The organism is Pantoea stewartii subsp. stewartii (assembly GCF_008801695.1).
GTDB classification, from domain to species: domain Bacteria; phylum Pseudomonadota; class Gammaproteobacteria; order Enterobacterales; family Enterobacteriaceae; genus Pantoea; species Pantoea stewartii.
Map to the genome: position 1 here is coordinate 1 of NZ_VZPF01000015.1, position 57671 is coordinate 57671.

At 56.6% G+C, this 57671-nt stretch carries 50 protein-coding genes, 1 tRNA gene and 3 pseudogenes (1 of these 54 running past the window's edge); 7 read left to right on the forward strand and 47 right to left on the reverse strand.

Annotation, left to right across the window (positions count from 1 at the left end; translation table 11 throughout):
* The 3 genes and pseudogenes from F7Q90_RS05835 to F7Q90_RS05840 form a co-directional block, all read right to left on the reverse strand.
* A pseudogene (locus F7Q90_RS05835) lies at positions 1-174 on the reverse strand (IS630 family transposase); the annotation flags it as partial.
* Positions 175-269: 95 nt separating this feature from the next.
* Positions 270-446 carry a hypothetical protein gene (locus tag F7Q90_RS26595; protein WP_006119616.1) on the reverse strand — a complete coding sequence of 59 codons (177 nt, stop codon included), beginning with the start codon at positions 444-446 and terminating at the stop codon, positions 270-272.
* 397 nt (positions 447-843) lie between these two features.
* Positions 844-2142 (reverse strand): NCS2 family permease, encoded by a 1299-nt coding sequence (locus tag F7Q90_RS05840; RefSeq protein ID WP_006119617.1) that lies wholly within the window; start codon positions 2140-2142, stop codon positions 844-846.
* Positions 2143-2579: 437 nt separating this feature from the next.
* On the opposite strand from F7Q90_RS05840, the gene F7Q90_RS05845 reads away from it, so the two are divergent.
* Positions 2580-3323, forward strand: a complete 744-nt coding sequence (locus F7Q90_RS05845; protein WP_006119619.1) for a response regulator — start codon at positions 2580-2582, stop codon at positions 3321-3323.
* Here F7Q90_RS05845 and F7Q90_RS05850 read toward each other — a convergent pair.
* The 6 genes from F7Q90_RS05850 to F7Q90_RS05875 all read right to left on the reverse strand — a co-directional run bounded on the left by F7Q90_RS05850 (position 3260) and on the right by F7Q90_RS05875 (position 9464).
* Positions 3260-4348, reverse strand: a complete 1089-nt coding sequence (locus F7Q90_RS05850) for a carbohydrate kinase family protein (RefSeq protein WP_006119620.1) — start codon at positions 4346-4348, stop codon at positions 3260-3262. The two genes, F7Q90_RS05845 and F7Q90_RS05850, sit on opposite strands and share 64 nt — an antisense overlap.
* Entirely contained in the window at positions 4349-5209 is an 861-nt protein-coding gene (locus F7Q90_RS05855) for a ketose 1,6-bisphosphate aldolase (protein WP_006119622.1), read from the reverse strand.
* On the reverse strand, positions 5209-5901 hold the full coding sequence (locus F7Q90_RS05860; protein WP_006119623.1) for a D-lyxose/D-mannose isomerase: 693 nt from the start codon (positions 5899-5901) through the stop codon (positions 5209-5211). The genes F7Q90_RS05855 and F7Q90_RS05860 overlap by 1 nt, the downstream gene beginning before the upstream one ends.
* Positions 5902-5948: 47 nt before the next feature.
* The gene (locus F7Q90_RS05865) at positions 5949-6887 is read right to left on the reverse strand and encodes an ABC transporter substrate-binding protein (protein ID WP_006119624.1); all 939 of its coding nucleotides are present in this window, start codon (positions 6885-6887) and stop codon (positions 5949-5951) included.
* Positions 6888-6958: 71 nt separating this feature from the next.
* Entirely contained in the window at positions 6959-7939 is a 981-nt protein-coding gene (locus F7Q90_RS05870; RefSeq protein WP_006119625.1) for an ABC transporter permease subunit, read from the reverse strand.
* Positions 7940-7949: 10 nt separating this feature from the next.
* Positions 7950-9464: a sugar ABC transporter ATP-binding protein gene (locus tag F7Q90_RS05875; RefSeq protein ID WP_006119626.1), complete on the reverse strand. Its 1515-nt coding sequence runs from the start codon at positions 9462-9464 to the stop codon at positions 7950-7952.
* Between the two features lie 146 nt (positions 9465-9610).
* Here F7Q90_RS05875 and F7Q90_RS05880 point away from each other — a divergent pair, with 146 nt between their 5' ends.
* Positions 9611-12211 carry an ATP-binding protein gene (locus F7Q90_RS05880; RefSeq protein WP_006119627.1) on the forward strand — a complete coding sequence of 867 codons (2601 nt, stop codon included), beginning with the start codon at positions 9611-9613 and terminating at the stop codon, positions 12209-12211.
* Here the strand turns inward: F7Q90_RS05880 and phnE (F7Q90_RS05885) are convergent.
* The 35 genes and pseudogenes from phnE (F7Q90_RS05885) to F7Q90_RS06055 form a co-directional block, all read right to left on the reverse strand.
* Positions 12165-13049 carry a phosphonate ABC transporter, permease protein PhnE gene (gene phnE, locus F7Q90_RS05885; RefSeq protein ID WP_006119628.1) on the reverse strand — a complete coding sequence of 295 codons (885 nt, stop codon included), beginning with the start codon at positions 13047-13049 and terminating at the stop codon, positions 12165-12167. The two genes, F7Q90_RS05880 and phnE (F7Q90_RS05885), sit on opposite strands and share 47 nt — an antisense overlap.
* 2 nt (positions 13050-13051) lie before the next feature.
* On the reverse strand, positions 13052-13906 hold the full coding sequence (phnE, locus tag F7Q90_RS05890) for a phosphonate ABC transporter, permease protein PhnE (RefSeq protein ID WP_006119629.1): 855 nt from the start codon (positions 13904-13906) through the stop codon (positions 13052-13054).
* A 119-nt stretch (positions 13907-14025) separates the two neighbouring features.
* Positions 14026-14955: a phosphonate ABC transporter substrate-binding protein gene (gene phnD, locus F7Q90_RS05895; RefSeq protein ID WP_006119630.1), complete on the reverse strand. Its 930-nt coding sequence runs from the start codon at positions 14953-14955 to the stop codon at positions 14026-14028.
* Positions 14956-14980: 25 nt separating this feature from the next.
* Complete coding sequence (gene phnC, locus F7Q90_RS05900; RefSeq protein ID WP_006119631.1) at positions 14981-15811, reverse strand: phosphonate ABC transporter ATP-binding protein; 831 nt, start codon at positions 15809-15811, stop codon at positions 14981-14983.
* 200 nt (positions 15812-16011) lie between these two features.
* Positions 16012-16782 carry a phosphonate metabolism protein PhnP gene (gene phnP / locus F7Q90_RS05905; protein WP_006119632.1) on the reverse strand — a complete coding sequence of 257 codons (771 nt, stop codon included), beginning with the start codon at positions 16780-16782 and terminating at the stop codon, positions 16012-16014.
* Positions 16779-17315 (reverse strand): ribose 1,5-bisphosphokinase, encoded by a 537-nt coding sequence (gene phnN, locus F7Q90_RS05910; RefSeq protein ID WP_006119633.1) that lies wholly within the window; start codon positions 17313-17315, stop codon positions 16779-16781. The genes phnP and phnN overlap by 4 nt, the downstream gene beginning before the upstream one ends.
* Positions 17315-18451, reverse strand: a pseudogene (gene phnM, locus F7Q90_RS05915) (alpha-D-ribose 1-methylphosphonate 5-triphosphate diphosphatase). The gene phnN and the pseudogene phnM overlap by 1 nt, the downstream one beginning before the upstream one ends.
* Entirely contained in the window at positions 18448-19167 is a 720-nt protein-coding gene (gene phnL / locus F7Q90_RS05920) for a phosphonate C-P lyase system protein PhnL (protein WP_006119635.1), read from the reverse strand. Before phnL ends, phnM begins: the two are co-directional and overlap by 4 nt.
* A complete protein-coding gene (phnK, locus tag F7Q90_RS05925; RefSeq protein ID WP_006119636.1) occupies positions 19167-19928 on the reverse strand; it encodes a phosphonate C-P lyase system protein PhnK in 762 nt (253 codons plus the stop codon). The genes phnL and phnK overlap by 1 nt, the downstream gene beginning before the upstream one ends.
* Positions 19918-20766 (reverse strand): alpha-D-ribose 1-methylphosphonate 5-phosphate C-P-lyase PhnJ, encoded by an 849-nt coding sequence (locus F7Q90_RS05930; RefSeq protein ID WP_006119637.1) that lies wholly within the window; start codon positions 20764-20766, stop codon positions 19918-19920. The genes phnK and F7Q90_RS05930 overlap by 11 nt, the downstream gene beginning before the upstream one ends.
* On the reverse strand, positions 20759-21835 hold the full coding sequence (locus F7Q90_RS05935) for a carbon-phosphorus lyase complex subunit PhnI (protein ID WP_006119638.1): 1077 nt from the start codon (positions 21833-21835) through the stop codon (positions 20759-20761). The genes F7Q90_RS05930 and F7Q90_RS05935 overlap by 8 nt, the downstream gene beginning before the upstream one ends.
* Positions 21826-22410 (reverse strand): phosphonate C-P lyase system protein PhnH, encoded by a 585-nt coding sequence (gene phnH, locus F7Q90_RS05940; protein WP_006119639.1) that lies wholly within the window; start codon positions 22408-22410, stop codon positions 21826-21828. The genes F7Q90_RS05935 and phnH overlap by 10 nt, the downstream gene beginning before the upstream one ends.
* The gene (gene phnG / locus F7Q90_RS05945) at positions 22407-22856 is read right to left on the reverse strand and encodes a phosphonate C-P lyase system protein PhnG (protein WP_006119640.1); all 450 of its coding nucleotides are present in this window, start codon (positions 22854-22856) and stop codon (positions 22407-22409) included. The genes phnH and phnG overlap by 4 nt, the downstream gene beginning before the upstream one ends.
* Complete coding sequence (gene phnF, locus F7Q90_RS05950) at positions 22853-23569, reverse strand: phosphonate metabolism transcriptional regulator PhnF (protein ID WP_006119641.1); 717 nt, start codon at positions 23567-23569, stop codon at positions 22853-22855. Before phnF ends, phnG begins: the two co-directional genes overlap by 4 nt.
* 215 nt (positions 23570-23784) lie before the next feature.
* Positions 23785-24627: an oxidoreductase gene (locus tag F7Q90_RS05955; protein ID WP_006119643.1), complete on the reverse strand. Its 843-nt coding sequence runs from the start codon at positions 24625-24627 to the stop codon at positions 23785-23787.
* Positions 24628-24725: 98 nt separating this feature from the next.
* Positions 24726-26507, reverse strand: a complete 1782-nt coding sequence (locus tag F7Q90_RS05960) for a thiamine pyrophosphate-requiring protein (protein WP_006119644.1) — start codon at positions 26505-26507, stop codon at positions 24726-24728.
* Positions 26508-26645: 138 nt separating this feature from the next.
* Complete coding sequence (locus F7Q90_RS05965; RefSeq protein WP_006119645.1) at positions 26646-27161, reverse strand: Lrp/AsnC family transcriptional regulator; 516 nt, start codon at positions 27159-27161, stop codon at positions 26646-26648.
* Positions 27162-27410: 249 nt separating this feature from the next.
* Positions 27411-28724 carry a 4-aminobutyrate--2-oxoglutarate transaminase gene (gene gabT / locus F7Q90_RS05970; RefSeq protein ID WP_006119646.1) on the reverse strand — a complete coding sequence of 438 codons (1314 nt, stop codon included), beginning with the start codon at positions 28722-28724 and terminating at the stop codon, positions 27411-27413.
* A gap of 113 nt (positions 28725-28837) precedes the next feature.
* A complete protein-coding gene (locus F7Q90_RS05975) occupies positions 28838-29971 on the reverse strand; it encodes a M20 aminoacylase family protein (RefSeq protein WP_006119647.1) in 1134 nt (377 codons plus the stop codon).
* A gap of 1 nt (position 29972) precedes the next feature.
* Complete coding sequence (locus F7Q90_RS05980) at positions 29973-30899, reverse strand: 2-hydroxyacid dehydrogenase (protein ID WP_006119649.1); 927 nt, start codon at positions 30897-30899, stop codon at positions 29973-29975.
* Positions 30899-31741: a GNAT family N-acetyltransferase gene (locus F7Q90_RS05985; protein WP_006119650.1), complete on the reverse strand. Its 843-nt coding sequence runs from the start codon at positions 31739-31741 to the stop codon at positions 30899-30901. Before F7Q90_RS05985 ends, F7Q90_RS05980 begins: the two co-directional genes overlap by 1 nt.
* Before the next feature lie 10 nt (positions 31742-31751).
* Positions 31752-33083: an NAD(P)/FAD-dependent oxidoreductase gene (locus F7Q90_RS05990; protein WP_006119651.1), complete on the reverse strand. Its 1332-nt coding sequence runs from the start codon at positions 33081-33083 to the stop codon at positions 31752-31754.
* 83 nt (positions 33084-33166) lie between these two features.
* A complete protein-coding gene (locus tag F7Q90_RS05995; RefSeq protein WP_006119652.1) occupies positions 33167-34831 on the reverse strand; it encodes an ABC transporter ATP-binding protein in 1665 nt (554 codons plus the stop codon).
* A complete protein-coding gene (locus tag F7Q90_RS06000) occupies positions 34828-35676 on the reverse strand; it encodes an ABC transporter permease (protein ID WP_006119653.1) in 849 nt (282 codons plus the stop codon). Before F7Q90_RS06000 ends, F7Q90_RS05995 begins: the two co-directional genes overlap by 4 nt.
* Positions 35676-36629 carry an ABC transporter permease gene (locus F7Q90_RS06005; RefSeq protein ID WP_006119654.1) on the reverse strand — a complete coding sequence of 318 codons (954 nt, stop codon included), beginning with the start codon at positions 36627-36629 and terminating at the stop codon, positions 35676-35678. Before F7Q90_RS06005 ends, F7Q90_RS06000 begins: the two co-directional genes overlap by 1 nt.
* Positions 36630-36656: 27 nt before the next feature.
* Complete coding sequence (locus tag F7Q90_RS06010) at positions 36657-38264, reverse strand: ABC transporter substrate-binding protein (RefSeq protein WP_006119655.1); 1608 nt, start codon at positions 38262-38264, stop codon at positions 36657-36659.
* A gap of 151 nt (positions 38265-38415) precedes the next feature.
* Entirely contained in the window at positions 38416-39693 is a 1278-nt protein-coding gene (locus tag F7Q90_RS06015; RefSeq protein ID WP_006119656.1) for an NAD(P)/FAD-dependent oxidoreductase, read from the reverse strand.
* Between the two features lie 10 nt (positions 39694-39703).
* Positions 39704-40372, reverse strand: a complete 669-nt coding sequence (locus tag F7Q90_RS06020) for a haloacid dehalogenase type II (RefSeq protein WP_006119657.1) — start codon at positions 40370-40372, stop codon at positions 39704-39706.
* Positions 40373-40404: 32 nt separating this feature from the next.
* Positions 40405-41874 (reverse strand): aldehyde dehydrogenase family protein, encoded by a 1470-nt coding sequence (locus tag F7Q90_RS06025; RefSeq protein ID WP_006119658.1) that lies wholly within the window; start codon positions 41872-41874, stop codon positions 40405-40407.
* A gap of 354 nt (positions 41875-42228) precedes the next feature.
* Entirely contained in the window at positions 42229-43686 is a 1458-nt protein-coding gene (locus F7Q90_RS06030) for an NAD-dependent succinate-semialdehyde dehydrogenase (RefSeq protein WP_006119659.1), read from the reverse strand.
* Positions 43687-43823: 137 nt separating this feature from the next.
* The gene (gene cbl, locus F7Q90_RS06035; protein ID WP_006119660.1) at positions 43824-44783 is read right to left on the reverse strand and encodes an HTH-type transcriptional regulator Cbl; all 960 of its coding nucleotides are present in this window, start codon (positions 44781-44783) and stop codon (positions 43824-43826) included.
* A 202-nt stretch (positions 44784-44985) separates the two neighbouring features.
* Positions 44986-45903 carry a nitrogen assimilation transcriptional regulator NAC gene (gene nac, locus F7Q90_RS06040; RefSeq protein ID WP_006119661.1) on the reverse strand — a complete coding sequence of 306 codons (918 nt, stop codon included), beginning with the start codon at positions 45901-45903 and terminating at the stop codon, positions 44986-44988.
* Positions 45904-46506: 603 nt separating this feature from the next.
* Positions 46507-47532 (reverse strand): ABC transporter permease, encoded by a 1026-nt coding sequence (locus tag F7Q90_RS06045; protein ID WP_369974382.1) that lies wholly within the window; start codon positions 47530-47532, stop codon positions 46507-46509.
* Positions 47533-47555: 23 nt separating this feature from the next.
* Positions 47556-49040 carry a sugar ABC transporter ATP-binding protein gene (locus F7Q90_RS06050; protein WP_006119663.1) on the reverse strand — a complete coding sequence of 495 codons (1485 nt, stop codon included), beginning with the start codon at positions 49038-49040 and terminating at the stop codon, positions 47556-47558.
* Positions 49041-49071: 31 nt separating this feature from the next.
* Positions 49072-49995, reverse strand: coding sequence for a sugar ABC transporter substrate-binding protein (locus F7Q90_RS06055; RefSeq protein WP_006119664.1), 924 nt, complete (start codon positions 49993-49995; stop codon positions 49072-49074).
* Positions 49996-50498: 503 nt separating this feature from the next.
* Here F7Q90_RS06055 and F7Q90_RS06060 point away from each other — a divergent pair.
* The 3 genes and pseudogenes from F7Q90_RS06060 to F7Q90_RS06070 all read left to right on the forward strand — a co-directional run.
* Positions 50499-50574, forward strand: a tRNA-Asn gene (locus tag F7Q90_RS06060).
* Positions 50575-50754: 180 nt separating this feature from the next.
* Positions 50755-52017, forward strand: a complete 1263-nt coding sequence (locus tag F7Q90_RS06065; protein WP_006119665.1) for a tyrosine-type recombinase/integrase — start codon at positions 50755-50757, stop codon at positions 52015-52017.
* A gap of 164 nt (positions 52018-52181) precedes the next feature.
* Positions 52182-52772 (forward strand): annotated as a pseudogene (locus tag F7Q90_RS06070) (methyl-accepting chemotaxis protein); the annotation flags it as partial.
* A 309-nt stretch (positions 52773-53081) separates the two neighbouring features.
* On the opposite strand, the gene F7Q90_RS06075 reads toward F7Q90_RS06070, so the two are convergent.
* Positions 53082-53396, reverse strand: a complete 315-nt coding sequence (locus F7Q90_RS06075; RefSeq protein WP_006119667.1) for an ArsR/SmtB family transcription factor — start codon at positions 53394-53396, stop codon at positions 53082-53084.
* A 14-nt stretch (positions 53397-53410) separates the two neighbouring features.
* Positions 53411-54529: an alkene reductase gene (locus F7Q90_RS06080; RefSeq protein ID WP_006119668.1), complete on the reverse strand. Its 1119-nt coding sequence runs from the start codon at positions 54527-54529 to the stop codon at positions 53411-53413.
* Between the two features lie 683 nt (positions 54530-55212).
* Between F7Q90_RS06080 and F7Q90_RS06085 the strand changes: the two genes are divergently transcribed.
* Together F7Q90_RS06085 and F7Q90_RS06090 are read left to right on the forward strand one after the other, a co-directional pair.
* Positions 55213-55764 carry a GNAT family N-acetyltransferase gene (locus F7Q90_RS06085; protein ID WP_006119669.1) on the forward strand — a complete coding sequence of 184 codons (552 nt, stop codon included), beginning with the start codon at positions 55213-55215 and terminating at the stop codon, positions 55762-55764.
* A 118-nt stretch (positions 55765-55882) separates the two neighbouring features.
* On the forward strand, positions 55883-57307 hold the full coding sequence (locus F7Q90_RS06090; protein ID WP_044242169.1) for an alpha,alpha-trehalose-phosphate synthase (UDP-forming): 1425 nt from the start codon (positions 55883-55885) through the stop codon (positions 57305-57307).
* A 104-nt stretch (positions 57308-57411) separates the two neighbouring features.
* On the opposite strand, the gene F7Q90_RS06095 is transcribed toward F7Q90_RS06090, so the two are convergent.
* On the reverse strand, positions 57412-57671 hold the 3' portion of the coding sequence (locus tag F7Q90_RS06095) for a glutathione peroxidase (RefSeq protein WP_006119671.1). Its footprint extends 238 nt past the window's final position; only the last 260 of its 498 coding nucleotides appear in the window; its start codon lies beyond the right edge, outside the window; its stop codon occupies positions 57412-57414.

Sequence of the window (57671 nt, forward strand, 5' to 3'; positions counted from 1 at the left end):
ACCAATCGATGAGCGGGCACAGCAGAGTGTTCTGGCAACATGACTGACGGTGTCACCACGATGCAGCATCAGCATGGCGGTGAGCCGCCGGGCGTGGTTTTTGTCCTTTGTTTTATGGATAGTTTTCTGCATCAGGCGTCGTTCGGTTCTGGGTATTGGTGCTATGATCGACATTGCTCAGTCCGGCTGGTGATTTGGGATATTCAGCGATTGATCAGATCGCATAAACCGGACTGAGTTCCCTCTAAGGGATCTACTATTCCGAGCAGTTATTTAGTGAATCGCTGAAGCATTTCAACGTGAAACAGCGTTTGCTCTGAGCGCAGTATTTCAAGATCGGTTTTCGTCGCAAATGCCGTCGCGCGCCCACTGAACAGCGCCAGATCAATTTTCATCTGATGGCTGTCTTGCTCCAGTCGCTCAAAGCGCTTTTCAAAATTTTCCATTGTTTTGCCTCCCGTCCCGCAATGACGGTCGATTACGTTTGGCTTTCCGCGATCCCGTTTTATACAAAGGTTGCCCATTATCGGTCCCTGACAGGCGGATTACATGCATCCGTTAACGTTATTCACGACCTGCTTCGACGTTATTGAAGCAAAGTCCCGCACAATAAACATTACCTGATTGAATAAGAACGCAAAATAAAACCAGCGTGCCGCCTTATTCAGAAGGTGTTGTCGAAGAGTAAGAGGTGAAAGGCGTGAAGAAAAGGCAGTTCATATTCATTTTGGAAGAGAATGCACAACGATTGAAAAAAGCTGAATCAGCATGGTGATGCATCGACGCGAAATATAACGCTAAAACCGTTACAGCATATTAACTATGCTGTAACGGTGAAGTTAATTATGCACTCAACCAGCCGAGCTTAATGACAAACAGCAGGGAAAGAATAATCAGCGCCGCATTAATTTCTTTCGTCCGTCCACTCAGCAGTTTCACCACGGTCCAGGTGATAAAGCCGAAAGCGATACCGTTTGCAATGGAATACGTTAATGGCATGGTCAGGGCCGTCACCGTAACAGGAGCCGCAGTAGTAATGTCTTTCCAGTCGTTCTCGGCCAGGCCTGAGGTCATCAACACAGCCACAAAGAGCAGTGCGGGTGCCGTGGCGTAAACCGGCACGCTGGAAGCCAGGGGTGAAAAGAACAGCGCCAGTAAAAACAGCACCGCCACCACCACAGCCGTTAATCCGGTACGGCCACCGGCGCTGACGCCTGCAGCCGATTCGACATAGCTGGTGGTCGTGGACGTTCCCAGCAGAGAACCAAACAGCGCCGCCGCACTGTCCGCCACAAGCGCGCGCCCCATTTTAGGCACGTTGCCCTCTTCGTCAGCCAGTCCGGCACGTTTGGTCACGCCCAGCAGCGTTCCCGTGTTATCAAACACGTCGACAAACAGGAACGCAAAAATCACGCTAATCAGACCCACGTTAAACGCACCCGCGATATCCAGATGCATAAACGTCGGGGCGATGGACGGCGGGGCAGAAAATACGCCGCCAAACGGCGTCAGGCCAATTCCCATGGAGATAAAGGTAATGATCAGAATGCCAATCAAAACCGCGCCCGTCACACGGCGCGCCTCCAGCACGACGATGATGATAAAACCTAACATCGCCAGCAGTGGTCCAGGCTTGGTCAAATCACCAATTCCTACCAGCGTGGCCGGATTGTCGACGACGATTCCCGCCCCTTCCAGCGCGATAATCGCCAGGAACAGACCAATACCGGCGGCAATCCCCGCACGCAACGGCAACGGAATGCTTTTGATAATCCATTCGCGAATTTTAAAGATTGATAACGCAAAGAAGATAACCGCAGACAGGAATACCGCGCCCAGCGCAATCTGCCAAGTGTAGCCCATGTGCAGCACAACGGTATACGTGAAGAACGCATTCAGGCCCATTCCCGGTGCCAGGGCGATAGGATAGTTGGCAATCAGTCCCATCAACACAGAACCAATTGCCGCCGCCAGACAGGTCGCGACGAAGACCGCACCTTTGTCCATGCCGGTCGCCCCTAAAATACTGGGGTTAACGAACAGGATATAAGCCATTGCCAGAAAGGTCGTGATCCCGGCGATGATTTCGGTGCGAACCGTTGTGTTGTGCGCTTTTAATTTAAATAGTTTTTCTAACATCATTATCTCTCGATGATAGAGACGTCACTCAGGTACGTGCTCTCTTGCCAAAGTTATTATCATGCTGTTTGTGGTAATGCCGACGGCTGGCCCGCGCCGTTGCAGGCCTGCTAAAAACCGGGGTTGCTTTCCTTTGTCATGTGAGCAATTGCTAAGGCTTAAGCAATTGTTGTGCCAGTCCGACACACAATCGATTACCTGGATAAGCGCAAACGAGCCTTAAGAGAATTCTGAACCGAATCAGGGCGCGATTATGGTGCATTGCCCCCTAAATGCGCAAACGTTTTCCTTTCAATGCCGAAAAGGCAAAAAAAGGGTGCTGACGCACGCTTCAACACTTTGTGAGGCGACGCTGGTCACGTTTCAGCCGCATTAACCTGCAGGCAAAAGGGGAATGTGTAAACTCGAAATTAACTCTTTAGTAACATTGAGGTCACACAATGAAGCCAGCAGTTCTGGTGGTGGATGATGATTCTGCGGTCTGCGATCTGTTGCAGGACGCGCTCAGTGAACATGCTTTACGGGTTTATCGCTGTCATCAGGGTAAAGAGGCGCTGGCGATGGTCAGTGCTCACCCGGACATCGCGCTGGTAATGTTGGATATGATGTTGCCTGATACCAATGGATTGCTGGTGCTCCAGCAGTTGCAGCGTCAACGGCCTGATATCCTCGTAATCATGCTGACCGGCATGGGATCGGAATCGGAGATGGTCGTGGGTCTGGAGATGGGCGCGGACGACTATATTGCTAAACCGTTCAATCCCCGCGTGGTCGTGGCCCGCGCACGCGCCGCCCTCAGACGCAGCGGACGTGCCGCAACCAGTGATGACGCGCAGTCAGGCTGGCGCTTCAATGGCTGGGTGCTTGATGAAGCGCGCTGCCAGTTACTCAATCCTCAACGCGAAACGGTTCCCCTGACGCAGGGGGAATATACTTTGTTACGCGCCATGGTACGGCATGCACGTAAGGTCCTGACACGCGATCAGTTATTAGAACTGACCCACAGCGAGACGATGGATGTCTTTGACCGCACGATCGATGTGCAGATCATGCGGTTACGTCGTAAAATTGAAGCCAATCCGCATCAGCCCGGCCTGATCCGCACTATCCGCGGGCTGGGCTATGTTTTTTCTGCCGATGTGGTCAAACCTGAAGGGCTGGGACTTTCCACACAAACCGCCTGAGCCATCCATTCACGCATGTCGCGCAAGGGGCGAATGCCGTCTGTCGCATTGGCGGCACGCAGATTAAAACAGGCGCAGGTATGGGCAAGTTTCAGCGTCGAGACCATATCCTCGCCTTCATGGCTGGCAAACAGCACGCCCGCACAAAACGCATCACCCGCTCCGACGCTGCCCACAATGGCGTCGGGTGCCAGTTGCCAGGCGGGCTGCCAGACACCTTCGCCGTCCGCTTCACGTCCCCATGCGCCCTCGGGCGCATGGATGACAACACGCTGACGCACGCCCTGCTCCGCCAGCCACTGCGCGGCACGGGCAAAAGCGGCGGGCGGCTGAATGCCGCGGCCATCACGTAACAGCACGCCTGACAACGCCTGCGCTTCCAGTTCATTAATCACCAGATAATCCAGCCAGCGTAAGGCGGGCAGCACCTGAGGGCGGTAATCGCCCGCGCGGGAAGCCAGATCCAGGGACGTGAAATAGCCCGCGCGGGAAGCCAGATCCAGGGACGTGAAATAGCCCCGCTGCTGCATGTGTGCCAGCAACCGGGCGCTGCGGGTCCCAAATTCACTGTCCACGCCGTCCAGCGTTTCCAGCAGCAGCAAATACCCCAGATGAAAGATGCGCTGTGTGTCATCGACGGCGGCGAAGTGCGGTCTGTCCAGTAAGCTGTTGGCGCCGGGTGAAAAGAAAAAAGTCCGTTGTCCGTCCGGGGCCGTCATCACCTGGGTCATCGCTGTAGGCTTGTCGTCGGTGCGCTGCACTAACCGGTAGTCAATCTGCGCCGCTTTCATCATAGCCAGCAGAAAATCGCCATCGGCGTCATTGCCGAGCAGGCCAATCGCCGCCAGCGGCAGTGTGCACTGCATGCGTGACAGCGTGAGCAGGACATTGAGCGGCGCGCCACCTGCGGCCTTTTCGCTGTGCTGTATTTCGGTCAGCCAGCCCTGTTCCGGCCAGTGGCTGATGCGATGCACATAATCCACCAGCATGACACCTGCGGCCAGAATGCCGCTTCGCGTTGCCATTTACGCCTGGCCTGCGCTGCCGAAAATGTTCATCTGCTGCATAACGGTTTCACAAATCGCCTTTTCTACCGCCATTAGTAACTCTGCGAACTCATCATAACGGGTATTGCGCGAGGCCAGACTGCGTTCCACCGCGTCAAGGGCCGCCTGAGACATGCCGGTGTAAAAGTTAATTTTGTGGATACCGAGTGAGATTGCCCGACGGAAATCCGCGTCGCTGATGCCCGACCCGCCGTGCAGCACCAGCGGTACACCGGTTTGCTGACGAATCGCCGCCAGCCGGTCAAAATCCAGTTTGGGTTCCCCTTTGTATTTGCCGTGCGCATTACCAATGGCGACCGCCAGCGTATCAATGCCGGTTTCGCGTACAAATTCAGCGGCCAGTCGCGGATCGGTAAATTTCTCGCTGTCCGCTTCCCCAAACAGTACGCCGCCTTCATCACCCCCGACTGCGCCCAGCTCTGCCTCAACGGAAACGCCGACGGCATGTGCGGCGCGAACCACTTCCCGCGTCTGGCGAATGTTCTCTTCATAGCTCAGGGTCGAACCGTCAAACATCACCGAGGTGAACCCGAGACGAATCGCCTGCATCACCGCCTCAAAGTGCAAGCCATGATCCAGATTCAGCACCACCGGAACAGTATGCTTCGCGGCTTCAAAACGGATCGCCTCAGTAATCTGATCAAGCGTGACGTACTTAAAATGCACTTCGGCAATGTTGATAATAAACGGCGAGCGCTGTCGCTCTGCCGCATCAAACAGCGCACGCAGGAAATGGCTGTCCAGGACATTAAACGCGCCCAGCGCATAACCCTGTTGCTGGGCATGCGCCAGCCCCTGTGCCAGAGAAATTAAAGCCATCATTCACTCCTCAAGGTGAGCCAGCGGGAATAGTCGTTACAAAGCAGCCTCTGGGGTTCCTCATCCTCGTCAAGGTCGTTGAAACGCGCCAGCGGCGTCAGGAAGACGTTGTCGTTGTCATCATCGTTTGGCATGGAGACTTCCCCCACCAGCACGTCACCAAAGCCGTTTTCGCCCCAGAAGCTGTGCCAGACGCCCGCGACGAGCGTGACACTTTCACCAAGGGAAAGCCTGATCTGCGAACCCGCCGCATGGGTTTGCCGGATGCCGTCCAGGGAAACCGTCACCGGCGTGGCGGCTTTGTCATGGCCTTCACGGTTATACAGCTCGACAATCAGGTTGCCGCCGCCGCGATTAATAATGTCTTCCATCTTGCGCGGATGGTAATGCATCGGCGTTACCTGCCCTTCACGCACGTGCATCACTTTTTCTGCATAAGGTTTGTGCCAGGGCGTTCCGTGCGGCGAGCCGTTGCGGAGTGTGAATAACGTCAGGCCGGTTTGCAGAAAATCGTCGCCACCAAAACTGGTCAGATCCCAGCCCAGGCGTAAGGCAACGATTTCAGTGATGTCCTCCTGTTGCTGACGCCACTGCCGGATACCGTAATCGGCCCAGGACGGCAGAGGGACGTCCTGACGGGTGAAAAAGTCTCGCGTATATTGCAAATGTCTGTTCACGTCGGCGCGTTTCATCTTCCGCTCTCCCGTTAAGGCGGCACCCTGCGATGCCGCCTGCTGGTTTATTTCACGGTCCAGCCTTTGTAGCTGCCGACATTATTACGGTCGATCAGCTTCACCGGGATCAGCACGGGTTTATCCGGTGCGGGTTTTCCCTGCAGGATGTCGTAACCGATTTCGACGGCTTTCGCGGCCATCACCTGAGGATCCTGAGCGGGCGTGGCGGCAAAGAGCGAGTTCTTACGCTTCAGCGCTTCTTCGCCGTCCGGTGAACCGTCCACTCCGACAATAAAGAACTCGTTACGCTGTGCCTGTTTCGCCGCTAAATCCGCGCCAATTGCGGTTGGATCGTTAATCGCGAACACGGCATCGATTTTCGGGTTGGCCGACAGCAGGCCGGTCATCACTTCCAGGCCGCCTTCACGGCTGCCTTTGGCGTTCTGATTAGAAGAAAGTAGTTTGATGTCAGGATGGCGTTTCAGCGCCGTCATACAGCCTTCCACGCGGTTTTGCACCGCCGAGACCGGCGGTCCGTTGATAATGACGACGTTGCCTTTGTCTTTCAGACGGTCAGCGATATATTTACAGGCCATTTCACCGGCCTGAGTGTTATCCGAGGTGATCGTCGCGTTGGCACCGTCGGCGGCGACGTCGACAGCCACCACCACAATCCCGGCATCCCGTGCGCGTTTCACTGCGGGCGCGATCCCTTTTGTGTCCGCGGCATTCAGGATAATCATGTCGACTTTAGCGGCGATGAAGTTATCTATCTGCCCTACCTGCTGTCCGAGATCGTAGCCACTCGACACCAGCGTCACCTTGACGTTATCGCCAGCCAGTTGGCGCGCCTTCATCTCTGCGCCCTTGGTGATTTGCACGAAGAACGGGTTAGCCAGATCGCCCACCGTCACGCCAATCGATTTCAGTTCTTTTGCCTGAGCCATACCGGCGCTGAGCAGCGTTGCCGCCAGCAACCCGGTTACAATGGGATTAAAACGCATAGATCTTCTCCTGCTGTTATTTATCGGCCAACTGCTGAATGGCGCGTTGTGTACTCTCTGCATAGGGGACATCAGCCCACATGATGACGCGTGCGATATTTGTCGATCAGAACGGCAATGATGATCACGGCCCCTTTAATCACCAGTTGCCAGAAATAAGAAACGCCCATCAATGTCATGCCGTTGTTCAGCGTGGCAATAATCAGTGCGCCAATCAGCGTGCCGGTAATGGTGCCAATTCCCCCCACAAAACTGGTGCCACCCAGAATGACCGCCGCAATGGCATCCAGCTCGTAACCCATGCCCAGATTGCCGTTGGCGCTGTAGAGACGTGAAGCGCTCATCAGCCCGCCCAGGCCGGACAGCAAGCCGCTCATCCCGTAAACGAACAGCAGTACCAGCCCGACTTTGATCCCGGTCAGACGGGCTGCCTGGATATTGCTGCCTACGGCGTAGATGTGAACGCCCAGCGTAGTGCGGCGCAGGATGAACCAGCAAAGCGCAATCACCGCGAACGCAATAACAATCAGCCACGGTACCGGCCCCAGATAGCCATTGCCTATCCACTCGAAATTGATATCGGCGTTGATGACCGTGGTGCCGTTCGCCAGCAGATAGGCGGCTCCGCGCAGTGCGGTATAGGTGCCCAGCGTCACGATAAACGGCGGAAGCCCGGCCCAGGCCACCAGAATGCCGTTAAACAGGCCCATCGCCAGCCCGGCTCCCAGCGCCATCGGAATCGTGAGCGAGGCCAGCATCGGATCCAGCGAAGTGAGCAACGCCACCACCGCCGTCGTGCCCAGCATTGAGCCGACAGATAAATCGATACCGCCGGTAAGAATGACAAACGTCATGCCTGCGGCCAGTACAATGTTGATGGACGCCTGGCGCGTAATATTCAGTAAATTGGCTTCGGTAAAGAAATTGGGTGTGACAACGCCGAAGACCGCCACGATTAAAATCAAAATGGGTAAAATGCCGACGGTCTGCATGATGTCGCCCATCAGGGCTCGTCTGACCGTAGGTGGATGAATCCGTGCCGTTTGTGTCATGGTTTTATCCTCATACTTCAAGCGGTGATGCGCTATACGCACCGGTTGCCAGCGTCATGATGTTTTCCTGACTGATCTCGTTACCTGCCAGTTCCCCTGCGATAGTGCCTTCATGCATCACATAGACCCGGTCACTCATGCCGACCACTTCCGGTAATTCAATGGAGATCATCAGAATGGCCACGCCCTGCCGCGCCATATCCTGCATCATGCGGTAAATCTCGCTTTTGGCCCCGACGTCCACGCCGCGCGTCGGCTCATCCAGGATGAGAATGCGCGGACCAATGGCAATCCAGCGGGAAATCAGCAGCTTCTGTTGGTTGCCACCGGACAGGCCTCCTGCCCGCACCAGCGCGTGGGGAACCCGGATATTGAGCACGGCAATCGCCTCGCTGGCGATCTTTCTGGCTTGACGGCGGTTCAGCATGCCGTACTGCGCATCCCGTTCCAGCGTGGCCATCACGATGTTTTCCTGTGCAGCCATTTCGAGGAATAATCCCTGCTCTTTGCGGTTCTCGGTCAGAAAGCCAATGCCGTGCGCAATCGCTTCTCTTGGGGAGTGAATCTCTACCTTCTGGCCGTCCACCCAGATTTCACCCTGCTGAAGCCGGTGCACGCCAAAAATCAGCTGGGCCAGTTCGCTGCGTCCCGCACCAACCAGGCCGGCCAGGCCGACAATTTCGCCTGCCCGTACGTTAAGGCTACAGGGCTGTACCTTGCCGCCATCGGACAGGTTGTGCAGAGCCAGACGCACCTCGCCGCGAGGAATGGTGCGGTCTTTATTGAACAGATCTCTGAGTGGGCGTCCCACCATCATGCGCACCAGCTCGCTGGCGTTAAGGTTGTCGCGCGTCAGACTGCCGACGTACTGCCCGTCGCGCAGTACGCTGACGCGATCCGACAGCTCATACACTTCCGCCATGCGATGACTGATGTAGATAATCGCCATTCCCTGGCTGCGCAGCCGTTTGATCAGGGCAAAGAGTTGTTCAGTTTCGCGGCTGGATAAGGCGGCGGTGGGCTCATCCATCACCAGAATACGGCTGTTGCGATGCAGGGCGCGCGCAATCTCCACCTGTTGCTGCTCGGCAATGCTCAGCCTGCTGACTTTGTCCGTTGCGCTGAACTGCGCGCCTAAGTGGTTAATAACCTGCTGCGCTTCACGGGCCATCTGGTGACGCCTGACCATGCCAGCACGGGTGATTTCGCTTCCCAGAAAGATGTTTTCTGCCACGGTGAGATTTGGAGCAAGGTTGATTTCCTGATAGATCAGCGTAATCCCGGCCGCTAATGCCGCTTTCGGTCTTTTAAGCGGATACGGCTCGCCGTTGATCAACACCTCGCCGCTGGTGGCGGTATGGGCCCCTGCCAGAATCTTCATCAGGGTGCTTTTGCCCGCGCCATTCTCCCCCATCAGCGCATGCAGCTCGCCAGGATAAACGGTCAGGTCAACGCCTTTCAGTGCGTAGAAGTGGCCAAAACGCCGGGTGATCTGACGCATTTCAAGTATCGGCTTAGCTGTCATCGCCCCGCTCCTGCTGATTATGGATAGCCGCGAGTTAAGCAGGAGAAGATAAATGGATAATGTCAGCGGCCATTCATATTTGTCATATTCCGCTTCGCACTCACTTTTATACTCGCCCTATCGTCGCATGGCCGGAGAGCGTATTGATGCAACGCAGTTTGCCGTGGCAGGTCGGGGCGCGCGGTCGCCTGTTGCTGTCGCATTTATTAGTTGTGTGCGTCACCCTGATGGTGAGCGTGGTGGCCATTACCAGCTTTCGCCATGCCGGAAGCCTTCAGGAACAGGCTCAGGCACAGACGCTGGCCGATATGAACGGCAGCCTGGCGCTGGCGCGCAATACCGCGAATGTCGCAATCACCGCCGTGCGGTTATCTCAGGTCGTGGGCGCGCTGGAATATCAGAGCGAATCGCGACGACTGCAGCAGAATCAGCAGGCCCTGCAACATTCACTCGCCCTGCTGGCCAGTACGCCGCTGGCTGCACGCGAGCCTGAACGCGTGGCCCGACTGCGTGCACGCAGTCTGATGCTTGAGCAGTCTGTGAGTCTGTTGCTGCGTAAGGGCCATGAACGTCATTTGCAGCGCAATCTTGTGCTCAGCGGGTTATGGCAGTCACAGCTGCTGCTGGAACGCATTAATGACCTGGCACACCGCAACGGAACCGGCGCACCCGATTTCGCGTTGCGCCAGCAGACCGGCAGGCTACTGGATATTGCAATTCGTACGCCCTCCTCGACCGCGGTCATCGATCAGTTGCAGCAGGTGATGACGCAATGGCGCAACGTGGTCGCATCGGGGGCGTTGGGTGACAACGTGCAGCAGTTACTGGAAACCCAACGCAGCCTGATCCCCTTGGCGGCAGCGCTGGAACAGAGCGATCTGTCCATCGCCTATGCCACCTACCGTATCAAGGCGCTTGTAGCCGCGCTGAATGATGACATTACCGCGTACGTTCAGCGGGTGGCCCGGCAAAGTGATCAGCGTAACATTGCCACTCACCGACAACGGGATTCGGTCAGTGGCTTTATCCTGCTTTCTGCCCTGTTGGCACTCGCCATCACCGTCTATACCGGGTACTACATCTACCGCAACCTGGGGTCCAGCCTGACCGCCATTGCCGCTGCAATGACCCGGCTGGCCCAGGGGGAACACAATGTCAGCGTGCCGGGCCTTCAGCGCCGGGATGAACTGGGCGAGCTGGCGCGCGCCTTCAACGTGTTTGCCCGTAATACCGCCTCGCTGGCCCATACGTCGCGTCTGCTAAAAGAGAAAAGTACCCAACTTGAATCCACCTTTCTGGCAATGCGTGATGGCTTTGCCCTGTTTGATAACAGCGGCGAATTGGTAGTGTGGAACGATCAGTATCCGCAGCTTCTGGGCATCGCACCGCGGGATTTGCAGCGGGGACTGCACTACCAGCATCTGCTGGCGCAGCTTGATATACACCTGCACGATCTGGCGGAACCACAGGAAGTCAGGCTGGCCGATGGCCGCACCGTAGAACTGCGCTTCAGCCCGGTCCCCCGGCGCGGTAGCGTGAATACGGTGCTGGAACGCACCTCACGGAAGGTGCTGGAAGAAGCGCTGGTACACAGTCAGAAAATGAAAGCGGTAGGTCAGCTGACCGGCGGCATCGCGCATGATTTCAACAATCTGCTGGCCGTCATTATCGGCAGCCTGGCGTTAACCGAGGGGCAACTGCCGCCCGGCCCTCTTGCGAGCCGGATAGAACGCGCCCGCCAGGCGGCGGATCGGGCAGCCCTGCTGACCCAGCGACTGCTGGCCTTTTCGCGTAAGCAAACCCTGAATCCGCATGCGGTGTCAGTCGTGTCGTTAGTGGAAAACCTGCAGGGGCTGCTGCAACATTCGCTGTTGCCCGGTCAACACCTGATTATTGATGCCCAACGGCCCGGCTGGCCTGCCTGGATTGATGCCAGTCAGTTAGAGAATGCGGTCATTAATCTGGTGGTGAATGCCAGAGATGCGATGGCCGGACAAAGCGGCGAGATCCGTCTGCGTATCTGGAACCAGCGCCGCACTGAGCGCGGTGAAAAGCGAGACCGGGTCACCATTGAGGTCATCGATCACGGTTGCGGCATGTCAGAAGAGGTGCGTGCGCAGGTGTTTGAACCCTTCTTTACCACCAAAACAACCGGTACCGGTAGCGGCTTGGGCCTGTCGATGGTCTACGGTTTTGTTCGTCAGTCGGGCGGACAGGTAGAGCTGGAAACCGCGCCGGGCCAGGGCACCACCGTACGGCTGTTGCTGCCCCGCGCGCCCGATGTCCCGGCGGTCCGATCCGTCGCCTTGCACCCGGCGCAGCCGGATGCCGCGCAGGACCGGTTAGTTCTGGTGCTGGATGATGAACCGGCTGTGCGGCAAACCTTGTGTGAACATCTGCACCAACTGTGTTACCTGACGCTGGAGTGTGACACGGGCGAAGCGGCGCTGGCGCTGCAGCACCAGACGCCGGATATCGATTTGCTGATCAGCGATTTGATGTTGCCGGGTGAGATTAACGGTGCGGAGGTGATCCGTCAGGCACAGCAAAAGTGGCCGCAGTTGGCTACATTGCTCATCAGCGGCCAGGATCTGCGTCACCAGCCCGTCACGTTGCCGTTGTGTGAACGACTGGCGAAACCCTGGCAGGCAGCGCAGCTGGTGCAGGCGCTTCAGCGCGCCTGGCAGCGCAGCGCACGGCTTAATCGTGCCCGCCAGGCTGCCACAACGGCACCGGCTTCCCGATGATATAGCGTTTACGCAGGCGGCTGGAGATGGCATCCATCACCATGACCACGACAACCAGGATAATCGTCAGGAACATCACCACATCCCAGTTCCACAGGCGCATGTTCTCCGCGTACACCAGGCCGACACCGCCCGCGCCGACAAAGCCAAGCACCGCCGCAGAGCGGGTATTGGACTCGATCTGATACAGGCTCAGTGCCAGAAACTGTGGGAAGGACTGGGTGAAAATACCAAACCGGTGCTTCTGCAGACTGTTGGCGCCCAGCGCGCCCAGGCCGCGACTGGGTGAACGCTCAACCGCTTCGTGGCCTTCGGAATAGAGCTTACCTAACAGACCAATATCCTGCAGGATAATCGCCAGCACCCCGGCCAGCGGCCCCATGCCGACCGCGCGAACAAAAATCAGGCCCCAGATCGCCATATCAATGCCGCGCAGCATATCGAACAGGCGACGCACAACAAACGCAATGGGACGGGCAATCTTGTCATGCATCACATTACGCGCCGCCAGAAACGAGAGCGGCAGCGCCAGCAGCGTGGCGGTCAGCGTGCCGGCAAACACAATCGCCAGCGTAATGCCGACCTGAGAGAAATAGTAGCCAAACGGCCAGTTCACGAAGTCCTGCCAGACAAACATGCGCAGAAAATAGCGGCCCAGTTGCTGGCATCCTGTGAGCAGGCGGTTCCATTCGATGCCAAACACCATAAAGAAAAAGACATAATAGAGCACCAGCGCCAGGGCCAGCATGGCAAGGCGACGCAGATAGCGGTTTTGTGCAGCAAACAGCGCGGGATGCTGCTGTTTCATCGCGCTGATATCGGGCGCAAGCGTAACCATGGTTATTCCTCCACAACGCGACGGCGCAGGCGGCCAGAAACGGTGTCCAGTAGCGAGACCACAATCAAAATCAGTAGCAGCGTCATGCTGACCTGATCAAAGCGATCCAGTTTAATATTGGTCATTAACTCCTGACCAATGCCGCCCGCCCCCACCAGCCCCAGGATGGTCGACGAACGGAAATTAACTTCCAGGCGCATAAAGCTGTATGACAGAAAAACCGGCTTCACCTGCGGCCAGAAGGCATAGCGCATCCGTTGCAGTTTGCTGGCACCGCAGGCCGCCAGCCCGCGCACCGGTTTATCCGAGGCGGACTCGATGGCTTCATAAAACAGTTTGGTCAGGCTGCCAATGGTGTGCAGCGCCAGCGCCAGAAAGCCGGGAATCGCTCCGATGCCAAATGCCATCACAAACATTACCGCCCAGGCCAGTTCCGGCATGGTGCGTAGAAAGGCGACAAAAGCGCGAATCGCCATGCGCAGACTGGCTGGCGTTTGTGTGTTATCGGCCGCAAAGAAGGCCAGCACGCCCACTATCACCACCGCAATCAGCGTGGAGGCCAGCGCCAGCTGCAATGTTTCCCATATCAACGGCAGCTGGATATTCAGACGATAGCCCCAGTAAGCCAGCGATCCTTCTGTCTTGCCATCCGCAAATAACACCGGCAGATGCAATACGGGCATGATTTCGTGCAGGTAATCAAAAAAGTGCGGTAAGGATTGCCAGATGGTCACGAGATTGAACTCGGCCATATTCGCCGCTGCCAGGTAAAGCCCCACCAGCACCAGTGACCAGACGAGCGAGTCACGCTTCTGTTGGCGGCGGATGCGTTGATAATAGCGTTCGAAGTCGGTCACGGCGGTGTTCTCAGATTGATGTGTGGCAAAGTCAGCAGAGAAAGGGAAATCTGTCTGTGATAACGGGCCGCCCGCACCCCGGCGGGCGGCTCACTGGCTCAACGCCAACGGCTGTACCGTTAGCCGCGCGCGCCTTTCATCAGCTCGCGCTTCATGTCGATGATGTTCTGGAAGTCAGCCACAGAGGTTTTGCCAATGTGCTGCTGGCCGCCTACGGCTTTGGTGAAACAGGCGTGGTCGTCTTTATCCAGTTTTTTGATGGCAGCAATCACTTTCGCTTTGAAATCGGCGGGCAGTTTATTGCTCACGAGGATAGGCCCGTTAGGAATTAACGGTGACTGCCAGATGATGCGGATCTGTTTCATCAGGTCAGGATGATCCATACGGATCAGGCGGCCAAACGCACCGGAAGTGTAGCCCTTATTGTAATCCCCCACCATGGAGGTCCAGGTGACGGCGCCGTCGAACTGATTATTCAGTACGCCCAGGATGTCCTGCTCATGACCACCGGAGAAGGTTACGCTGGAAAAGAAATTGTTGTATTTGTTGTCGATGTTGCCGCCAAACAGCTTTTTAAAGGCCTGATTGGGTACCAGGAAGCCTGACGTGGAATCCGGATCGGCCATCCCAAACGATTTGCCTTTCAGATCTTCCAGCTTTTTGTAAGGACTGTCAGCTTTCACAATCACGACAGAGTGATAACCGCGAGACTGATCTTTGTCATCCACGACAATGCCGACTAAATCGACGGCTTTCGGGTCCTGAATATACACCGAGGCGTAAGACGACGGCGACATGCTCAGCACCAGATCCACTTTGCCACCCAGCAGGCCCTGAATTACGCCGGAATAGTCGGACGAGTTGCGGATTTTGGTATCCACGTGCAGTTCTTTATCAAAGAAGGATTTCACACACTGGTTATCACCAATCTGCTGGGTGGCGTTCTGACCGCCCAAAATGCCCAGATTCAGTTCTTTAGGTGCATCCGCTGCATTAACGCCAAAGGTAAGCAGTGCCGTAGTCAATAACGCGAAAGCTTTGATTTTCATTAGCCTTGTTCTCTTGCTGTGATAGTTAGTGGATCTGGTTGAATTCATCGCCGTACAGCTGATGCAGCAGGCCGTCGGTCAGGTCAGAAGGATGGCCGTCAAAGAGCACCACACCGCGTTGAATCCCGATGACGCGGGTGCAGTAACTTTTCACCAGCTCGATCGAGTGCAGGTTAACCATCACGCTGATGCCCTGTTCACTCACCTGGCGCAGAACGTCCATAATGCGGGTGGTATTTTTGGGATCGAGAGAGGCAACCGGTTCGTCGGCCAGCAGAATTTTGGGGTTTTGCATCAGCGCCCGACAGATCGCCACGCGCTGCATTTGTCCACCTGAAAGGTTTTCGGCACGCTGTAACGCCTGCGGTAGCATGTTCATCCACTCCAGCAGTTGAATCGCGCGGGCGCGGTCGGCGTCAGAGAAGACTTTGAAAAACGATTTCAGCGTCGACGTCTGGCTGAGACGACCCAGCAGCACGTTGGTCAGCACGTCAAGACGCGGCACCAGGCAGAAATCCTGAAAAATCATGCCGCACTGCGCACGCCATTCGCGCATCTGGCGGCTACTGAGGTTGACCACATTGCGATCGGCTTCGCCGTGATGCAGGCTGATGATTGCGCCCTGCGAGGCCGAAATGGTGCCGTTCAGCATATGCAGCAATGTCGATTTGCCTGCGCCAGAGCGACCAATCACCGCCACTAATTCACCCGCATGCAAATCGAAACTGACATTATCGAGGACTTTGTTGCTACCGTAGGCTTTGCTCAATCCCTGAACAGATAACACTTTTTGCCCGCCGGAGTGGGTCAACGACGTGACGTTATCGACCACCGTTTTCAGCAGTGCCTGTGCCATGATGTTCTCCGTTGTTCCAGTTAACGTTCTGTGCACCCGACGCTGAATCCGGGGCTTCATTACCCTGTCTGGCCCGTACCTGTTGGCTCAGTGCCTTTGCTGGCAGCAGGGACAGCAGGCCCTGCTCACGCAGCAGGAACCTGACGAGAGACCGCTATATTAAGAACACCGGGGATGAAAGCTGTATTACGGTTATGTGATTAAACGATGACAGGCAAAACGGCGTCCAGAGACAGCGACAGGCCGTCATGCGCCGCCTGCACCGAGGTCGGTAGCGGATGCTCGGCCAGCCAGTTGTCCATATCGTGACTCAGATGAATCAGCCAGGCCTGGTGGGGTTTCAGTGCCTCGATGATGGTCAGGGCCGCGGTCACATCGTTATGGTTACGCCCGCCCTGACCGGGGGGATCGTTGCAGTCCACCACCAGGTGGTCCAGCGTTTGTCCACGAAGGAAATCCGCGGTATCCGGCGGCAGACCGCAGGTATCACACAGCCAGGCCAGCCGGGCACCGTGCCAGTCAAACAGATAGCCATGCGTAAGCCGTGAATGCTGGAGTGGTAAGGGCGTCACCCGCAGGTCGCCAAATGACTGGGCCACGAAGGGGGTTAACGCGGGCCGGAAATCCAGTAAGCCGGGATGTTTAAACAAGTCGTCACAGCCCTTTTCATCCGGCGGCCCCCAGACGGGAATCGGTTTCCCTTTGCCCCAGCGCAGGGTAAATAAGCCCTGCACATGATCCATATGATAGTGCGTCAGCAGAATCCGGTTGATATCCTCAGGCTGAAACCGTTCTGCCAGCAAGGGTAAGCCCGCATCCAGTAAAATACGTTCACGTCCGGCTTCGATTAACGCGCTTGTAGGCGCGCGGCGATAACGGGCAAACTGACGGGCGCGCAAACAGGCGCCACAGTCACAACCGAACACGGGTGCCCCGGTTACGCCGCCCGTACCGAGCAGGGTCAGTTTCATGAGGCGCCCTCCAGCAGCTGACGTAACTGTTGTACGGTCTCTTCGAGTGCGCCATCGTTATTCAGCCGCAGGCACCCTTCTGGCTGATGCCGGTCAGCCCGTGCCAGCCGTTGGGCGATCGCCGCTTCGCTCTCACGGCCACGCTGGCGTAACCGTGCGGCCAGTACCGCAGACGACACCTCAAGGCATAGCGGTAACAGTCGCGTGCCGTAACGTGCCCGGACGTGTTCCAGATGCTGGCGCGATCCGTTGACCAGCACGTTTTGCCCGCACGCCAGCCAGTGGTCGATTTCACTGCCCACGCCATAATAAAAACCGTGCGCCTGCCAGCTGACGGCAAATAACCCCAGCGCATCGCGCCGGATAAATTCCGCTTCCGTCAGGGCGATATGGTTTTCGCCCCCTACATCATGGGGGCGCGTAATATAGCGATGAGCAATCAGCAAGCCCTCAGGCGGTGCCTCGCGCAGCCGGTCCAGCAGGCTGTCTTTGCCTGAACCGGACGGGCCGATAAGCCAGATGAGCCGGGCCATCAGTACACCTGCCGACCTTTACACCAGACATGGCGAATATGGGGATGGCCATGTTGGGTATGCGCCAGGACCAGGTCGGCGCGGCAGCCTTCGCTGATCACGCCACGATCTTCCAGCCCCAGCGCACGTGCCGGATTGCACGTCACCAGCGCAATGGCCTGAGGCAAAGAGAGCGTATTGCGCTCATCGGCGGCCAGACGGAACGCCGCATCCAGCAGGCTGGCGGGATAGTAGTCCGACGACAGGATATCCAGCATGCCGTGAGCGGCCAGCTCCCAGGCGGCCACGTTGCCGGAATGCGAACCGCCGCGAACAATGTTGGGCGCGCCCATTAACACCTGCATGTTGCGGTAGCGTGAAGCTTTTGCCGCCTCCAGCGTGGTGGGAAACTCGGCAATCGCACTGCCCACGGCGTGCGACTCTTCGACATGGTCAACAGTCGCATCGTCATGACTGGCGATCGCGATGCCGTGATCGCGACACAGCGCGGCAATAGCCAGACGATTGGGCTGTGACCAGGCCTCGGCCAGTTCCAGTTGCTCGCGCTCAAACGCATCCATCTGCTCGTCATTCAGCTGGTATTTTCCCTGGTAGTATTCCCGGTACTTTTCCAGCGACGCATACTGACGCTGGCCGGGTGAGTGATCCATCAGCGACACCAGCGACAGCTCGGGTGAGGACAGCAAGGCTTCAAACAGCGGCAGCGTTGTATGATGCGGCAGCTCACAGCGCAGATGCAGTAAATGCTCCGCGCGATTAAGCCCCTTTTGGTTGCTGTCACGAATCGCGCCAATCATTTTACTGAGATTTTACAGTCGGTGGCCGCCATCACGCACATCCCCCACGCCGATAGCATCCAGCACGGTGGTGATGCCGCTGGCCACCATCAGCGCATCGTGGCTGCTCATCGCCGAGTGCGCCGGCCAGTCGACTTTAGGCCGTGGGGTGAAAAATTTGTCCAGGTTATCGGTATGCAACTCCACCAGGCCCGGCAGCAGATATGCGCCTTCGCCATCCAGCGCACTGGCCAGCTGGCTGTTCGTTTCGCTAAAGTTGGTAATACGGTCTTCGCGAAACTCCAGCGAACCGGCAACAACCTCATTTTCCAGCACCAGCTTTACGTTATTAATGATCATGCTTCTGCCCCTGTTTTGAAGGGCTGCATGACGTGCAGGCGATCGGCCACACGTTCCCGCACCGCTTCATCATGAAAGATCCCCACGATTGCCGCGCCGCGTTCACGCGCCTGCTCAATCAGGCCCACGACCGCGGCACTGTTGACACTGTCGAGTGACGCTGTGGGTTCGTCCAGTAGCAACACCGGATAGTCCGCGATAAAGCCACGGGCGATATTGACGCGCTGCTGCTCGCCTCCCGAAAAGGTTGAGGGGGCCAGAGACCAGAGGCGCTGCGGGACGTTAAGTCGCGTCAGCAGCTCTTTCGCACGGGCTTCACAGAAGCCGCGTTCCACGCCGCGCTCCAGCAACGGCTGCATCACGATCTCCAGCGTCGGCACGCGCGGGATGACGCGCAGAAACTGACTGACCCAGCCGATAGTATCGCGACGAATGGCAATAATCTGACGGGCCGGTGCCTGCGCCATATCCACCCACTCGCCCTGATGCTGTACCCAGATGTGGCCGCTGTTGGCCTGATAGTTACCGTACAGGGCACGCAGCAAGGTGGATTTCCCGCTGCCGGAATGCCCGTGCAGTACCACGCATTCGCCCTGACTGACGTCCAGGCAGGCATTCTGTAATACCGGCAGCGCCGCCCCGTTTTGATTGTGCAACACAAAGGTTTTGCACAAATTTTCTACGCGCAGTTGCGTTTTCATAGTCGCCGTCGCCATTAGTTGAGTACCGATGAAACCAGCAGTTGCGTGTAAGGATGATGCGGGTCATCCAGCACGCGGTCAGTTAAGCCACTTTCCACCACCCGGCCCTGCTTCATCACCAGCAGGCGATGCGCCAGCAGGCGCGCCACGCCCAGATCGTGCGTCACAATTACCACCGCCAGATTGAGTTCCCGCACCAGCGTACGCAGCAGATCCAGTAACCGTGCCTGCACCGAGACGTCCAGGCCGCCGGTCGGTTCATCCATAAACACCAGCTTCGGCTGGGTGACCAGATTGCGGGCGATCTGCAGACGCTGCTGCATGCCGCCGGAAAAGGTTGTCGGCAGATCATCGATGCGGTTAGCTGCGATTTCCACCGCCTGCAGCCAGTGGCTGGCTTGCGCGCGGATCTCGCCGTAATGGCGGTGACCGACGGCCATCAGGCGCTCGCCGATATTGCCGCCCGCCGTAACCTGAGGGCGCAAACCTTCCAGCGGATGCTGGTGGACCACGCCCCACGCCGTGCGCAGTAAGCGGCGACGGTCGCTTTCGCTCATTTGATACAGATCGCGTTGCAGATAGTGAATCGCGCCTGCCTGCGGTGCCAGCCGCGCTGACAGGCTACGCAACAGGGTGGTTTTGCCCGATCCGGATTCCCCGACGATACCCAGAACCTCGCCCGGATAGAGATCAAAACTGACGTCTTCAAAGCCTTTTCCTGGCGCATACAGATGCGTAAGGTTGTTCACCGCGAGCAGCGGTTGTTCACTGTGCATGGTGTTGTTCCTGCTGCTGGTGGCAAAAATCGGTATCGGAGCACACAAACATGCGCGTGCCCTGGTCGTCCATCACCACCTCATCCAGATAGCTGTGGCGCGAACCACAGAGCGCACAGGGTTCGTCCCACTGCTGCACGGTGAAGGGATGATCGTCAAAATCGAGGCTTTCAACTTTGGTATAGGGCGGCAAGGCATAGATGCGTTTTTCACGACCGGCACCAAACAGCTGGAGCGCGGGCATCATGTGCATCTTGGGGTTATCGAATTTGGGGATCGGCGACGGATCCATCACATAGCGATCGTTGACCTTTACCGGATAGGCATAGGTGGTGGCGATGTGACCAAAACGGGCGATATCTTCGTACAGTTTGACCTGCATGATGCCGTACTCTTCCAGCGCATGCATGGTGCGGGTTTCCGTTTCGCGAGGCTCAATAAAGCGCAGCGGCTCGGGAATCGGCACCTGGAAAATCAGGATCTGATCTTCTTGCAGCGGCGTTTCCGGAATACGGTGGCGCGTCTGGATCAGCGTGGCGTCCACTGTGCGCTCGGTCGTCGCCGCACCGCTGACGCGCTGAAAGAAACGGCGGATCGAGACCGCATTGGTGGTATCGTCCGCGCCCTGGTCGATAACTTTCAGAACGTCTTTGTCGCCAATCACGCTGGCGGTAATTTGAATGCCGCCGGTGCCCCAGCCATAAGGCATCGGCATTTCACGTCCGGCAAACGGCACCTGATAGCCGGGAATCGCCACGGCTTTCAGGATGGCGCGTCGGATCGTACGTTTGGTTTGTTCGTCAAGATAGCCGTTGTTATAGCCGCTGAGTTCAGCCATTTTGCTGCTCCTGATAGTCCTGGCGCAGACGTTTCAGCAGTTCCAGTTCCGCCTGGAAATCGACGTAGTGCGGCAGTTTTAAGTGGGACACAAAACCTGCGGCTTCGACGTTATCCGCATGGGACAGCACAAACTCCTCGTCCTGCGCCGGGCTGGTAATGCGTTCATGGTGTTCACGCGTCTGTAGCGCCCGATCCACCAGCGCCATGGACATGGCTTTACGTTCAGCCCGGCCAAAGACCAGGCCATAACCCCGCGTAAAGTGCGGGGCGCTTTCGCCGTCGTGCGTAAAACCGTTGACCATTTCGCATTCGGTCAGCAGCATTTCCCCGATCTCCAGTTCAAAACCCAGCTCTTCGGGGCAAATGCTGACGCTGACGTATCCGGTACGGATTTCACCGGCAAAGGGGTGCGTGCGGCCATAGCCACGCTGAGTGGAATAGCCCAGCGACAGCAGAAACCCTTCGTCGCCGCGCACCAGTTGCTGAAGACGTGCCGCGCGCGAGGCGGGAAAGCCCATCGGCTCACGGGTGATATCCGTGGGTTCGCTGCCATCGTCGTGTTCTGCCTCCGCAAAGCCTTCCTCGCTCATCATGCTGAACATATGCGGACAGTGTTCCGGCAGCGCCTGCTCACTGCGCGGCGGCGGCGGTGTTTCGCCATTTGCTATCAACGTAAAGTCCAGCAGACGGTGACTGTAATCGTAGGTCGGGCCCAACACCTGACCGCCGGGTAAATCCTTATACACCGCCGAGATGCGTCGCTCGATTCGCATGCTACCGGTAGCTAACGGCGTGCTTTGCGCCAGCCGCGGCAGGGTTGTGCGATAGGCACGCAGCAGGAAAATGGCCTCCACCAGATCGCCGCTGGCCTGCTTAATCGCCAGCGCCGCCAGCGCGGGATCGTAAATGCCACCTTCCGTCATCACCCGATCTACCGCCAGACCGAGCTGCTGCGCGACCTGGTCGCAGGATAATTCAGGCACCGCGCGATCGCCGCGCCGCACATCCGCCTGCAGGTGATGGGCGTTAGCAATGGCTTTTTCGCCCCCTTTCACGGCTACGTACATGAGCACACCTCAACGTGGGTTGTCCGTGGCACCGCCATCATCGCTTCGCCACAGGTAAAGATGAGATCCACACCCTGAGGAAACGGATGCGGGCGGGCACGCAGGTAGTCGATCACGCTTTCCGGCAGTTGTGGCGCAATGGCGCGTGCTTCGCGCAGCCCCGGCCCTGTCAACCGTAATGCCAGGCCAACGTTCAGCGCAGGCACCTCAATAATCAGCGTGGTGCTTTTCTCAGGTGCCAGGTTATCACCCGCGGAAAAGTCGGCCGGATTAGGCTGAGCGGTCGCGTGACTTAACGCAAATGCCGCATCACTGCTGTCGGTAATCGGTGCGCCGGTATGAAAACGCAGGTTATCGCGTAGCGTCTGATTATCGACCTGTGGGTCCAGCCATAAGGGGCTTTCCTGATCGACCAGGGTCAGCAGCACGGCAGTAGCGGCGGGAGAAAGTGCGCCCCAGCCCTGTTGCAGCGGCAGCGATACCATAACGCCAGGTTCGCTCATGGCTTTCAGAATGCGGCGAAAAGCATGCTGCGCATCCGCAACCGGGTGATGAAAACTTGCCAGTAAAGTCATTCATTGTCTCCGCGTACCAGCGTAAAGAAGTCCACTTTGCTACTGGCGATTTCACGTGCACGCAGCTGACGCTGCTCGTCGCGTAAGGCCGCCAGTGGGGTAATAATCTTTTCCTGTAACAGCTCGGCGGTGCCCGTCTGCTGCAACAGCGCATCCATCAGGGCACAGCGTTCGGCGTGGGCTTTATCCCGGCCCAGCAGGTAGCTGTAGCCCAGGGTGCCATCGTTTAGCCGGACGACCGCGCGCGTGACGGTGGCATCGCCCATCACAAAACGTTTGCCCGTCGCGCCCATGCGGGCCTGCAACCGTGTCAGGCCAATTTCAGCCGGTCGGATCAGCGTAAATGCCGGCGTAAGGTTGAGCGGCTGCCAGAGGGCGTCAAGCTCGGCGGCGCTACTGTGGGCCAACACCGAAAGCCAGTGCTGGCGTGCCGTTTGCTGTTTCATTCGTGCTCCAGAGTGAGTTCAATCATGTCGCCACGCGTCAGGCTGACGGAGTACTCCGCCATCGCACCATCGGTGGTTTTATTCAGGGTGCGCACGCACAACAAGGGGGAATGCAGTGCGATCTCCAGCTGCTTGCACTCTTTGGCCTGAGCCCGACGGGTGCTGATGCGCGTTTGCGTGCGCACCAGTTGCTTGCCGGTGTGCTGCCGCAGGAAGTCGTGGAGCGAGCCGCTGGTAAAGCGTTGTAGCTGCGGCCACCAACTGAGGTCGGGCAGGAAGTGATTAATCAGGCACACCGGCAGGCCATTGACCCGGCGCAGCGTGCGCAGATGAATGACGTTGTCGCCTTCGTTCACGCCTAATGCGGCCGCGACGTCTGTACTGGCAGGACGCAATACGGCCAGCAGGCGCTCACTGGTGGGATCGCTGCCCTGTTCCAGTAAGTTCTGGCTGAAACGGGCCTGCGCATGGAGCGGATAATCATACGGGCGCATTAACACCAAAATGCCGACGCCGTGGCGACGCTGCAGCAACCCTTTATTCACCAGTTCATCAACCGCCCGACGTAAGGTGTGGCGGTTAACGGCATAGTGATCGGCCAGCTGTTGCTCCGAAGGAAGGTAGTCACCACTACGATAACGCTCCTGAACAGCCTGCTCCAGTTGCGCCGCAACGGCCTGATACACAGTGGTCGGATGTCTGGATAACTCCATCACAAATAAATCCTCATAGCGTAAGGGGGGATTTCGCAGCCGGTGGACTGCGGGATGGCTACAGCGTGACGGGATCAGATGACAGAGAGGTGACGACTTAGTGAAGCGAAGGTGAATTTGTCTGTGAAGCGCAGGACACCGGACAGATCTGAGAGTAAACCGCTCAACGCCATAGGGCATCCATGCCATATGGCGGTCAGGGCTTATCCGGCTGTTTAATCAGGAAAATCGGTTGATAATGACGTCTGTTTCCAGGCTTCTATCTGTGCCAGTCGCGCTTTGAGTTTTTCCGTTACCGCCTCATAACCCCATGCTCCCATCACCACGTGGCGCGGCGGATCAGGGTGTTCAGCAATGGCGATCATCGCGCTCGCCGCACGAACAGGGTCACCTTTCTGCGTGCCGCTGTACGCCGCCGTCGCCTTCATCCTGGCGGCAGCGGTTTCGGCATAATCCGGTAAGGTGCTCGGGGTCTGATGCAGCGAACGTCCTGCCCAGTCGGTACGAAACGGGCCGGGTTCAATACAGGTGACGTGAATCCCTAACGGACCCACCTCCTGGGCGAACGAATCAGACCAGCCCTCTACGGCGTGCTTACTGGCAGCATAATAACCTGAGCTGGCAAAGCCGATGAATCCTGCCACGGAGGTGATATTCATAATGTGACCCCGTCGCGCGGTGCGCATAGCCGGCAGTACCGCACGCGTCAGAGCAAACAGACCGAAAACGTTGGCATCAAACTGCGCGCGTATGGCCTTGTCTTCCCCTTCTTCGACGGAACTTTGGTAACCGTAACCCGCATTATTGACCAGTACGTCAAGGGTGCCGAACGTTTCAAGCGCTTTGTTGACCGCCTTATCAATACTGTGTTGTTGCGTCACATCCAGTTCAACCGCAATCGCGTTCGGATGGCCGTCAACCAGATCGGCGATCGCTGATCGATGGCGTGCAGTTACGACCACCCGGAATCCGCGGGCGATGGTCTGCTGCGCCAGTTCACGGCCAAATCCCGTTGAACATCCAGAAATCAGCCACACCGGTTGTGTGTTTGTTCCCATGATCAGGCTCCTGTTATCGGTTTAGCAAAGGGCTGCCGGACATCCGTATGGCCGGCAGCAAGCAGAGTCTTGCCGCAGGGCGAGTGAAAATTTACCCGCTATTGCTTTTTATGAAAAAGTTGGCTGGCCGTGTCACTGAGAATCTGGACCGCGCCACGATCCCCTTTAACCATGGAGGCCATAAAGGATTTGGCCTGACTGAACGTGATATGTGGCGGCAGAGGCGCGACTTCCGGATCGGTTTTTACCTCCAGCAGTACAGGCCGGTCAGCGCTGAGCGCCCGTTGCCATGCACCTGCGAGCGCATCCGGATTATCCACATAGATCCCTGTCAATCCCAGGGATTCAGCGAACTCAGCATAGTTAACGTTCGGCAGTTGCTGGGTTGCTTCGAAGCGCGGATTGCCCTCCATCACGCGCTGTTCCCAGGTCACCTGATTGAGGTCCTGATTATTGAATACACAAACAATCAGGCGCGGATCGGCCCATTGTTGCCAGTATTTCTGAATGGTGATCAGCTCAGCCATATTATTCATCTGCATCGCCCCGTCTCCCACCAGCGTCACAACCGGCTTGTGCGGATGGGCAAATTTGGCCGCAATCGCGTAGGGCACCGCCGCCCCCATACAGGCCAGGCCGCCGGACAGTGAGGCGCGCTGGCCCTGTTTTACACGATAGTCACGCGCAAACCAGTTGGCACAGGAGCCGGAATCAGAGGTCACAATGGCATTGTCCGGCAGTTGCGGCGACATTTCCCATACCACACGCTGCGGATTAACAGGATTGGCAGGAGCATGCGCTCGCGTTTCCATCAGTGTCCACCAGTCTTGTACCTGACGTGCAATATCCTCCTGCCAGCGACGATCGGTTTTGTGCTCCAGCAAAGGTAACAAAGCACGCAACGTTTCTGCGGCATCGCCGTGCAGATTCACTTCACAAGGATAACGCAGGCCCAGCATGGCAGGATCGATATCAATCTGTACTGCGCGTGCCTGACCTTCTTTCGGCAGAAATTCCGTCCAAGGAAAGCCGCTACCGATCATCAGCAGCGTGTCGCAGTGTTGCATCATTTCCCAGGAGGGCCCCGTCCCAAGTAAACCAATAGCGCCGGTTACAAAAGGGGCATCATCCGGCAGCACATCTTTACCTAACAACGCTTTTGCCACGCCCGCGCCCAACAGATTAGCCGCTTTCACCACTTCTATCGCCGCATCGCGGGCACCAGAACCAATAAGAATGGCGACCTTTTTCCCGCTGTTCAGCACCTCCGCAGCACGTTGCAGATCATGGTCGTAAGGGACAACTTTGGGGCGCTGATAGCCGCTGCCAGAATGGGTAAAACCGTGAAGGTGCGGAGGCGCCTGCCAGGCTTCGTCCTGAATATCTTTCGGGACGATCACCACCGCCACGCCATTCTGTGCAATGGCAATACGAACGCCACGGTCAATCAGATGGCGGACCTGCGCAGGCGCGGAGGCTTCCTGCACAAAATTAGCCACGTCGGAAAAAATCCGGTCAAGGTTCATTTCCTGCTGATAACTGGCACCGCGAGCGGTCGCTTCCGCCTGCCCGGCGATGGCGAGAACCGGTGCGTGATCCATTTTGGCATCGTAGAGCCCGGTCAGAAGATGTGTCGCACCCGGGCCGCCCGTTGACAGACAAACGCCAAGCTCGCCGGTAAATTTGGCATGTCCGGCGGCCATAAAGGCGGCCATTTCTTCGTGACGGACCTGGATAAATTCAATGCCGTCACCCTGTTCGTTGGCACGCTGAATGGCCCCTAAAACACCGTTGATGCCATCGCCCGGATAGTCATAAATGCGCGTAACGCCCCACGCCTTGAGACGCTGGACAAAAAAATCACTGGTTTTGGTACTCATGGTCGCCTTCCCCTCTTAGTCCGTGCAGACTTAAAGGGTAGTCGATCAAAAAAATATCAACGGTCAGTGATGGATTTCGCGCCCAGGCGATGTTGCATTCGTACCTGTCATCGCGAAAAAGCGTTCTTACTGCGCGGGCTACTGGCTTCCGTATTCCATCGCGTTATGTTTGCCGATCAGTGAGCGCAGGGGCACACTGCTTTTCATGACCGGGGATTTGATCACGATGTAGCTGAAGTATTTATCAATGCCGATTTGGGCATCGAGCATCTTCTCAATCACGTCCTGGTAGTGCTCAATACTGCGGGTGATAAAGCGCAGAAGGTAATCGTAACCGCCGGTAATCAGATGGCACTCCATCAGCTCATCGACGTCACGCATCGCAGCTTCAAACCTCATAAAGTCTTCGCGGCGGTGTCCGTTAAGCGTGACTTCGGTAAAGACGGTGACGGAATCGGTAATTTTGGTGAGATTAACGTGCGCTTCATAGCCCGTGATGAATCCCGCCTGTTCCAGGCGCTTGACGCGTTGCAGGCAAGGGCTCGGGGAAAGCCCGACGGCATCGGCGAGATTAACGTTGCTGATACGGCCATCTTTTTGTAGTTGCACCAGAATATTGATATCGATGCGATCGAGTTTCATTAAGCCGTTCATAGCACCCCTCATTGTTTACCGCTGTACTGGACGTTCGTGACTACCCAGAAATACGCTGTGTACTCGCGCAAAGCGCACTTTTATTACTCCTTAAAATACGCCTTTTAAAATAACAACTGCGCTACTTTTTTGTAACACAAAAAATCCCGGGCTTATCACGCTTTGCAAAAAATGCGCCAGCGTGACACCCGGTTGCGGCCTGGTGGACCGCATCCCGGGTGGCTGCCTTGTCAATGAGGGCCAGTGCAGTTACAAACGACCGGTCGCCCGCGCCAGCGCGATATCGAAAATATGCAGCGCCTCTTCAAGTTGCGAATCGGTGGTCACTAACGGTGCAAGGAAACGTATGGTATTGCGATGCAAGCCACATTTAATCAGCAGCAACCCTTCCTGACAGGCGCAGTCGAGGATCTTTTGCGTCAGTGCACTGTCGGGTTTGTGTGTGTCCACATCCAGAATCTCAACGGCCTGCATAAAACCTACGCCGCGCACATCGCCAATACAGGCATACTTGTCTGCCAGCTGACGCAGACGCTGATTCAGTTGCTCACCTAACTGACAAGAACGCGCCAGCAGATTTTCCTGCTCAAAGATATCCAGTACCGCGAGGGCCGCCGCACAGGCCAGCGCGTTACCGCCATAGGTCCCGCCCAGTCCGCCCGGCGCCGGGCTGTCCATGATCTCGGCTTTACCTACCACGCCCGAAATCGGCAACCCGCCTGCCAGACTCTTCGCCGTCGTGACCAAATCCGGTTTGATGCCAAGTTGCTGGAAGGCAAACATGGTGCCGGTACGGCCAAAGCCGCTCTGGATTTCATCACAGATCAACACAATGCCGTGCTGGGTGGTAATGCGGCGCAGGGCCTGCATAAACGCAGGACCGGCCGGTAAGAAGCCGCCATCGCCCTGCACCGGTTCAATGATAATGGCGGCCACGCGCTCCGGCAGAATCTGCACCGCAAACAGCTGCTCCAGCGCCTTCAGACAGTCGGCCTCCGTGACACCGTGCAACGGATTCGGGAACGGCAGACGATACACATCACTCGGGAACGAACCGAAATTCTGTTTGTACGGCGCAGACATGCCGGTCAGCGTGACGCCCAGCAAGGTACGACCGTGGAAGGCACCGTCAAAAGCGATAATGCCGGAACGTTGCGTATAAGCTCGCGCAATTTTTACGGCATTCTCGACGGCTTCTGCGCCGCTGGTGAAGAAAACACTTTTATAATGATCTTCACCGCCGACCAGCTTATTCAGGCGCTGTGCCAGTTCGATATAGCCGGGATAGGCCACAACCTGAAAACAGGCATGCGACACCAGGCCGAGCTGACGGGTCACGGCATTAACGACCGCAGGATGGTTATGACCGACGTTCAGTACGCCGATGCCGCCCACGAAATCCAAATAGCGGTTCCCTTCCACATCCCATACTTCGCTGCCTTTCGCGCGTTCGATCACCAGCGGATGTGCGGTAACGATGCCACGCGGCACATGATGTTCTCGGACATCCAGCAACAGGCTGTTATCCGAATAAGTTTGCTGTTCTGCCAGGACATTCTGCATTTCTCTACCTCATCCACGTCGTGTTCGGTTGGCTTAAGTATCGCAATCTGTTGAGCGATGACGGTGCCGTAATTCCGCCAGTAGCGGCATTAAGTGTTAAAATCCCACAGGTTTCAGCAAGGAAATGTTGCCCCCAGCCCGTGGCAGGCCAGCGTGATAAATGCCCGTATTCCATGCGGTATCAACGCGTCGTTAAAGTCATAGGCCGCATGGTGCAGCGGCTTGCAGGGCGCGGAGCCGATCCACAGATAGGCGCCGGGTTTGGCCTGCAACATAAAAGCAAAATCTTCTGAGGTGAGCGCGGGCTGAGCCGCGAGGCGTGCCTGCATACCTGCGGCATGCAGGGCGGCGAGTGCCTGAGTCGCTTCCGCATCACTGTTGATCGTGGCCGGGTAATAGCGCAGATAGTTCACCTCAGCCTGTAAGCCGTGCGCGGCCGCGATGTGTTCTGCCATCTGCCGCAGGCGTGATTCGATGATGTCCTGCGCCGCGGGATTAAAGGTGCGCACCGTACCGGTGATGTTGGCTTCCGCAGGGATCATATTGTGGGAAAAACCGCCCTGCATGCGCGTCACGGTCAGCAGAGCCGGTTCGCAGGGATCGAGTGCCCGTGGCACCAGCGTGTTGAGCTGGACCACCAGCTCGCTCAGCGCCAGCAGCGTGTCATGGGTCAGATGAGGCTGGGCAGCATGCCCGCCTGCGCCTTTGACGGTGATATCAAAACGGTCGGCTGCCGCCATAATCGGCCCCGGACGGGTTTGAATCACCCCAAGCGGCAGCTCTGGCCAGTTATGCAGCGCATACACGGCATCGCAGGGAAAGCGTTCAAACAGGCCATCGTCGATCATAGCCTTCGCGCCCGCCAGCCCCTCTTCTGCCGGTTGAAAGATAAAACACACCGTACCGTCAAACGCAACGTCACGCGCCAGTTTCTCCGCTGCGCCCAGCAACATGGTCGTGTGGCCATCATGACCACAGGCATGGCTGCGGTTTTGTTGCAGGCTGGTCCAGGCGACCTCGCCTTTATCCTGCACAGGAAGCGCATCCATATCGGCACGCAACCCAATCATGCGCGAATTTGTGCCTTTCTTCAGTATGCCCACGACGCCGGTTTTACCGATGCCACGATGCACTTCAATGCCCAGATCGTGTAAAAAGCGGGCAACAATGTCGCTGGTACGCTGCTCCTGAAATCCCAGCTCCGGGTTACGGTGCAGATCCCGGCGCAACGCCACTAAATGATCCATCTTAATATCCTCGTGAACGATCGATAACGCCGTGCAGCGGCTCACCGCGCTGAAAACGCCGCAGGTTGGCCACCAGTGCGCTCACCGCGCTGTCGTTTTGTGTGCGACTGGCAATATGGGGCGTGAGCCAGATGGCGGGATGGGTCCAGAACGCATGACCGGCAGGGAGCGGTTCCGGCTCCGTTACGTCAATCACAGCGGCCCGTAACTGACCGCTGTCCAGCGCGGTCAGCAAATCCTGTTCGTTAAGCTGCGGTCCGCGTCCGGCCTGCACCAGCGCGGCCCCGGCGGGCAACTGGCTGAACAGTCTGGCATTGAGCAGGCCCTCTGTGCTGGGCGTCAGTGGTAACAGGCACACCAGAATGTCGCTGCGAGCCAGAAACGCGGGCAGCTGCGCGTCACCGTGCCAGCAGACTGCGCCAGGTATCTGATGGGGCGTCCGGCTCCAGCCGCCGCAGTCAAAGCCTAATGTCTGAAGCTGGGTCAGTGCGGCGCGCCCCAGTTCGCCGAGTCCCATGATCCCTACGCGCCGTTCGCTGGCGGGCATGGCTGAATGCGCCTGCCACTGCTGCGCACGCTGTTGCTGGAAATAGCGCGGCATATCGCGATGCAGTCCCAGCACGGCGAAGGTAATGTATTCCACCATGCCCTGCGTCAGCCCGGGTTCAATCATCCTCACTAACGGCAGGTGCGCAGGAAGCGCGGACAGATCGAACTGTTCCGCCCCGGCACCGACAGAAAACAGAATTTTCAGGTTGGGAAACCGGCGGGTCACATCGTCCGGCGGCACCCAGGCGATCACCGCCTCCACCTGCTCCGGCTCACCCGTTTCGGGCCAGAGATGTAAGTGGATATCCGGCGCATGCGCCGCCAGCCAGCGCTGCCAGTAAAGGCCACGCTGGGGCTCCGATTTGTACACGATATGCATCAGGCCATCGCCTGGGTCATTAAGCCAAACGCCTGCATGCCCTGTGGTGCCCACACCTGGCCACGTACCATGGTGACCGGGGCATCCACATTGGCCAGTCCAAGACTTTCAAGCCAACTGGCCATCGGCAGCGCGGCGTCGGTGTCCATGCGCAGATATTCCCCTTTCAGGCCCTGCATTAACGCGGCGGTCAGTGCCTGTGCCACCGGTAAACTGTCCGCGATCACCGGACCAATCACCCAGCCGCGGCCAAAACGGCGCAGGCTGGCAAACCCGCGCGCCTGTTGTGCGTCGTCCTGCAAAATAACGGTCTGGTTATCGTTAATAAGATGCGCAATAAGTTCAGGGCGGTACAGCCCATGCGCCGCCTGGTCCATCTTCACCAGCCTGTCCTGGTCTTCGGCGGTTGCGGCAGACAGAGTTAACCCCGCCGGGATGGGCACGGCCGGCACGCTGCTCAGGGACGGCGTTTGGTACTGCAGGATGTTGCCGCAGGCCACAAAACCCAGTTTCTCGTAGAGGCCCTTGCCCATGTCGGTGGCGTGCAGACGTACGTTATAGCCGGGGACTTTTTCCAGCAGCGCCAGCATCAGCTGCTTGCCCAGTCCCCGGCCCTGATGCTGATTGGCCACAATGACCAGGCCAATGGTGGCGGCCTCGTCACCCCAGCGCCACAGAATCGCGCTGCCGATGACCTCGCCCTGCTCTTCAATCACTACGCCTTCGCCAAGCTGGATGCCGATCGCCCAGTCCTCGCGACGGTGCGGCCAGTTAAGTGCCTGGCTCATGGCGTGAACCTGCGGGATATCGTCTGAGGTCATGGTACGAATATGAAATGTCATTTTGCTTTCCTTACATCATGCCAGGTGCATCAAGTGCGCTGCCGTCAGTGAAACGGCTGTAGCGATAAGGTGTCGGATCGACAACCGGCGTGGCGTCAGTTGCCAGCTCGGCGGCAAGGCGGCCCGCACCGGGGCCAATGCCAAAACCGTGGGCGCTGAAGCCCGCCGACAGCACCAGACCGGGCAGTTTTGCCACGGTGGAAATGACCGGAATCGCATCCGGGGTGCTGTCAATCATGCCGCCCCAGGCCTGGGCAACCTTCAGGTTGGCCAGGGCAGGAAACTCCCGGCGCATCGCTGCCAGGCCGTTTTCCACCACCGAGCGATCGGCGGCCGGATCGAGAATACGCATACGCTCAAACGGCGAAACGCTATCCAGATCCCAGCGGCCCATGGCTTCAGGCCCATGGAAAAACGGTTTAATCCCCAGGTTCAGGGTAAGGTTTTTACGACGACTTTTGAATGTGGGATAAAACTGCTTCAGATAACGCAGACCCTGCGCGCCGGGCTCCAGTCTGCCGCGACCGGAGACGGAAACCGTATAGCTGCCGTCCAGTTGTGGGCGACAGGCGAAACGTTCGGTATAAAACGGCACGGTAATGGCCTGCCGAATGGGCTGGGTGCGAAACGCGGTGCCAATCACGTTGCCAAGCGGCAGATCGAGACCGTGACGACGGCAAAACATTGAGGTCCATGCCCCGGCAGCACAGATAACACGGCTGGTCTTGATCAGGCCGCGTTCCGTAACGACGCCGCTGACACGGCCCGCCGTGATATCCAGCCCGCGCACGGCACACTGCTGAAAAACCTGCGCTCCGTTTTTCTGCGCCCCTATGACAATGCCGGGGGCGGCGAGTCGCGGCTCAGCAGCACCGTCCGTAGGCGCTGATACGCCGCCCAGCCAGTCAGTGGCACTGCCCGGCGTCATCGCTTTAGCCTGCCGGGCATTCAGAATATCGCTGCGCACGCCGTACTGCTTCGCCATCTGCCCCCACTTATCCCAGGCGGCAATATCCGCTTCATTGCGGGTGGCATACACCAGGCCGCTGCGGCGAAACCCCAGCTCTTCCCCGGTTTCCTGACTCAGTTGTTCCCAGCCGCGCAGGGCTTCAATCACCAGTGGCAGTTCACGCTCGTCGCGATTCTGCTGGCGGCACCAGCCCCAGTTGCGGCTGGACTGTTCGGCCCCGACCAGGCCTTTTTCTATCAGCACCACTTTCAGGCCCTGCTTTGCCAGATACCAGGTTGCGGCTGCACCGGCGATACCGGCACCTATCACCACCACATCAGCAGCATCCGGGAAATCCGGGCTGTCCTGTACATATCGAATCGGTGCGGGCATGTCGTCACAACCTCGTCGTGTGTTGGGGCAACATGGCAATGGCGTGCTGCCCTGCCCCGGAATAGGGGGCGCTTGTTTACCGGTTATTCGGCTTTCAGGATCTCTTCGTGCTCGTCGAGCCAGCCCTGACGGAGTTCAGGCACGGCACGTTTCAGGCGTTCAAAATAGAGCTCGCGGGTCGGCTGCTCGTAATTTTCCCGCGCCAGTTGGGTGACGATAGCGCCATTGCGCATGACGACGATCTCATCGCACACCGCTCTGACGGCGTGCATATCGTGGCTGATAAAGATGACAGACAGCCCCAGTTCACGGCGCAGCTCACTAATCAGATCCAGTACCGCCGAGGCCACCACGGTATCGAGCGCCGAGGTTACCTCATCGCACAGAATGACATCCGGCTCTGCCGCCAGCGCGCGCGCCAGGTTCACGCGCTGCTTTTGTCCACTGGACAGCGACCAGGGACGGCGCGAGAGCACGGTACGTGGCAGCCTGACCAAATCCAGCAGTTGATACAGCCGGTTCTGCCGGGCGATGCCGCTCAGCCCATGAAACAGCGTCAGCGGGCGTGACAGAATTTGTTCCACACTGTGTGCAGGATTGAGCGCCGTATCCGCCATCTGGAAAACATACTGAATACGACGCAGTTCGTTATCCGTGCGCTTTTGCATCTGACCGGCCACCATGTGACCGTTAAACAGGATTTGCTCCTGACAGGCCGGGTTCAGGCCGGCGATAGCATGAGCCAGCGTGGTTTTGCCCGAGCCGGACTCACCGATAATGCCGATGGCCTGGCCTTTCCAGAGCGTAAGATTGATGTTTTCCAGAATGCGCACTTTGGGCAAACCATCACTGCCTTTGGGTCCGTAACCCGCAGACAGGTCGCGTACTTCCAGCAGCGGCAGCTCATTCGCCTTTGCCGGGCACCAGTTGCTGGGGCGTTCTTTCTGTTGCGCCGCCGCCATCAGCAGGCGCGTATAGTCCGACTGCGGTGCGCCTATCAGATGGGCCGTGGTGCCGTATTCGGCAATTTTTCCCTGCAGCAAAACCAGAATACGGTCGGCCATTTGTGCAACGACGGCCAGATCGTGGCTGACATAAATCGCCGTCACGCCACGTTGTTTGACCACGCGGCGGAAGGCTTTGAGCACTTCGACCTGCGTGGTGACATCCAGCGCGGTAGTAGGCTCATCAAGAATCACCACCTCCGGATCGCTAATCAGCGCCATGGCCGTCATTAAGCGCTGTAGCTGTCCGCCTGAAACCTGATGCGGAAAGCGATCGCCAATGGTGTCCGGATTCGGCAGCGCCAGCTCCCGAAACAGGCCCAGCGCTTTGGCTTTTGCCGCCTTGCGCGTCATCGTGCCGTGAATCACCACTGGCTCGATCACCTGGTCGATAATTTTCATGCCGGGGTTAAACGAGGCCGCCGCACTTTGCGCAATGTAGGCGACCTTATTTCCGCGGAAAAAGCGAAGTTCGGCAGGCGTCAGTGCCATGACGTTGGTGCCCGCGACGTGGATATTTCCCTCGGCGATCTTACAACCGTGGCGGGCATAGCCCATCAGCGCCATTGCGATGGTGGTTTTCCCCGAGCCGGATTCACCAATCAGCGCCAGGACTTCCCCCTTCTGCACGGTGAAGCGAATATCGGAGACGATATCCAGCTCATCGCCATTGTCGTTGTGCGCCGTTACGCGCAGCTTATCCACCGAAATCACAGGCATCGCCGTATGTGGTGTCACGTTCATGCCCCCTCCTTTGCCAGCGTCAGCGGACGCATGCTTTGCAGACTGTCAATAAACAGGTTTACGGCGATAGTAAGACTGGCAATCGCCAGGGCGGGCATCAACACCGCCGGCGAACCGTCAAACAGCCCCTGAATATTTTCGCGGACTAAGGTGCCCCAGTCGGCATACGGCGGCTGGACGCCCAACCCCAGGAAGCTCAGGCCGCTCAGCAGCAGGACGATGTACACAAAGCGCAGACCAAAATCGGCCAGCACCGGATGAACCATGTTCGGCAGAATATCGTGGATGGCGATGTACCAGCGGCTTTCGCCCCGCAGCCGGGAGGCGCGGACGTAATCCATATTGCGCAAACTACTGGCCAGCGCAAACGCAATGCGGAAGGCGCCCGGCCAGTAGGTGAACACCGCCGTGATCAGCAGCATCGGCAGTGAAGAACCAAATACCGCCACAATCATCAGCGCCAGAATTTTACCCGGCAGCACCAGCATCGCGTCGTTAATGCGACCCAAGAGCTCCTCCAGCCAGCGTCCGGTGACCGCCGCGATTAAGGCCAGCATCGTCCCAATCAGGCTGGCCAGAATGGCCGCGCCGAGTGCCAGGCCCAGCGAGAATTTCGCGCCGTACATAATGCGCGTGAGCATATCCCGCCCCAGATAATCGGTGCCCAACAGGTTTTCGGGGGTGAATCCGCCCATCAGCGGCCCGGAACCAATATCGTCGAGGCTGTGCGGTGCCCACCAGGTGCCAAACAGCGCGATGACCAGCCAGAACAGGGTCACGATCAGGCCCAAGCGACCTGATAACGACAGTGACTGAAAAATGCGCCAGGGAAGCAGAAGTTTCATCAGCTCCTCCATTTCGGGTTAAAGGCGATAGTGACAATATCCGCAGCCAGCAGCAGCAACAGATAACAGCCGGCAAACAGCATGACGCAGAGCTGCACGACGGGCAGATCGCGGTTACTGACCGCATCCACCATCTGGCTGGCCAGACCGGGATAGCTGAAGATGGTTTCAATGATGATGACGCCACCAAACAGATAAGAAAGGCTGAGGGAAATCGCGTTTGCAATCGGGCCAACGGCGTTAGGTAAGGCATGACGCAACACGGCGCGCATCGGGGAAACGCCTTTCAGCAACGCCATTTCCAGATACGGGCTGTCGAGCTGGTTAATGATGGCCGCACGCGTCATGCGCGCCATCTGGGCGACCAGGCCGCAACATAGCGTGATGACCGGCAATGCATAGGCTTTTATATAGCTAGCGAAATCCATGTTGGGACTGCCCAGTGACATAGCCGAGACCCAGTGCAGCTTCACGGCGAAGATCAGCACCGCTACGGTCGCCACCAGAAATTCCGGTACGGCTACCGTGGCCATAGTGCCAATCACCAGCGCGCGATCCAGCTTCGAGCCGCGGTTCATCGCGGCGGCAATACCGATAATCAGCGCAAGCGGCACGCAGATGGCGGTGGTGGTCGCCGCCAGTTCAAACGTGGCCGGAAGCCGCTGTGCCACCAACTGTGCCACCGGCAGAGGACTGGCAAATGAGGTGCCAAAATTCCCTGTCAGCATGCCGCCGAGCCAGGTGAAATAGCGCACCAGCAGCGGCTGATCTAAGCCCAGTTGCTGACGCAGGGCCGCCACGGTTTCGGGTGTGGCGTTTTGCCCCAGGATCATTTGCGCCGCATCGCCAGGCAGCAGGCTGGTGATAAAGAACACCACCGCTGAGACGATAAGCAAGGTCAGGATGCCGGCGCCAATGCGCCGGGCAATCAGGAACATCATGTATCGGTTCATCGGCGAACTCCTCTTACAGACGCGTGATCAGGCAGACAGCCAGGCAAACTCATGGAAGCGATAGCCCATCAACATGCCTGACGGCCAGGCTTCCAGCCCTTTCAGCTTTTTGCTGTAACCATCCATCGAGCTGAAAAAGGCAGGAATCAGCGTGCCGCAGTGGTCATAGATCAGGGTTTGCATATCGCCGTACATCTGCTTGCGTTTGGCTTTATCACGTTCGCCACGCGCCGCAATCACCAGCTGATCGAACTGTTCATTTTTCCAGCCGCATTCGTTGTTCGGTGTGCTGGAGAGATAAAACTGTGAGAACAGCATATCCAGTGTTGGCCGCGGGTTGATGGAGCCGTAACCAATGGGATCTTTCATCCAGTGGGTACCCCAGTAGCCTTCATACGGCACACGACGCACGTTGACGTTCAGTCCGACGTTGCGACCTACCTGCTGAATCAGTTGCGCGCCTTCGGTTGCGCCTTCCAGCGGCGGCGTCGTAACAATCTCAATGGTTTGCCCGCTCATGCCGGCTTTGTTGATATAAAACTTCGCTTTTTCCGGATCCAACGGACGGGGTTTGAGATCGGCGTTGTACAGCGGGTGCCACGGCGGCACCGGCGTGTCGTTGCTGACGTCGCCAAAGCCCTGCAACACGGTTTTCACCACGATCTCTCGTGGTTGCAGATATTTCATCGCCAGCACGAAATCGGGATTGCTGCCGGGTTTGATATCGGTGCGGATAATCAGGTTGGTGTACATGCCGCCCTTGGTTTCAAGCACCCCATGATCCGGTGTACGGCTGATGCGCATACTGTCCGAGGCTTTCAGCCCTGAAGCCACCTGAATATCGCCTGATAACAGAGCATTGACGCGGGCCGCCTGATCGGTCACGCCGAGCAGTTCCACCTGGTCCAGATGCGGCAGCCCCGGTTTAAAATAGTTGGGATTTTTCGTGCCAAGCGTACTGACGCCAGGCGTAAAGCTTTTGCAGACAAACGGCCCTGTGCCGATACCTTTGCTGAAATCTTTGGTGCCGTCCTGCACGATCAGGAAGGGCGACGTTGCGAGCATGTAAGGAACGTCAAAGTTAGGTGCCACCAGAATAAGCTGCACTTCATTGTCGTTGACGGCGTTGATGGTTTTGAACTGCTCAGCCAGCTTGAAAGCGCTGGACGCGACGGCCGGATCTTTATGGCGGCTCAGTGAATAAACCACGTCTTTGGACGTAAACGGCTTACCATCATGGAAGGTCACGCCTTTACGCAGCTTAATGCTCCAGGTGACGCCATCGTCAGAGTCGATGGATTCCGCCAGCGCAGGTTTCACCGTCAGGGTTTTATCCACCTCTGTCAGACCGCTGTAGAACATAAACTGGCGCGTAAAGTCGGCGCTGTTATTGCCTTTCGCCGGGTCCAGCGTGTCAGTCGCCGACGCATTGGACATGCCCACACGGATTTTGCCGCCCTGAGTTGGTTTCTCCTCTGCCAGCGCCATGCCAGGGAAGCCGATCAGCCCGGTGCTCATCGCGGCCCCGGCTGAAAGCAATTTCATCAGACTGCGGCGGGACAGCGTACCTTCAGTGATCATCCGCGTCAGAGCAGGATTGGTTACGTCAGATTCTTTATTATCGATTTTACTCATCTGTACACCCTCATTACGTTTTCAAGCGAACGGTGAAATTCCCTGCGTTAATCAGACGGCACATGCTGTGTGGCGCGCACCGCGAAGGCGATGATCCGGTCATGATGTTTCGACCCGACAATGCTCCGGCGGCCTGAAAAACAATGTGAAGTTATGAAAGGCGATCCTTTGCTTTGTAGTAGAGCCCGGCGAGAGGCAGGAACCACGGTTTTCCGTGATAACCCGGCAGTGCAGGCCATGTCTCGCGCTGCCAGGGGTTATCGCGGGATTTCTCACTCAACAGATCGGCCATGACCCGGCCCATCCATACCGACATCTGCGTGCCATGCCCGCTGTAACCCAGCGAGTAAAACACACCGTCCTGTTCGCCTGCGTGCGGCAGGCGATCGGCGCTCATATCCACCATGCCGCCCCAGCAGTAGTCGATCTGCGTATGGCGCAGTCTGGGGAACATACTGGCCATGGCGGCGTGCAGGATGTCCCCGCTGCGGGAGTCTGACGTTGGGTTACTGATGGCGAAGCGTGCCCGGCCACCGAACACCAGACGGCTGTCCGCGGTGGTCCGGAAGTAGTTGCCGATGTTCATGGAGGTCACATAGTTACGTTTATGCGGCAGCAAGCCGGTAAGAAGCGCCGTATCCAGCGGCTCGGTCACCACGATAAAGCTGCCTACCGGCACAATACGGCGCTGGAACCACGGGAACGGACCGTCACTCGAACAGCCCGTCGCCATCAGCACTTTATCGGCCAGAATGTCACCTTTGCTGGTCACCACCCGATGGCGGTAGCCGTCAAGCCGTTCCAGCTTCGTAACGTGATGGTGCGTATAAATTTTTGCCCCACTGCGGGCCGCGACTTCGGCCAGGCCGACGCCAAATTTGCCCATGTGCATCTGGCCGCCGTGATGCTGTAGCAGGCCGCCATGGAAATCGCCGCCGTCGATCTCCTGCGCAATCTCTGACTGACTGAGCAGCTCCACTTCCGGATCCACCGTACGGCGCATCAGTTCCCAGGCCTCACGCAGGCCGGAGAAGTGCGACGCCTTACTGGCCAGTTTGAGCTTGCCGCACAGACGAAAGTCACAGTCAATCTGCTCGTCTTTAATCAACTGTCCGACATAGGTCACGGCATCATCGAATGCCTTATAGAACCGACTGGCCTGCTCAAGCCCCTGGCTGGCCACCAGTGAAGCAAAGTTTTGCGCCACGCCGGTGTTGCAGTGACCGCCATTACGGGCGGAGGCCTGACTCATTACCTCCCCGCTGTCCAGCACCACCACATTGATCCCACTGCGCGCCAGCGATAAGGCCGCCGAAACACCGGTAAAGCCCGCCCCGATCACCACCACATCCGCGTGGGCGGGTAACGGACCGCTGGCGGCCGCGCGAAACGCCGGTGCGGTCGCCTGCCAGTACGATTCCAGTTTCATGACGCTGTCCTCACAGACCCACGACGCCGGGCAGGCCGCCAATGTCTTTGATTTCGGTGTATTGGTAATAGGGGTTAGCCGGTTCGTGGCCACGGTTGACCCAGACCTTGTGTTTGATGCCAAGATCGTGCGCCGTCATCAGGTCATAGCGGAAACTGGAGGAGACATGCAGGATTTCATCCGGACGGCAGTCCAGTTTCTCCAGCATGTATTCAAAGCCTTTCATCTGCGGTTTATACGCGCCCGCTTCTTCTGCGGTAATCGTCATGTGGATGGGCGCACCCAGACGAGGAATATGGTGCGGAATCAGATCCTTCATTGAATTGGTCAGCAGCACCAACGGGAAGGCTTCCGCCACTTTAGCTAACCCGGCAGGTACATCCGGATGCGGTCCCCAGGTGGCGCAGTCGGTGTAAATGTAATCGCTGTCTGCCTGCGTCCATGTCACGCCCCACTTTTTACAGGTGCGCTGAATCGCATTGCTGACCACATCGTAATAGGGTTTCCACGCGCCCAGCACTTCGTCCAGGCGGTAGCTGGAAAAGTCGGTCACAAAGGCCGCCATGTCTTTCGCGTCGACGCGATCGTGAAAACAGAGTTTTGCCGCACCGGCCATATCAAAAAAGATCAGCGTGCCATAGCAATCAAACGTGATGAATTTGGGTTTAAACAGTGCCATTACATTAACCTCGTTATTGTCTGGTTAGGTGCTTAAAAATCGATAAGGACGCTTTTCTGGCGCTGGCAGGCCTGGAACGCCTGACGACCCAAATCTTTGCCGATACCGGACCCCATGAAACCTCCGGTAGGAATAATGAAATCGCCGGACCGCCCGTAGCGGTTGACCCATACCGTGCCGGAAGCGATTCCCCGTATCGCACGCATCGCACGTGGCAGGCTCAGCGTGTGCACCCCGGCGCACAGGCCATAGGTCTCATGTGCCGCCAGCCCCAGCCCTTCGTCTTCGCTGTCGAACGTCTGAATTGTCAGCACAGGCCCGAAGATTTCCTGCTGCACTGCCGGATTATCCTGTTTCACCTGCGTCAGCAGCGTAGGTTGCCAGAACCAGCCCTCGTCGGTATCCGCGAAGCGGTCACCGCCCACCAGCACGTCTGCGCCCTGGGCTTTCGCCGCCTCAATCACGGACTGCACTTTGTTGCCCTGACGCGCATCAATCAGCGGGGCATAGCGGCTGGTCTCCTGCCAGGTCACGCCAGGCCGGACCTCACGACACAGCGCCGCCAGCCGTTCCGTCAGCGCACCGGCAATACCGCGCTGCACAATCAGGCGCGTTCCGGCAACGCAGGCCTGGCCGCCATTGGCGGTAAAGCCACGCAGAATGCGTTGTGCCAGCACCTCAATCTCGCCCGCATCATCAAACACCAGTTGGGGGCTTTTGCCGCCTAACTCCAGCGTGACGGGCTTCATGCCAAACTGGGCCGCATCACTCATAATGCGCGCGCCTGTGACAGTGGAGCCGGTAAAGGAGACTTTGCGCACCAGGGGATGCCTGACCAAGGCGCTGCCGGTCACCGCACCGCTGCCCTGCACAATATTCAGAATGCCCGCCGGTAACCCGGCCTGCACCGCCAGCTCGGCCATACGCACGGTGGACAGCGGCGTCAGCTCTGAGGGTTTTAGCACTACCGCATTGCCTGCGGCCAGCGCAGGTCCGCATTTCCATGAAGCCATGGACAGCGGGAAGTTCCACGGCGTGATCGCCCCGATAACGCCATAGGGCTCCGCAATCAACATGCCCAGGCTACTGTCGCGTGTCGGAAACAGATCGCCGCTGTATTTGTCGGCGCACTCGGCATAGAAGCGAATGGCTTCGGCAGTAAAGGGAATTTCATGTTGCACAACATCGGTAATCGGACGGGTTGAGCCAAGGGCTTCAAGCTGCGCCAGCAGGGGATCCTGTTCGATTAAGTCTGCCCAGCGGCGCAATACCCGACCACGTTCACGCGGTGCACATCCTGACCAGCCGCTGGTTTTCAATGCCTGATGTGCCGTCATGACGGCATGGTCAACATCCTCTGCCTGGGCTTCGCCCAGCGTGGCAAACACCTTGCCATCAGACGGGCGTTTAACGGCAAAAGCGTCGCCCTGTGTCTGTACATGTTTTCCGCCAATATAGTGACCAGGCGGGAGTTGCACGCTTTCCGGGTCGAAACTCAACATGAAAGAATCCTTATTTGTTACACCCATCACATGCTGGATGAATTAATTTCTGGCAATGCTTTTCGGCACGCTTTATTAGGTAATGCAGAAAGTATGCCAGCCGTTAAAAAAATAAAAATGCGTTTAAAACCGCCCAAAAAAAATTTTTGTGCCGTATTCGTGAAGGATTTATTGCGGAATTGCCGAAGGGTTAAACAGATGATTTACTTCACAAAAAAGCCGCATTGCTTTGGTGCAATGCGCATGAAACTTGCACTAAAAAGGAGAATACGGATAAAACGTCGATCTGGCGCACAAAAAAAACGCCAGCATAACGTTCATGCTGGCGAGGAATATCAGAAATTAAAAGTTAAATTACAGACTGCCCATGTGAAATGTTTTTTGCTCCAGATATTCGTCAATGCCATATCGCGACCCTTCGCGACCTATCCCGGATAATTTCACGCCGCCAAACGGCGCGACTTCCAGCGAAATTACGCCGGTATTAAAACCGACCATGCCAAACTCCAGCGCTTCCGCCACGCGCCAGGCTCGACGGATATTTTCAGTAAAGAAGTAAGCGCCGAGACCAAAGGGTGTGTCATTTGCCATCGCCAGCGCCTGTTCTTCATCATCAAAGATAAACAGCGGAGCCACCGGTCCAAAGGTTTCTTCCAGCGCGATGCGCATCTCACTCGTGACCTGTCCCAGCACGGTGGGCTGCACCCACGTACCGGGGTCGTTGCTGATGCCACCGGTCAACAGCGTTGCGCCTTTTTGCAGCGCATCATCAATGTGCCCGTTGACCTTCTCCACCGCGGAGGTATTGATCAACGGCCCGATAGTGCTGCCAGGGGCAAAACCATCTCCGACCTTCAGGGTCGCCACCGCGTCCAGCAGTCGGGCGGTAAAGCGTTCATAGATGTTACGCTGCACCAGAATACGGTTGGCACACACACAGGTTTGTCCCGCATTACGGAATTTGCTGGTCATCACGCCCGCGACGGCAATCTCGATATCCGCGTCGTCAAAGACAATAAGCGGCGCGTTGCCGCCCAGCTCCAGACTCAGGCGTTTAATGCTGTCAGCGCACTGCTTCATCAGCAGCTGGCCCACGCGCGTTGAGCCGGTGAACGAGATTTTACGCACCAGACGGCTTTCGGTCAGCGCGGCGCCGATGTCTGTCGGCATGCCGGTGAGCACCTGTAAAACGCCTGCCGGGAAACCCGCGCGCTCGGCCAGCACGGCCAGTGCCAGTGCAGACAGCGGCGTCAGGTCAGACGGTTTAACGATAATCGGGCAGCCTGCCGCCAGTGCCGGTGCGACCTTGCGGGTAATCATTGCGATGGGGAAATTCCAGGGCGTAATCGCTGCCGCGACGCCAACCGGTTGTTTCAGGACAATAATGCGCCGGTCGGTCGTTGGGGCGGGAATGGTGTCGCCATAAATCCGACGCGCTTCTTCCGCAAACCATTTCACAAAACTGGCACCGTAGAGCACTTCACCGCGCGCCTCCGCCAGCGGCTTGCCCTGTTCAGCCGTCATGATGATGGCCAGATCGTCAGCGTTATCAAGAATAAGCTGATGCCATTTTTCCAGCAGCGCCGCACGGGTGGCATTGGGGGTTGCAGCCCATGCATGGCGGACCGATTCGGCACAGGCAATTGCCGCCTCCGTTTCCTGGCGACCTAACGCCGGTACGCTAGCCAGCGTTTCGCCCGTAGCCGGATCGTTAACGGCGAGCGTTGCGCCCTGATAACCGTGTTGCCATTCACCGGCAAACAGCGCCTGCTGGCGCAGTAGTGTGTGATCTTTCAGTTGTATACGTGACATCGCATCCCCCTTTTTCAGTTCTCTTCACTTTATCGGTTGGGGGAAGCGCAGGATGTTGTTATTGGCAGTCAGAAAGCGTTCGCTATGACGAATGACGGCCGAAAAAAAATTTTATGCCGTCAGGGCGCAACGCGGAGTCAGATTTGAAAGTCGATTACGGGCTCATCATCGCCTGCCGTAGAGAGCGCCTGCGCTTTAATTTCTTCAAGCGACAGATTCGCGTTGCACAGCTCAAGGAACTGCCAGACGTAATTGCGCTGCAGTTGTCCCCGTTTCAGGCCCAGCCAGACGGTGTTGGCGTCGAACAGGTGAGTGGCATCCAGCCGGACCAGCTCTCCGCCCGGCTCCTTTTCACAGGCCTGATCGGCCAGAATACCGACGCCCAGCCCGAGTTTGACATAAGTGCGCACCACATCGGAATCCTGGGCGCTGAGCACGATATCCGGTTTTAAGCCGGCGCGCTGAAACGCGCTGTCCACCCGGGAGCGGCCGGTAATGCCCTGCCGGTAGGTAATTAACGGATGCTGACTGAGGGCATTCAGTGAGACCGGCTGCTGTTGTGCCAGTTCATGATCGCGCGGGACCAGCAGTGCATGATGCCAGCTGAACCAGGGAAACGCGGCCAGGCTGTTATTATTCGCCAGCATTTCACTGGCAATCCCGACATCCACCTCACCGGCCAGTAGCATATTCACAATTTCCTGCGGCGATCCCTGATTAAGTTCAAGCCGGACATTAGGATAAAGCTGGCGAAAGGACTTGATGACCGGCGGCAGGCTGTACCGGGCCTGCGTATGTGTGGTGGCGATAGAGAGAATGCCGCTGGATTCGTTCGTGAAGACATCGGCCAGGCGACGCACTTTACCGGCTTCATCAAGAATGCGTTCGGCGATGGTAAGCAGCGCCTTGCCCGGCTCCGTCATACCAAGCAGGCGCTTGCCCCGGCGGACAAAGATTTCGACGCCAAGCTCATCCTCCAGATCGCGAATATGACGGCTGACGCCTGATTGCGAGGTAAACAGCGTGCTGGCGACCTCCGTGAGGTTGAACTCCCGCCGCGCGGCTTCGCGAATAATTTTAAGTTGCTGGAAATTCAAAATATTTACTTCTCTTTACGCAATCTGATCATTCGATAATAAAACGCTTATCGATAACCTGAGATAATAAAAAAGATTTATTTATGCGTTTGAAGCATATAGCCGGCGGCAGGACGCACAGAGAGGACAGCATAGAAGAGGAGAAAAGGCAGCGGCGCGGTTTTACGCGCCCTGCTTGAGAGGGATAAACAGAACGCTGTGTTTAGCTGACCAGCGTGAGTTCGCGTTTTTCAGTCAGTGGCTTGTTGAGCAGCGACAGCAGAATATTTTTAACGGCCTGTGCGGGTGGCGATAACGGCAAGCGGTGCGAAAGATTCAGTGACAGCGGCAGGCTGATGGTCGGGCTGGTGATCCGCGCCATCCAGGCCTGGGTTGAACCAACCAGCGCTCTGGCCGCCGATTCAGGCAACACGGTCACGCCCATCCCGCTGGATATTGCGGCGGTGAGCGTCGAAAGCGATTCGATCTCGCCAATAATGCGCGCGCTCAGGCGGCGCAGTGAGAAAGCCTCATCAACCCGCTGGCGCACGGCGCTGTAATCACGCGGCAGAAACAGGCTCATCTGGGCTACCTCGGCCAGATCGACGTTGGCGCCAGGGCAGGCGGTTGCGCCGACCAGATAGAGATCTTCTTTCAGCAGGGGCACGCTGTTGATGCCCGCCGTGGGGGCGCGGTCATACAGCACCGCCATATCCAGTTGCCCGCTGATGATGTTGTCATTCAACGCACTGCTGCTGTTTTCATGCAGGTAAATCATGATATCCGGGTACTGTTCCCGTACGGTTTGCAGAAGCGGCATAGTTAACGCGGATGCCGCCGTGCCCGGTGCCAGACCGATTGACACCTGCCCCTCCACCACCTGACCGGCATTCATCACCGCAGACTGGGCCAGCTCACACTGCCGCAGAATGACGCGTGCATGGCTGTAAAGCAGTTTACCGGCTTCGGTCGGTGTGACGCCGCGTTTGGTCCGGTTCAGAAGCTGCTGTTCCAGTTCGCCTTCCAGCGTAGCAACCTGCTGGCTCAATGCAGGCTGAGCAATATGCAGCACTTCTGCTGCCTGTGTCAGGCTACCGATATCGACGATTTTCACAAAGTATTTCAGCCGTCTTAAGTTCATCTTGCCTCCGTCGCTACGTCAAGGTGTCTGGCTGGTCGCTACTCACCAGCCTGCATAAGAGGGAATTGCAAGATGCAGACCAGGTTTATTCAGTTTGCAAAATATCTTTGAAAATTTTTCTAACAGTCGGATAAAAAAGCGTTTCCTGTTACCTCTAAAGAGGTAATCCCGGACGACTGCCAGACCTGCTTTTCCCATTCATGTCGCCCTGCACCGCAATAGTGCGCAACATGACAGACCAGCGTGCAGGGATGGTTAACAGGCAATCTTCACCGAGGATGAGGCTTGACGACCGGGAAATCCTCCCACCTCTCCGGGGCAGGGTTTATCCGTAAAAGGCGGGAAACGTAACAGGTTTAGCAGACCGCCGGGGCGGCGTTATTGCGGCCCGGCAGACGTGCAAAGGCGCATTAGTTAAAAGAAATAACCGAAACGTTTACTACCCTGTTTTTTCTTTTAACAGGATCGCGAAACGGGACGACGCAAACGCATTTGTGATGTAGCAAGGCGGCGGTGGCGCTTAGTCCCGGGCGCAGGGTGAACGATGTGACCGGGATAAGCGCCTGCCGCCAGCGCCGCTACAGCGCCAAGGCGGCAGCGTATTCAGCGTTTGGCACGGTTGCGTCGCATATCGATAGTCACTGCGGCGACGATGATGATGCCTTTGATGATATCCTGGATATACGCATCTACCCCGACAAACGTAAAGCCACTTTTAATCAGACCCAGTATCACCGCGCCTATCAGCGTGCCGGTAATGCGCCCTACGCCGCCCATCAGGCTGCTGCCGCCGATAACCGCCGCGGCAATCGCATCCAGCTCATAGCCCACGCCCATGCTCGACTGGCCGCTACTGACGCGCGCCGCCAGTACCACGCCCGCCAGACCGGACAACGCGCCTGCGATGGTATAGACAATAATCAGGTATTTATTGACGTTGATACCGGACACTTTGGCCGAGGTCATATTACCGCCGATGGCGTACACGTATTTGCCGTAGCGGGTATGTTTCAGTGCGATGTGGAACACCAGCGCAACCACCAGGAAGATAATGACCGGCATTGCGCCCTGGCCAATCGAGGTGAACCCGTCAGAGAGGAAACTGATAGGGTTACCCTGGGTGTAATACTGTGCCAGTCCACGGGCCGACACCATCATGCCCAGCGTGGCAATAAACGGGGGAATACCGGTACGGGTAATTAATACGCCGTTAATCAGACCGCACAATAACCCTACCCCAATGCCGGCCCCAATCGGCACCACCGCGGGCATGTTCACCAGTGACGGAAACATCGGGGTCAGCGTATCTGAAGTTTGCGCCAGACTGGCGGCTACCACGGCAGTGAGTGCAATAACCGACCCGGAGGACAGATCGATACCGGTGGTAATAATGACCTGGGTCACGCCCACAGCAATGATGCCGATAATGGCAACCTGCAGGACGATAAGAATCAGACGATTGGTGTTCATCAAAAAGGACTGATCGCGCACATACCAGCCAAACATTTCGAAAATTAACGCAATGCCGACCATCACGACAAAAATGCCGGTATCTTTTGGCAGTTTCTGACGTAAATGCGCAAAAAAAGAGGGTTGATGCTGAGGAGCCTGCGTGGCCGTTGCTTTCATATTACTCATCGTGGTTTCGCGCCTCATTCGGATGCTAACGACAAAATAGTTTCCTGATCGGCCTCGTCTTTATCGAGGGTGCCGGTAATGCGCCCACCATGCATCACCATGATACGGTCACTCATGCCCAGAATTTCCGGCAGCTCTGACGACACCATAATGATGGCAACTCCACGGTTGGCCAGTTCACTGATCAAACGGTAAATCTCTGCTTTCGCCCCGACGTCAATTCCACGGGTCGGCTCATCAAGAATCAGGATTTTGGGTTGAGCCAGCAGCCAGCGGGCAATCAGGACTTTCTGCTGATTCCCTCCGCTCAGGTTATTAATGATTTGGTCCATGGTGGGGGTTTTGATATTCAGACGGCGGATCTGATCCATGCAGTCCTGAGCCATTTTCACATGACTGACAAAACCGCCTTTACCGCTGTATTCAGGCATGTTGACGATGCTCATGTTCTCTAACACCGACAACACCAAAAACAATCCGGACTTCTTGCGATCTTCTGTCAGAAACGCCATTCCTTTTTCGATGGCGACCGACGGCGAATCAATAGCGACCGGCACACCATCAATCAGGATTTCGCCGCTGTCGAAAGGCACCATGCCAAACAGGCTTTCCATCACTTCACTGCGTCCGGCACCGACCAGACCCGCCACACCGAGAATTTCCCCACGGCGCACGCCAAAGCTGACGTCGGAAAAGCGGTCCTGACAACTCAGATGACGAACGGTGAGCACCTCTTCCCCAATCGCATTATTGAATTTCGGGAACAGCTGCGTCAGCTCACGTCCGACCATTTTGGTAATCAGCGACTGACGCGTGAATGCGCTGCTACTGTCGCTGCCCACCCAGCTGCCATCGCGGAACACGCTGATTTCATCCGTAATGGCGAAGATCTCATCCATTTTGTGACTGATATAAACGATGGCTTTGCCCTGCTCGCGCAGATCACGAATGATGGTAAACAGATGGGCGACCTCGGTTTCAGTCAGGGCGGAGGTGGGCTCGTCCATGATCACAATGTCCGAGTTCCAGGACACCGCTTTGGCGATCTCCACCATCTGCTGTGACGCAATACTGAGTTCGCCCACCAGCCGATCGGCTTTCAGCCTGATGTTCAGGCGGCTTAACAACTGCTGGGTTTCTTCATTCAGTCGGGCGTGATCGACAAAACCAAACTTCACCGGCTCCCGTCCCAGCCAGATATTCTCTGCGACGGTCATATGCGGCACCAGGTTGAGTTCCTGATGAATCATGGAAATACCGGAACGTAACGCATCCATGGTGTCCCTGAACTGCACTGGCTCCCCTTTAATTTTAATGGAACCCTGATCGGGACGGTACATCCCGATCAGGCATTTCATTAAAGTGGATTTGCCCGCGCCATTTTCACCCATCAACGCATGTACCGTTCCCGGACGCACACGTAACGACACATTATCCAGTGCCTTCACGCCCGGAAAGAACTTGCTGATGCCTTCGGCTTCAAGCGCAAACGCGGTCATACATCACCTCCGTTCCACAGGTTCAGGACGTTTATTTTTGGTTCATGCTGGTGTATTTGGTGTAGTTGTCTTTGGTGATCAGCTGGAACGGGATATCGACGATCTTTTGCACTTTCTCACCTTTGACGAGCTTAACCGCCGTTTGAACGGCACCTTCACCCTGTCCTTTTGCGTCCTGGAACACGCTGGCGACCATTTTGCCGTTCTTAATCATCTGCAGCGCATCGGGGGTACCATCGACACCGGCGACCAGAATATGTTTATCGTTTTTACCCAGCGCCTGAATGGCACCGATGGCCATTTCGTCGTTGTTTGATGCGATAGCGTTGATATCGTCTCCGGCGGTCATCCAGTTACTCACGACGTCCACCGCATCGTTACGGCTAAATTTCGCCGTTTGCTTTTGTACCACTTTAATATTCGGGTATTTCGCCACGACCGCTTCCACCCCTTTGGTGCGCTCGCGGGTGGATTCGTTCGCCAAATCACCCAGCAAAATAGCCACGTTACCTTTTCCGTTCATGGCTTTTGCCAGCGCTTCCATCTGCAGACGGCCCGCCAGTTCGGAGTCAGAACCCACAAACGCCATCTTGTCACCCAACTGCGCCTGGGGTTTGCGGTTGACGAACACCAGCGCCACACCCGCCTTAGATGCCTGATCGATAATCGGTTTCACCGCGTCGGTGTCCACCGGGTTAACAATAATGGCGTCGACGCCCTGACCAATAAAGTTTTGTACCTGCTGAAGTTGCTGCGCGACATCGCCTTTGGCATCTTCAATCTGACCTTTTACGTCATCCTTTTTCATCTCATTTTGTATAGCGTTACGCACAATGGTCAGGAAGTTATCGTCAAACATCGCCATCGAAACCCCCACGGAAATATCTTTCGCCATCGCAGCGGCGGGCAATATGCAGGCTAACAGTGAAGCAACAATCGTTTTTTTGATGTTCATAGGGACCCTTCTTATTTGTTAACTTGCTAGCGACTGACCTGTTGAATGAAAAATATTTTTTACATTCATACCGCCTCGCTGGCGTTTTTAATGGAAAATTTGAGGTAAGACGACTACGTTGACGCTTTTCTGACACCCCCACCACTTTTCTTATCTTCATGATTTCCATAAACATGCACTACAGGCGACGCGGACACATCTCAGAACATTCCATTTTGTCGCCGTAAACAGTTTATTTATTCCATAAATTACTTTTTTGAAATTTTTATCATAAAAGCACTGAAACAAGTGTTTTGATATCGTCAAATAACAAAAATTTGACATGCGTCTAACATCTACCCGGAAATGGGTTTAAAGTGAGATCCTGTTAGCAGTTTGAAAAGCAAGCGAATGCGTCAGATCTTCGCCAATGCGCTGCTTTTACACGCACTTGAACGCAAACCGTTAAAGAGTGCTTTGACATCCCGTACTGACGCCGCTACTATTCGCCCCGTTCCAACAATTCCTCTGTAGTTCAGTCGGTAGAACGGCGGACTGTTAATCCGTATGTCACTGGTTCGAGTCCAGTCAGAGGAGCCAATTTAAGGGAAGCAGACGTTCACTGACGTCTGCTTTCTGCATTTCTATCAGTTGGTTATCCCTCTTCAGTCGTTCACCCTCGTTCACTAAAAACCACTCGAAGCCATATCATTTTGATGGTAAAAATGCTGGTAATGCTGGTTCGATTTCCCTTTTACCAACAATCGAGGGGATGTTTTCATGTCACTGACTGATATTAAAGCAAAAAATGCAAAACCCCTTGAGAAGGAATACAAGCTTACTGATGGCTTTGGTATGTTCCTTCGTGTTACCCCTAAAGGTTCGAAATACTGGCAAATGGCCTACCGTTTTGAAGGGAAGCAAAAACTCTTCTCTATTGGTGTTTACCCTGCTGTTTCTCTTTCTGACGCAAGACAGCGCCGTGATGAAGCCAGAAGGCTTCTTGCTCAGGGCATTGACCCTAATGCAAAGAAACAAGCAGAGGTTAAAGAACTAAAGGCCAAGCGTGATAAGACACGCACCTTCACTGTGGTGGCTAAAGCTTGGTTCTCCACGAAAACAAAATGGTCAAAAGATTATGGTGACTCCGTATGGAAGCGCCTTGAAACCTATGTCTTCCCGACTATTGGCGATAAAGATGTTGCTGAACTGGATACGGGTGACTTGCTGGTTCCGGTGAAAAAGGTTGAGGCACTTGGTTATCTTGAAGCTGCCATGCGCATTCAACAATACATTACGGCGATCCTCCGCCATGCAGTCCAGCAAAAACTGATACGCCATAACCCCGCCTATGATATGGAAGGTGCAGTTCAGAAACCACAGACTGAACACCGCCCTGCACTGGAGCTGGAAGAAATACCGCAACTACTGAAAAAAATTACCGAATACAAAGGCCGCAGGTTAACCATACTGGCAATACAGCTCAATCTGATGATTTTCATTCGTTCCAGTGAGCTGCGTTTCGCTCGCTGGTCTGAAATTGATTTCAAAAGTAAGTTATGGGTGATACCTGAACAGCGGGAAGCGATTGAAAACGTCAAACATTCCACTCGTGGGGCCAAAATGAAGCGTAAGCACTTCGTTCCCCTTTGTAAGCAAGCCATGAGGATACTGAAAGAGATCCGACAACTGACTTATGAAGAAGGCAATGATGACGGATTAATCTTTACTGGCTGTTATGACTCGTTTAAACCTATGAGTGAAAACACCATCAACAAAGCCCTTCGCAATATGGGCTATGACACGAAGCAGGACATCTGTGGACACGGTTTTCGCACACTGGCCTGTAGTGCCTTAATTGAGTCCGGTTTATGGTCAGAAGACGCAGTAGAGCTTCAGATGAGCCACAAGGAAAGCAATAGCGTCCGTGCTGCTTATACCCACAAAGCCAAGCATCTTGATCAGCGCCGCCTGATGCTTCAGTGGTGGGCTGACTACCTTGATGCAAGCAGAAACGGTATGGTCAGGCCGTGGCTTTGTTGAATAAATGGATTTTATGCTGTGGTACTATGAAAACGGTTGTTTCAGATAACATAAAATCAATGCGTTACATGCTTGCGTATGACGGTGTTCTGTCTGGCATCAGCGTTTTCTACCAAAACAGTGCAGACAAAACAGAATGATTACCTATTATTCAACAAAGCCCCGGTGCGCAGCAGACAGCTGAATCTGCCCGGGCAACAGCAGAGACCGTTAACGCCGACAAGTCCAAGGTCAGCCACATGACCGATACCATGCACAACATCCATGAGAGCGCAGTCAAGGTCCGTGATATTACGTCCGTGATTGAAAGCATCGCTTTTCAGACCAACATCCTGGCGTTGAATGCCGCCGTGGAAGCCGCGCGTGCAGGTGAAGATGGTCGCGGATTCGCCGTCGTGGCTGGTGAGGTGCGGACACTTGCCCAGCGTAGTGCCACGGCCGCGAAAGACATCAAGCGTCTGATTGAACAGGCCGTCGCACACGTTGACAGCGGCGTAGAAATTGCCGCGCTAACCGGGCAGAGCGTCCTGAAAGTCATGAGTATGGTCAGCGACCTGGCTGAAGGGATGGACTCGATTGCCCGGGCCTCTTCTGAACAGCTGCAGGGAATTTCAGAAGTCAGCGTGGCAGTGAATCAGATGGACGGCGTCACACAGAATAACGCGGCGCTGGTCCAGGAATCGTCAATGGCCTCCCGTTCGCTGTCTGAACAGGCCCAAACATTACGACAGATTGTTGGATCGTTTAGCGTCTGAACATTCAGGTAACGCCGGCGTTCCAGGCTTCATCAGGAAGGTACAGGGGCAATCACATCCGCCTGGCGCAGGTTCACAGGCTGTGGTATCTGCGACAGATTCCGGCGCGTGTTGCGAACGGATGGCGCTTTGTATCGTGACTTATTCAGGCTGCCCTAAACGTCGCAACGGTAAAAGAGAGTGGCGCTCATGCGCCCTCTCTTCCTCGCCAGCGAAATGCGTGAGCCTGGCGCTGGTTTTCACTGCATGTCCTGACGTGCCACAACGCAGCGTTACCGGACGTTCGTGTGTCTGTCGTTGACAACCCGCCTACAGATCCTGCAGGGCCTGGATAATTGACGTATTCATCTCGTGAACCGCCTCTTCACGCCGGCGATAGTATGTCCATTTACCGACCTTGCTTGCCTCAAGCAGGCCGGCATCATGCAGCGCTTTCAGACATAACGAGGTGGCGGGCTGTGAGAGGCCCGCTTTGTCCTGAATAAGACTGGCACAGACACCGTACTGATCGAAGGGATACAGCTGAGAATAGTCAGCAAAGGCTTCGTCAGGGCGTTTAAGCCATTTGAGCACCGCAACCCGTGTCGGGTTAGCCAGTAATTTAATGGCATTTTCAGGTGTCATGCCGTCTCAGAACCTCAAGCAGAATAGAAAGGGTAGTCAGTATAGCCTTTCTCACTTCCACCATACAGTGAGGCAGGATCCGCGTTGTTCAGCGGGTAGCCCATTTTGAAACGCGCCGGTAAATCCGGGTTAGCGATAAACGTGCGCCCGAAGCCAAACAGATCGCCCCATCCCTTTTCCAGCATACGTTCGGCCTTTTCCCTGGTATAACGTCCGGAATACATGATGGGGGAACGGAAGGTTTCACGCAGCGCAATACGGAAGCTTTCGGGCATCTCCGGACTGTTGTCCCAGTCCGCTTCGGCGATAGACAGATAGCCAGTTTCAAGCTCGTTTAGCATCTGCGCAGCACGAATGTAGGTAGCATGCGGATCGCGTTCAACCAGCCCCAGATAAACGCGTTCTTCCTCTGTGCTTGAGAACAATGGCGCGAAACGTACGCCGACACGGTGACTGCCAAATACCGCACTCACCGCTTCGGTGACTTCACGCAGGAAGCGCAGGCGGTTATCAAGGGAACCGCCATATTCATCGGTACGGAAATTGGTGTGTTCAGAAATAAACTGATTGATCAGATAACCGTTGGCGGCATGCAGCTCGACACCGTCAAAACCGGCTTTTTTCGCGTTCTCTGCTGCCGTGCGGTACATCGCCACAATCGCTTTGACTTCCGATGTGGTCAGTTCGCGCGGCATGCTGGATTCCGTCAGCATACCAGCACCTGGTCCGGTTTCAATAAATACCCGTACACCGCTGGCGGCAACGGCGGAAGGAGCAACAGGCGGCTGTTTACCGGGCTGCAACGCATTGTGCGATACGCGGCCCACGTGCCAGAGCTGGCAAAAGAGCGTTCCGCCCTCTGCATGCACAGCGTCGGTGACGTTTCGCCATCCCGCAATTTGTGCGTCGCTGTGAATGCCAGGCGTCCAGGCATAGCCCTGCCCGCGCGGTTCAATTTGCGTACCTTCGGTAATCATGAAGCCCGCGCTGGCACGCTGGCGATAGTACTCCACCATCATCGTGCCGGGAATGTTGCCCGGCTGCTCGCTACGGCAACGGGTCAGGGGTGGAAGCGCAATGCGGTTACGCAACGTGAGATCACCCAGCGTCAGGGGCGTGAAAAGAGACGACATAATTAACATCCTTAAAAAGAAACAGGGCTGGCATTATATTTACACATTTAAATTTGTAGATATGTAATGTGTGCGGTTATCTCCCGTTGTCATGATGACTCTGCCAGATTGCCTTCACCGCGCCCTTCACCTAAGCGGCACCGTTATCCTCACGGCAGAACGACCGTGCTGATGGTGGCTGTTTCGGCTTTTTTGCGGCAAAAATCGGCATCACCCTGCCGGTCGGGAAATCTCCCCCTGTCCTTTATCAGCGCAGTCTGAACGGATGCAGCCTCGATGATGAACGCAGCAAAACAATGGCTGCTCGGCGCATAAAGCAGAAGATAGCCGCTTTATACCCTGTTAAATCGTCAGAGCCGGTCACCTGAAACGCGACCTGCGCTACAGCTCGGGCAGAGACGAAGGCGAGTCGCCTGCACATAACATTGCTTCTCTGTCCCGTCCTCAGCATATGCATGCCGCCCTTTTCAGGAGAGAGGACAGGGATATATCAGGCTGGGGACAGGACGGCACGTAATCTTTGCGCCACGGGGGCTTCTTCACTGGCACAGGCCCCATGCCTGCGCCCTTTCCTTTGCACCCTTTTTACACCGCACCCGATCTTTTTTACGCCACTTTTACACGCCGGGCGCTTAAATCAACGGCACCGGGCGCTGAGGCGTCCATGTAAAAGGAAACCGTTGATGAAATGTGTGAATGCGGCCTCTTTCCTGCCGGTTTGTGGTGATGCCGTGATTGCGGATCTTGCCGAGCAGCAGCGGCTACGCCTGCTTTCTCCCCGTAAATGGTTCAGAGAGACGATGGAGGTCAACACCGATCCGGCCATGCTCAACCCGCGGCTGATTGCCCAGTGGCTGGGTTCGGCTATTCCCGATGCACGTCTGCTGACGCTGGCGTTGAACAGCAGTCTTTGCTTTGGCCTCTATCGTCATACCCGGCAGATCGGTTTTGCGCGGGTTGTTACCGATATGGCCGAAACCTGGGTTATACAGGACCTGTTTATCTCGCCAGAGTATCGCTATATCGGGCTGGGATCCTGGCTGCTCCACTGCTGTCTGACCCACCCTAGCGCCAGTGGCTGTCATCGCATTATTGCGCTGAGCGACAGCGCCCAGGACTTTCTTGAACGCAACGGATTCATTTGCCATGCCTCTCTGCCGGGTCTTTATCTCAGGGCGGTTGCTCCTTACGGCCTGAGCGACTCGTTGAGCGCTGACCGCGCCCACCACCATTAAGCGGACAGGACGCTTTGCCATGTGTGGCCTGCTGCAGTTTTTCATCCGACCTCAACCCGATAACGGCTGGACGCCGGGCACGGCAACTGATGCCCTGCCCGCCCATAAGGAAAACACCATGTCAGGTTTTATCCTGGTATCACATAATCATTCACAACGTTCCACGCTGTCTGCAATTTATGAAGGTCTGCTTTCCCGCCACGGCGGACTCTGGATAAGCTGGGATGGTGAGACGACGGTGCTGCCTTCTGATGCACCAAGACCGCTGAGCATTCAGCAGAAAGGCCCTTACGAAACGCTGACCTTTCCTCTGTCTTCCGCCGAAGTGAAAGAGGGTTATCACCATTATATTCATCAGGGATTGTGGCCGGTTTTCCACCAGCGTCCGGATTTGGCCCGCTTTTCTGCTGACGGCTATCGGGAATACAAAAAGATTAACGAAGCCTATGCGCGGGTCATCTGTGATAACGCTATGCCCGAAGACACCATCTGGATACAGGATTACCATCTGCTGGGCTGCGCCCATTACCTTCGTGAGGCCGGACTGACTAATCCTGTGGGCTTTTTCCTGCACCAGCCCTTTCCCTCAGGCACGATGTTTGAGGCGATTCCCGACTGGCGCTGGCTCACGCAGTCGCTGCTGTGCTGTGATCTGCTCGGCTTTCAGACCGTTCAGGACCTGAACAACTTTATCGTCTGGCTGGAAAGCGAATTCCGCACCGAGCGCCTGAGCGTAGACAGCGTTCGTGTGCAGGGGCGGATTGTAAAGCTCGGCGTCTTTCCTGTCGGGATCGATCTGGACGATGTGCGCTGCCTGCGTGACAGCAACAGCTGTGCGTTTATGGAAATGCAGTGTCGTGAAAGCTTACCGGAAAACACCGTTCTGAGCGGCGGTCATCTTGATGAAAGCGCCGGGCTGCCTTACCGCATCAGCGCGGTAGAAGTGTTACTGCGCAAACATGCCGTCTATCAAAAAAATATTACCCTGCTGCAACTGGCCCCGCCTGCTGCGGGCTACGCGGACCGGGCAGCGGCTGTCACGCACACGTTAGAAACTCTGTGCGGAGAATTTAATGGCATGCATGGCATGATGAACTGGTATCCCGTGAATTGCCTGACGCATGCCTACAGCCGTGAGGAGCAGGCGGGTATTTATCGTGCCTCACGCGTCGCGCTGGTCACGCCCCTGATGTCAGGCATGAGTCTGATGGCGAAGATGTATGTGGCCCTGCAGGATCCGGAAAACCCGGGTGTGTTGATCCTGTCACAGTTTGCGGGCGCGGCGGAGCAGATGGACGGCGCGCTTATCGTCAATCCCTACGATCCGGATGCCATGGCCGATGCCATTCACAGTGCCCTGCTGATGCCGCTGCGTGAACGGCGACACCTGCACGCGCGCCTGATGAAGGGGTTACATCTGCATGACAGCCATCACTGGGCAGAGGCATTTCTGTCTGTGCTGGGTGGCATGCCGGTCATTCCGGGCCCGGTTATGGCAGCCGCGCCCGCGTTGCGTCTGAGCAGCAGCCGGGTGCGCTACTGAGGTGACAGGCAAACGCTGCGCCAGTCAGCCTCCTGGCGCCGGTTGCGGCACGGCAGACAACCTGACCGGGTCGCTGTCCTTTGCTGGCATGCCAGATCAACGCTTCACATCACAGTCGCTGTGCTTTCCAGCGCGGCAACAATCGCGGCTTCCATTTTTTCAGGAGAAGTGATGGGGGCAAATCGTCTGAGCGGTTTACCATCACGCGCGATCAGAAACTTAGTGAAATTCCACTTAATCCGCCCACCCAGCACACCAGGCAATGCCTGTTTCAGGAAACGAAACACCGGGTGCGCTGCGGCGCCGTTGACCTCGACTTTCTCAAACATCGGGAGGCTCACGCCATAGTTGATATGGCAGGTCT

Excerpts from the sequence above, each read along its gene's own strand:
- F7Q90_RS05840 (WP_006119617.1), bottom strand. The coding sequence starts at position 2,142 with ATGATGTTAGAAAAACTATTTAAATTAAAAGCGCACAACACAACGGTT.
- F7Q90_RS05975 (WP_006119647.1), bottom strand. The coding sequence starts at position 29,971 with ATGGATCATTTAGTGGCGTTGCGCCGGGATCTGCACCGTAACCCGGAG.
- F7Q90_RS06085 (WP_006119669.1), top strand. The coding sequence starts at position 55,213 with ATGAAATGTGTGAATGCGGCCTCTTTCCTGCCGGTTTGTGGTGATGCC.
- F7Q90_RS05955 (WP_006119643.1), bottom strand. The coding sequence starts at position 24,627 with ATGGGAACAAACACACAACCGGTGTGGCTGATTTCTGGATGTTCAACG.
- F7Q90_RS05985 (WP_006119650.1), bottom strand. The coding sequence starts at position 31,741 with ATGACATTTCATATTCGTACCATGACCTCAGACGATATCCCGCAGGTT.
- F7Q90_RS05855 (WP_006119622.1), bottom strand. The coding sequence starts at position 5,209 with ATGGCTTTAATTTCTCTGGCACAGGGGCTGGCGCATGCCCAGCAACAG.
- phnC (WP_006119631.1), bottom strand. The coding sequence starts at position 15,811 with ATGGCACAGGCACTGCTGAAAACGGTGGTCGATAACGTCACGTCGTTG.
- F7Q90_RS05935 (WP_006119638.1), bottom strand. The coding sequence starts at position 21,835 with ATGTACGTAGCCGTGAAAGGGGGCGAAAAAGCCATTGCTAACGCCCAT.
- F7Q90_RS05875 (WP_006119626.1), bottom strand. The coding sequence starts at position 9,464 with ATGACAGCTAAGCCGATACTTGAAATGCGTCAGATCACCCGGCGTTTT.
- phnD (WP_006119630.1), bottom strand. The coding sequence starts at position 14,955 with ATGAAAATCAAAGCTTTCGCGTTATTGACTACGGCACTGCTTACCTTT.
- F7Q90_RS06000 (WP_006119653.1), bottom strand. The coding sequence starts at position 35,676 with ATGAAACTTCTGCTTCCCTGGCGCATTTTTCAGTCACTGTCGTTATCA.
- F7Q90_RS06025 (WP_006119658.1), bottom strand. The coding sequence starts at position 41,874 with ATGTTGAGTTTCGACCCGGAAAGCGTGCAACTCCCGCCTGGTCACTAT.
- F7Q90_RS06090 (WP_044242169.1), top strand. The coding sequence starts at position 55,883 with ATGTCAGGTTTTATCCTGGTATCACATAATCATTCACAACGTTCCACG.
- phnN (WP_006119633.1), bottom strand. The coding sequence starts at position 17,315 with ATGGCCCGGCTCATCTGGCTTATCGGCCCGTCCGGTTCAGGCAAAGAC.
- gabT (WP_006119646.1), bottom strand. The coding sequence starts at position 28,724 with ATGCAGAATGTCCTGGCAGAACAGCAAACTTATTCGGATAACAGCCTG.
- F7Q90_RS06065 (WP_006119665.1), top strand. The coding sequence starts at position 50,755 with ATGTCACTGACTGATATTAAAGCAAAAAATGCAAAACCCCTTGAGAAG.
- F7Q90_RS06050 (WP_006119663.1), bottom strand. The coding sequence starts at position 49,040 with ATGACCGCGTTTGCGCTTGAAGCCGAAGGCATCAGCAAGTTCTTTCCG.
- F7Q90_RS05860 (WP_006119623.1), bottom strand. The coding sequence starts at position 5,901 with ATGAAACGCGCCGACGTGAACAGACATTTGCAATATACGCGAGACTTT.
- nac (WP_006119661.1), bottom strand. The coding sequence starts at position 45,903 with ATGAACTTAAGACGGCTGAAATACTTTGTGAAAATCGTCGATATCGGT.
- F7Q90_RS05960 (WP_006119644.1), bottom strand. The coding sequence starts at position 26,507 with ATGAGTACCAAAACCAGTGATTTTTTTGTCCAGCGTCTCAAGGCGTGG.
- F7Q90_RS06080 (WP_006119668.1), bottom strand. The coding sequence starts at position 54,529 with ATGTCGTCTCTTTTCACGCCCCTGACGCTGGGTGATCTCACGTTGCGT.
- F7Q90_RS06015 (WP_006119656.1), bottom strand. The coding sequence starts at position 39,693 with ATGAAACTGGAATCGTACTGGCAGGCGACCGCACCGGCGTTTCGCGCG.
- phnG (WP_006119640.1), bottom strand. The coding sequence starts at position 22,856 with ATGAAACAGCAAACGGCACGCCAGCACTGGCTTTCGGTGTTGGCCCAC.
- phnK (WP_006119636.1), bottom strand. The coding sequence starts at position 19,928 with ATGCACAGTGAACAACCGCTGCTCGCGGTGAACAACCTTACGCATCTG.
- F7Q90_RS26595 (WP_006119616.1), bottom strand. The coding sequence starts at position 446 with ATGGAAAATTTTGAAAAGCGCTTTGAGCGACTGGAGCAAGACAGCCAT.
- F7Q90_RS05880 (WP_006119627.1), top strand. The coding sequence starts at position 9,611 with ATGCAACGCAGTTTGCCGTGGCAGGTCGGGGCGCGCGGTCGCCTGTTG.
- phnL (WP_006119635.1), bottom strand. The coding sequence starts at position 19,167 with ATGGCGACGGCGACTATGAAAACGCAACTGCGCGTAGAAAATTTGTGC.
- F7Q90_RS06055 (WP_006119664.1), bottom strand. The coding sequence starts at position 49,995 with ATGAACATCAAAAAAACGATTGTTGCTTCACTGTTAGCCTGCATATTG.
- F7Q90_RS06030 (WP_006119659.1), bottom strand. The coding sequence starts at position 43,686 with ATGTCACGTATACAACTGAAAGATCACACACTACTGCGCCAGCAGGCG.
- F7Q90_RS06020 (WP_006119657.1), bottom strand. The coding sequence starts at position 40,372 with ATGGCACTGTTTAAACCCAAATTCATCACGTTTGATTGCTATGGCACG.
- phnF (WP_006119641.1), bottom strand. The coding sequence starts at position 23,569 with ATGGAGTTATCCAGACATCCGACCACTGTGTATCAGGCCGTTGCGGCG.
- phnE (WP_006119628.1), bottom strand. The coding sequence starts at position 13,049 with ATGGTTACGCTTGCGCCCGATATCAGCGCGATGAAACAGCAGCATCCC.
- F7Q90_RS06010 (WP_006119655.1), bottom strand. The coding sequence starts at position 38,264 with ATGAGTAAAATCGATAATAAAGAATCTGACGTAACCAATCCTGCTCTG.
- F7Q90_RS05990 (WP_006119651.1), bottom strand. The coding sequence starts at position 33,083 with ATGCCCGCACCGATTCGATATGTACAGGACAGCCCGGATTTCCCGGAT.
- phnH (WP_006119639.1), bottom strand. The coding sequence starts at position 22,410 with ATGACTTTACTGGCAAGTTTTCATCACCCGGTTGCGGATGCGCAGCAT.
- F7Q90_RS05845 (WP_006119619.1), top strand. The coding sequence starts at position 2,580 with ATGAAGCCAGCAGTTCTGGTGGTGGATGATGATTCTGCGGTCTGCGAT.
- F7Q90_RS05995 (WP_006119652.1), bottom strand. The coding sequence starts at position 34,831 with ATGAACGTGACACCACATACGGCGATGCCTGTGATTTCGGTGGATAAG.
- F7Q90_RS05980 (WP_006119649.1), bottom strand. The coding sequence starts at position 30,899 with ATGCATATCGTGTACAAATCGGAGCCCCAGCGTGGCCTTTACTGGCAG.
- phnP (WP_006119632.1), bottom strand. The coding sequence starts at position 16,782 with ATGAAACTGACCCTGCTCGGTACGGGCGGCGTAACCGGGGCACCCGTG.
- F7Q90_RS05850 (WP_006119620.1), bottom strand. The coding sequence starts at position 4,348 with ATGGCAACGCGAAGCGGCATTCTGGCCGCAGGTGTCATGCTGGTGGAT.
- F7Q90_RS05965 (WP_006119645.1), bottom strand. The coding sequence starts at position 27,161 with ATGAACGGCTTAATGAAACTCGATCGCATCGATATCAATATTCTGGTG.
- F7Q90_RS05870 (WP_006119625.1), bottom strand. The coding sequence starts at position 7,939 with ATGACACAAACGGCACGGATTCATCCACCTACGGTCAGACGAGCCCTG.
- F7Q90_RS06075 (WP_006119667.1), bottom strand. The coding sequence starts at position 53,396 with ATGACACCTGAAAATGCCATTAAATTACTGGCTAACCCGACACGGGTT.
- F7Q90_RS05930 (WP_006119637.1), bottom strand. The coding sequence starts at position 20,766 with ATGGCTGAACTCAGCGGCTATAACAACGGCTATCTTGACGAACAAACC.
- F7Q90_RS05865 (WP_006119624.1), bottom strand. The coding sequence starts at position 6,887 with ATGCGTTTTAATCCCATTGTAACCGGGTTGCTGGCGGCAACGCTGCTC.
- F7Q90_RS06045 (WP_369974382.1), bottom strand. The coding sequence starts at position 47,532 with ATGAAAGCAACGGCCACGCAGGCTCCTCAGCATCAACCCTCTTTTTTT.
- F7Q90_RS06005 (WP_006119654.1), bottom strand. The coding sequence starts at position 36,629 with ATGAACCGATACATGATGTTCCTGATTGCCCGGCGCATTGGCGCCGGC.